The sequence below is a fragment of the Uliginosibacterium sp. 31-12 genome (assembly GCF_030548425.1).
Classification (GTDB): Bacteria; Pseudomonadota; Gammaproteobacteria; order Burkholderiales; family Rhodocyclaceae; genus Uliginosibacterium; species Uliginosibacterium aquaticum.
In genome coordinates, this window is sequence record NZ_JAUOOA010000003.1 from 227,813 (window position 1) to 283,189 (window position 55,377).

At 63.1% G+C, this 55,377-nt stretch carries 53 protein-coding genes, 1 tRNA gene and 1 riboswitch (2 of these 55 only partly in view); of the genes, 27 read left to right on the top strand and 27 right to left on the bottom strand.

All coding sequences use genetic code 11. The annotated features are described in order from the left end of the window. Positions 1-900 carry the 5' portion of a Holliday junction branch migration DNA helicase RuvB gene (gene ruvB / locus Q3Y64_RS08175; protein ID WP_101942242.1) on the bottom strand. The gene continues 165 nt to the left of window position 1, outside the view, so only the first 900 of its 1,065 coding nucleotides appear in the window; it begins with the start codon at positions 898-900; its stop codon lies off the left edge, out of view. 68 nt (positions 901-968) lie between these two features. Here ruvB and Q3Y64_RS08180 point away from each other — a divergent pair, with 68 nt between their 5' ends. Next, positions 969-1,994, top strand: a complete 1,026-nt coding sequence (locus tag Q3Y64_RS08180; protein ID WP_303560847.1) for a hypothetical protein — start codon at positions 969-971, stop codon at positions 1,992-1,994. A gap of 57 nt (positions 1,995-2,051) precedes the next feature. On the opposite strand, the gene Q3Y64_RS08185 is transcribed toward Q3Y64_RS08180, so the two are convergent. Further along, positions 2,052-4,067, bottom strand: coding sequence for a BCCT family transporter (locus Q3Y64_RS08185; protein WP_303560849.1), 2,016 nt, complete (start codon positions 4,065-4,067; stop codon positions 2,052-2,054). 14 nt (positions 4,068-4,081) lie between these two features. Between Q3Y64_RS08185 and Q3Y64_RS08190 the strand changes: the two genes are divergently transcribed. Beyond that, positions 4,082-4,255 carry a hypothetical protein gene (locus tag Q3Y64_RS08190; RefSeq protein WP_303560851.1) on the top strand — a complete coding sequence of 58 codons (174 nt, stop codon included), beginning with the start codon at positions 4,082-4,084 and terminating at the stop codon, positions 4,253-4,255. Between the two features lie 61 nt (positions 4,256-4,316). Here the strand turns inward: Q3Y64_RS08190 and Q3Y64_RS08195 are convergent, their stop codons facing one another. The 10 genes from Q3Y64_RS08195 to pilG form a co-directional block, all read right to left on the bottom strand. Beyond that, a complete protein-coding gene (locus tag Q3Y64_RS08195; RefSeq protein WP_303560853.1) occupies positions 4,317-6,107 on the bottom strand; it encodes an ABC transporter ATP-binding protein/permease in 1,791 nt (596 codons plus the stop codon). A 179-nt stretch (positions 6,108-6,286) separates the two neighbouring features. After that, the gene (locus Q3Y64_RS08200; protein WP_101942081.1) at positions 6,287-6,871 is read right to left on the bottom strand and encodes a membrane integrity-associated transporter subunit PqiC; all 585 of its coding nucleotides are present in this window, start codon (positions 6,869-6,871) and stop codon (positions 6,287-6,289) included. After that, entirely contained in the window at positions 6,871-7,872 is a 1,002-nt protein-coding gene (locus Q3Y64_RS08205) for an MlaD family protein (protein ID WP_303560856.1), read from the bottom strand. The genes Q3Y64_RS08200 and Q3Y64_RS08205 overlap by 1 nt, the downstream gene beginning before the upstream one ends. After that, a complete protein-coding gene (locus Q3Y64_RS08210; RefSeq protein ID WP_101942083.1) occupies positions 7,869-8,582 on the bottom strand; it encodes an ABC transporter ATP-binding protein in 714 nt (237 codons plus the stop codon). Before Q3Y64_RS08210 ends, Q3Y64_RS08205 begins: the two co-directional genes overlap by 4 nt. Before the next feature lie 38 nt (positions 8,583-8,620). Beyond that, positions 8,621-9,748 carry an ABC transporter permease gene (locus Q3Y64_RS08215; RefSeq protein WP_303560859.1) on the bottom strand — a complete coding sequence of 376 codons (1,128 nt, stop codon included), beginning with the start codon at positions 9,746-9,748 and terminating at the stop codon, positions 8,621-8,623. Between the two features lie 140 nt (positions 9,749-9,888). Then, entirely contained in the window at positions 9,889-16,212 is a 6,324-nt protein-coding gene (locus Q3Y64_RS08220) for an Hpt domain-containing protein (RefSeq protein ID WP_303560861.1), read from the bottom strand. A gap of 97 nt (positions 16,213-16,309) precedes the next feature. Continuing rightward, entirely contained in the window at positions 16,310-18,457 is a 2,148-nt protein-coding gene (locus Q3Y64_RS08225) for a methyl-accepting chemotaxis protein (RefSeq protein ID WP_101942086.1), read from the bottom strand. A gap of 93 nt (positions 18,458-18,550) precedes the next feature. Further along, positions 18,551-19,072 carry a chemotaxis protein CheW gene (locus tag Q3Y64_RS08230; RefSeq protein WP_101942087.1) on the bottom strand — a complete coding sequence of 174 codons (522 nt, stop codon included), beginning with the start codon at positions 19,070-19,072 and terminating at the stop codon, positions 18,551-18,553. Between the two features lie 23 nt (positions 19,073-19,095). Further along, entirely contained in the window at positions 19,096-19,461 is a 366-nt protein-coding gene (locus tag Q3Y64_RS08235; protein ID WP_101942088.1) for a response regulator transcription factor, read from the bottom strand. Positions 19,462-19,486: 25 nt separating this feature from the next. Next, on the bottom strand, positions 19,487-19,852 hold the full coding sequence (gene pilG, locus Q3Y64_RS08240) for a twitching motility response regulator PilG (RefSeq protein ID WP_101942243.1): 366 nt from the start codon (positions 19,850-19,852) through the stop codon (positions 19,487-19,489). A 333-nt stretch (positions 19,853-20,185) separates the two neighbouring features. Between pilG and Q3Y64_RS08245 the strand changes: the two genes are divergently transcribed. Genes Q3Y64_RS08245 through hemL form a run of 3 tightly spaced genes read left to right on the top strand, consistent with a single transcriptional unit; the run spans position 20,186 to position 22,930 of the window. Then, the gene (locus Q3Y64_RS08245) at positions 20,186-21,001 is read left to right on the top strand and encodes a hydroxymethylpyrimidine/phosphomethylpyrimidine kinase (RefSeq protein WP_303560865.1); all 816 of its coding nucleotides are present in this window, start codon (positions 20,186-20,188) and stop codon (positions 20,999-21,001) included. Continuing rightward, positions 20,998-21,606: a thiamine phosphate synthase gene (thiE, locus tag Q3Y64_RS08250; RefSeq protein WP_303560867.1), complete on the top strand. Its 609-nt coding sequence runs from the start codon at positions 20,998-21,000 to the stop codon at positions 21,604-21,606. The genes Q3Y64_RS08245 and thiE overlap by 4 nt, the downstream gene beginning before the upstream one ends. A gap of 46 nt (positions 21,607-21,652) precedes the next feature. Then, positions 21,653-22,930 carry a glutamate-1-semialdehyde 2,1-aminomutase gene (gene hemL / locus Q3Y64_RS08255; protein ID WP_303560869.1) on the top strand — a complete coding sequence of 426 codons (1,278 nt, stop codon included), beginning with the start codon at positions 21,653-21,655 and terminating at the stop codon, positions 22,928-22,930. 6 nt (positions 22,931-22,936) lie between these two features. Here hemL and Q3Y64_RS08260 read toward each other — a convergent pair whose 3' ends face one another. Then, entirely contained in the window at positions 22,937-23,836 is a 900-nt protein-coding gene (locus tag Q3Y64_RS08260; protein WP_303560871.1) for a DMT family transporter, read from the bottom strand. Positions 23,837-23,995: 159 nt separating this feature from the next. Here Q3Y64_RS08260 and hemA point away from each other — a divergent pair, with 159 nt between their 5' ends. From hemA to grxD, 5 genes are all read left to right on the top strand, one after another. After that, positions 23,996-25,273 carry a glutamyl-tRNA reductase gene (hemA, locus tag Q3Y64_RS08265; RefSeq protein ID WP_101942244.1) on the top strand — a complete coding sequence of 426 codons (1,278 nt, stop codon included), beginning with the start codon at positions 23,996-23,998 and terminating at the stop codon, positions 25,271-25,273. Beyond that, positions 25,270-26,352 (top strand): peptide chain release factor 1, encoded by a 1,083-nt coding sequence (gene prfA, locus Q3Y64_RS08270; protein WP_101942093.1) that lies wholly within the window; start codon positions 25,270-25,272, stop codon positions 26,350-26,352. The genes hemA and prfA overlap by 4 nt, the downstream gene beginning before the upstream one ends. 23 nt (positions 26,353-26,375) lie before the next feature. Beyond that, positions 26,376-27,209, top strand: a complete 834-nt coding sequence (locus Q3Y64_RS08275) for a peptidyl-prolyl cis-trans isomerase (protein WP_303560874.1) — start codon at positions 26,376-26,378, stop codon at positions 27,207-27,209. After that, positions 27,206-28,033, top strand: a complete 828-nt coding sequence (gene prmC, locus Q3Y64_RS08280) for a peptide chain release factor N(5)-glutamine methyltransferase (protein WP_101942095.1) — start codon at positions 27,206-27,208, stop codon at positions 28,031-28,033. The genes Q3Y64_RS08275 and prmC overlap by 4 nt, the downstream gene beginning before the upstream one ends. 89 nt (positions 28,034-28,122) lie before the next feature. After that, complete coding sequence (gene grxD, locus Q3Y64_RS08285; RefSeq protein ID WP_101942096.1) at positions 28,123-28,443, top strand: Grx4 family monothiol glutaredoxin; 321 nt, start codon at positions 28,123-28,125, stop codon at positions 28,441-28,443. A gap of 59 nt (positions 28,444-28,502) precedes the next feature. Here the strand turns inward: grxD and Q3Y64_RS08290 are convergent, their stop codons facing one another. The 5 genes from Q3Y64_RS08290 to Q3Y64_RS08310 form a co-directional block, all read right to left on the bottom strand. Beyond that, on the bottom strand, positions 28,503-28,919 hold the full coding sequence (locus Q3Y64_RS08290) for a cytochrome c5 family protein (RefSeq protein WP_101942097.1): 417 nt from the start codon (positions 28,917-28,919) through the stop codon (positions 28,503-28,505). Between the two features lie 38 nt (positions 28,920-28,957). Then, positions 28,958-29,034 (bottom strand) — tRNA-Arg (locus Q3Y64_RS08295). Between the two features lie 73 nt (positions 29,035-29,107). After that, positions 29,108-29,971 (bottom strand): S9 family peptidase, encoded by an 864-nt coding sequence (locus tag Q3Y64_RS08300; RefSeq protein ID WP_303560879.1) that lies wholly within the window; start codon positions 29,969-29,971, stop codon positions 29,108-29,110. Between the two features lie 38 nt (positions 29,972-30,009). Further along, positions 30,010-30,333 carry a multidrug efflux SMR transporter gene (locus Q3Y64_RS08305; protein ID WP_303560881.1) on the bottom strand — a complete coding sequence of 108 codons (324 nt, stop codon included), beginning with the start codon at positions 30,331-30,333 and terminating at the stop codon, positions 30,010-30,012. Positions 30,334-30,470: 137 nt separating this feature from the next. Continuing rightward, positions 30,471-31,346, bottom strand: coding sequence for an EamA family transporter (locus tag Q3Y64_RS08310; protein ID WP_303560883.1), 876 nt, complete (start codon positions 31,344-31,346; stop codon positions 30,471-30,473). A 176-nt stretch (positions 31,347-31,522) separates the two neighbouring features. Between Q3Y64_RS08310 and Q3Y64_RS08315 the strand changes: the two genes are divergently transcribed. Both Q3Y64_RS08315 and Q3Y64_RS08320 read left to right on the top strand, forming a co-directional pair. Continuing rightward, positions 31,523-32,236: a YebC/PmpR family DNA-binding transcriptional regulator gene (locus tag Q3Y64_RS08315; RefSeq protein WP_101942245.1), complete on the top strand. Its 714-nt coding sequence runs from the start codon at positions 31,523-31,525 to the stop codon at positions 32,234-32,236. 171 nt (positions 32,237-32,407) lie between these two features. Continuing rightward, a complete protein-coding gene (locus tag Q3Y64_RS08320) occupies positions 32,408-33,406 on the top strand; it encodes a 2-hydroxyacid dehydrogenase (protein ID WP_303560907.1) in 999 nt (332 codons plus the stop codon). On the opposite strand, the gene Q3Y64_RS08325 is transcribed toward Q3Y64_RS08320, so the two are convergent. Both Q3Y64_RS08325 and Q3Y64_RS08330 read right to left on the bottom strand, forming a co-directional pair. Next, on the bottom strand, positions 33,403-34,773 hold the full coding sequence (locus tag Q3Y64_RS08325) for a Fic family protein (protein ID WP_303560909.1): 1,371 nt from the start codon (positions 34,771-34,773) through the stop codon (positions 33,403-33,405). The two genes, Q3Y64_RS08320 and Q3Y64_RS08325, sit on opposite strands and share 4 nt — an antisense overlap. Positions 34,774-34,958: 185 nt before the next feature. Further along, entirely contained in the window at positions 34,959-35,249 is a 291-nt protein-coding gene (locus Q3Y64_RS08330; RefSeq protein WP_303560911.1) for a hypothetical protein, read from the bottom strand. 4 nt (positions 35,250-35,253) lie between these two features. Between Q3Y64_RS08330 and Q3Y64_RS08335 the strand changes: the two genes are divergently transcribed. The 4 genes from Q3Y64_RS08335 (at position 35,254) to Q3Y64_RS08350 (ending at position 37,919) form a co-directional block, all read left to right on the top strand. Beyond that, complete coding sequence (locus Q3Y64_RS08335; RefSeq protein ID WP_256376400.1) at positions 35,254-35,385, top strand: hypothetical protein; 132 nt, start codon at positions 35,254-35,256, stop codon at positions 35,383-35,385. 290 nt (positions 35,386-35,675) lie between these two features. Beyond that, entirely contained in the window at positions 35,676-36,278 is a 603-nt protein-coding gene (locus Q3Y64_RS08340) for a 5-fold beta-flower protein (protein ID WP_216821702.1), read from the top strand. Then, positions 36,265-37,158, top strand: a complete 894-nt coding sequence (locus Q3Y64_RS08345; RefSeq protein WP_101942104.1) for a hypothetical protein — start codon at positions 36,265-36,267, stop codon at positions 37,156-37,158. Before Q3Y64_RS08340 ends, Q3Y64_RS08345 begins: the two co-directional genes overlap by 14 nt. Then, positions 37,155-37,919, top strand: a complete 765-nt coding sequence (locus tag Q3Y64_RS08350) for a hypothetical protein (RefSeq protein ID WP_101942105.1) — start codon at positions 37,155-37,157, stop codon at positions 37,917-37,919. The genes Q3Y64_RS08345 and Q3Y64_RS08350 overlap by 4 nt, the downstream gene beginning before the upstream one ends. A gap of 62 nt (positions 37,920-37,981) precedes the next feature. Here Q3Y64_RS08350 and Q3Y64_RS08355 read toward each other — a convergent pair whose 3' ends face one another. Then, a complete protein-coding gene (locus Q3Y64_RS08355; RefSeq protein WP_101942106.1) occupies positions 37,982-38,887 on the bottom strand; it encodes a LysR family transcriptional regulator in 906 nt (301 codons plus the stop codon). Positions 38,888-39,029: 142 nt separating this feature from the next. On the opposite strand from Q3Y64_RS08355, the gene Q3Y64_RS08360 reads away from it, so the two are divergent. From Q3Y64_RS08360 to Q3Y64_RS08375, 4 genes are read left to right on the top strand one after another with little or no spacing between them, the layout of a single operon-like run. After that, positions 39,030-39,575, top strand: a complete 546-nt coding sequence (locus tag Q3Y64_RS08360) for a carboxymuconolactone decarboxylase family protein (RefSeq protein WP_101942107.1) — start codon at positions 39,030-39,032, stop codon at positions 39,573-39,575. Between the two features lie 54 nt (positions 39,576-39,629). Then, complete coding sequence (grxC, locus tag Q3Y64_RS08365; protein WP_303560919.1) at positions 39,630-39,863, top strand: glutaredoxin 3; 234 nt, start codon at positions 39,630-39,632, stop codon at positions 39,861-39,863. Positions 39,864-39,866: 3 nt separating this feature from the next. After that, positions 39,867-40,493, top strand: a complete 627-nt coding sequence (locus tag Q3Y64_RS08370) for a pyridoxamine 5'-phosphate oxidase family protein (protein ID WP_101942109.1) — start codon at positions 39,867-39,869, stop codon at positions 40,491-40,493. Then, entirely contained in the window at positions 40,490-40,963 is a 474-nt protein-coding gene (locus Q3Y64_RS08375; RefSeq protein WP_101942110.1) for a nuclear transport factor 2 family protein, read from the top strand. Before Q3Y64_RS08370 ends, Q3Y64_RS08375 begins: the two co-directional genes overlap by 4 nt. Before the next feature lie 3 nt (positions 40,964-40,966). On the opposite strand, the gene Q3Y64_RS08380 is transcribed toward Q3Y64_RS08375, so the two are convergent. The 3 genes from Q3Y64_RS08380 to ygiD form a co-directional block, all read right to left on the bottom strand. Next, positions 40,967-41,422 carry a MarR family winged helix-turn-helix transcriptional regulator gene (locus tag Q3Y64_RS08380; protein ID WP_101942111.1) on the bottom strand — a complete coding sequence of 152 codons (456 nt, stop codon included), beginning with the start codon at positions 41,420-41,422 and terminating at the stop codon, positions 40,967-40,969. Further along, positions 41,419-41,907 carry a glutathione peroxidase gene (locus tag Q3Y64_RS08385; protein WP_101942112.1) on the bottom strand — a complete coding sequence of 163 codons (489 nt, stop codon included), beginning with the start codon at positions 41,905-41,907 and terminating at the stop codon, positions 41,419-41,421. Before Q3Y64_RS08385 ends, Q3Y64_RS08380 begins: the two co-directional genes overlap by 4 nt. 523 nt (positions 41,908-42,430) lie before the next feature. Then, positions 42,431-43,357 (bottom strand): 4,5-DOPA dioxygenase extradiol, encoded by a 927-nt coding sequence (gene ygiD / locus Q3Y64_RS08390; RefSeq protein ID WP_303560923.1) that lies wholly within the window; start codon positions 43,355-43,357, stop codon positions 42,431-42,433. A gap of 706 nt (positions 43,358-44,063) precedes the next feature. Here ygiD and Q3Y64_RS08395 point away from each other — a divergent pair. Together Q3Y64_RS08395 and Q3Y64_RS08400 are read left to right on the top strand one after the other, a co-directional pair. Next, positions 44,064-44,753 (top strand): N-acetylmuramoyl-L-alanine amidase, encoded by a 690-nt coding sequence (locus Q3Y64_RS08395; RefSeq protein ID WP_303560924.1) that lies wholly within the window; start codon positions 44,064-44,066, stop codon positions 44,751-44,753. 19 nt (positions 44,754-44,772) lie between these two features. Continuing rightward, a complete protein-coding gene (locus Q3Y64_RS08400) occupies positions 44,773-45,150 on the top strand; it encodes a lysozyme inhibitor LprI family protein (RefSeq protein ID WP_303560926.1) in 378 nt (125 codons plus the stop codon). Positions 45,151-45,456: 306 nt separating this feature from the next. Here the strand turns inward: Q3Y64_RS08400 and metH are convergent, their stop codons facing one another. Both metH and bamE read right to left on the bottom strand, forming a co-directional pair. Further along, positions 45,457-49,158 carry a methionine synthase gene (gene metH, locus Q3Y64_RS08405; RefSeq protein WP_303560928.1) on the bottom strand — a complete coding sequence of 1,234 codons (3,702 nt, stop codon included), beginning with the start codon at positions 49,156-49,158 and terminating at the stop codon, positions 45,457-45,459. 91 nt (positions 49,159-49,249) lie between these two features. After that, a riboswitch (S-adenosyl-L-homocysteine riboswitch) is annotated at positions 49,250-49,355 on the bottom strand. Positions 49,356-49,362: 7 nt separating this feature from the next. Continuing rightward, complete coding sequence (bamE, locus tag Q3Y64_RS08410) at positions 49,363-49,875, bottom strand: outer membrane protein assembly factor BamE (protein WP_101942116.1); 513 nt, start codon at positions 49,873-49,875, stop codon at positions 49,363-49,365. Positions 49,876-50,104: 229 nt separating this feature from the next. Between bamE and Q3Y64_RS08415 the strand changes: the two genes are divergently transcribed. From Q3Y64_RS08415 to Q3Y64_RS08435, 5 genes are all read left to right on the top strand, one after another. Next, positions 50,105-51,217: a branched-chain amino acid ABC transporter substrate-binding protein gene (locus Q3Y64_RS08415; protein WP_101942246.1), complete on the top strand. Its 1,113-nt coding sequence runs from the start codon at positions 50,105-50,107 to the stop codon at positions 51,215-51,217. A gap of 156 nt (positions 51,218-51,373) precedes the next feature. Further along, the gene (locus Q3Y64_RS08420; protein ID WP_101942117.1) at positions 51,374-52,375 is read left to right on the top strand and encodes a branched-chain amino acid ABC transporter permease; all 1,002 of its coding nucleotides are present in this window, start codon (positions 51,374-51,376) and stop codon (positions 52,373-52,375) included. A 24-nt stretch (positions 52,376-52,399) separates the two neighbouring features. Further along, positions 52,400-53,500: an ABC transporter ATP-binding protein gene (locus Q3Y64_RS08425; protein ID WP_101942118.1), complete on the top strand. Its 1,101-nt coding sequence runs from the start codon at positions 52,400-52,402 to the stop codon at positions 53,498-53,500. Then, entirely contained in the window at positions 53,497-54,270 is a 774-nt protein-coding gene (locus Q3Y64_RS08430) for an ABC transporter ATP-binding protein (RefSeq protein WP_303560934.1), read from the top strand. The genes Q3Y64_RS08425 and Q3Y64_RS08430 overlap by 4 nt, the downstream gene beginning before the upstream one ends. Further along, positions 54,260-54,985 (top strand): ABC transporter ATP-binding protein, encoded by a 726-nt coding sequence (locus Q3Y64_RS08435; RefSeq protein ID WP_101942120.1) that lies wholly within the window; start codon positions 54,260-54,262, stop codon positions 54,983-54,985. The genes Q3Y64_RS08430 and Q3Y64_RS08435 overlap by 11 nt, the downstream gene beginning before the upstream one ends. Here Q3Y64_RS08435 and Q3Y64_RS08440 read toward each other — a convergent pair. Next, on the bottom strand, positions 54,967-55,377 hold the 3' portion of the coding sequence (locus Q3Y64_RS08440; protein ID WP_303560936.1) for a hypothetical protein. Its footprint extends 186 nt past the window's final position; the window shows 411 of its 597 coding nt (coding positions 187-597); the start codon falls outside the window, past its right edge — the gene reads right to left on this strand; the stop codon is at positions 54,967-54,969. The two genes, Q3Y64_RS08435 and Q3Y64_RS08440, sit on opposite strands and share 19 nt — an antisense overlap.

The following is a 55,377-nucleotide window of genomic DNA, read 5'->3' on the forward strand; positions in this document are numbered from 1 at the left end:
ACCGATGGCTGCGGCCAGATTGTCCAGCCCGACCGGGCCGCCACCGAATTTCTCCAGCATCGCGCCGAGCATCTTGCGGTCCATCAGATCGAGGCCAAGGTGATCAACGTCCAGCATCGACAGGGCAGCATCCGCCACCAGCTTGGTGATGCGGCCATCGGCCTTGACCTCTGCATAGTCACGACAACGCCGCAGCAGACGGTTGGCGATACGCGGGGTCCCGCGCGCACGGCGGGCGATTTCGAGCGCGCCTTCCTCCTCGATGGCGACGCCGAGCAGGCCTGCCGAACGGCTGACGATGTAGCCCAGTTCTTCGGGCGTATAGAACTCCAGCCGCGCATTGATGCCGAAACGGTCGCGCAGCGGGTTGGTGAGCATGCCGGCCCGCGTGGTGGCGCCAACCAGGGTGAAGGGCGGCAGATCGAGCTTGACCGAACGCGCGGCCGGGCCCTCGCCGATCATGATGTCGATCTGGTAATCCTCCAGCGCCGGGTAGAGGATTTCCTCGACCACCGGTGAGAGGCGGTGGATTTCGTCGATGAACAGCACGTCGTGCGGCTCAAGATTGGTCAGCAGCGCGGCCAGATCACCAGCGCGCTCCAGCACCGGGCCGGAGGTCTGGCGCAGATTCACGCCCATCTCGGCGGCAATGATGTGGGCCAGGGTGGTCTTGCCGAGGCCGGGCGGGCCGAAGAGCAGCACATGGTCGAGCGCCTCGCTGCGATTCTTGGCGGCATGGATGAAGATCTCCAACTGCTCGCGGATCTTCTGCTGGCCGACATACTCGGCCAGGCGCTTGGGGCGCAGGGCACGCTCGATGGCATCTTCCTGCGGTGTGGTGGTCACGGCGGAGACGATGCGCGGCGCACCTGTGCCCTGAATCTGATCTGTTTGAATCATGACGAGGAACATAGCACAGGGCACAGGGCTGGCGTACTCTTGAAAATCAGCACGCAAGGAAGACCATCATGGGATTACTCGACTGGTTCCGCCAGAGCACCCCCAGCCTTGGCGATGAACGCCTGTCCCCCGATCTGATCAACAACACCATCGCCTATCTGGTGAAGATGACGGATTCACGCCTGACGCTGGTGCCGCGCTACCACGAACGGCTCAGCGGGCCGGTGCGCATCTGCCTGGAGTTCCTGATGGCGCGCCGCGGCGACATGCCGGCCGTGCATGACGCTACGGCCCTCGCCTGGTCGCTGGACCCCTCATTGCACGCATTCTTCGGCGCCGCCGACAGCATGCAGGAAGTGTTCGGCAGCTGCGACTCACTGCGCAATTACGCGGCCCAGAGTTCGCCGCTCGATCCGATCTACGCCGTGCTCGCCATGGAGTACGAAGAGAACCGGCATTTCGGCGTCGGCATGCAGGGGCAGATGGTGGTGCGCGATGTGGCGCAGACCGCGCTCTCCTTCCGCCAGCCACGCCTGCGCCTGTTTGCCCGCACGGAACAGGATCTGTGGCGCAGTGTGGCCCGCCGCCTGCTCGATGAGCTGGCCGTCACCGCACTGGAGCACATGGAAGGCGAGCAGGCCCAACGCCGCGAACTCGCCGAGCAGCGCCAGCTGATCAGCGCCCGCCTCGCCACCTTCCGCCAACGCGGCGCCGGGGCGGACTCCTTCCTCGGTGGGGATGGCCTGCTGGTGAGCAACGATGACTCGCACGCCTTGCTGCAGAAGCTTGAGGAGAATGAAGCCGAACTCGCCGCCCTCGGGGGCTCGGAAGACTTGCTGGAGCGCCAGCTCGGTTATCTGGTGGAAGTACTGACCGAGCCGGCCAAACACCTGCAGATCGAACGGCGCACGGTACGTCTCGATAGCATGAACGTGGTCTGCGAGGGCCACAGCGGCGAGGAGGTTGAATTCGGCGTGGTCAGCTTCACACGTCAGTTGCCGCAACGCCGCGCCTTCCTCCCGCTGCGGGTGGATCGCAGCCTGATCGGTGAGGGGCGCAAGCTCAAGCTCGACAGCGCCGAACGCTGGCTCTGATCACACAGGAAAACACCGGCAGGCCCGCATGCGTGGGGCTCTGCCGGTGTTTCCGATTCAGACTGCGGGCCGATGTTCCGGCGTGGTATTGATGAGGTGCGCCTGCGGGCTCTGGCTCAGGGCCAGGTAGCGCTCGTACTGGCGCAGTACGTCGGCAATCACTTCTTCGCGCCGCAGATACTCGATGGTGTAGCCGCTGCGGCCGTCCGCAAAAAAGGTCAGCGGCGTCCAGGTGTGGCGACGCTCGCTCGCCGGCAAACCGGTTGCATTCAATGCGAAGGCCGCCAGCGGGCGCGATACAGGACGCACCCCGTACACAAAGTCGCGCAGGCTGGCTTGCGGCATCACCAGCGCGCAGGCGCCATCCGCTTCGTGACGAAGTTCCGCCGCACAGCCCTTACTGCGCATTTCAGCCGCCACCTCCTCCAGCGCCGGGAGCACCAGCTGGGTGATGAAGTGCTTCACGTCATATTCGGTTGGCTGGTGCAGGATCTGATCCAGCCGCTGCTTCCAGTGCAGGCCATTCCAGAAGGAGCTGGCAGGGGTGAACTTCTGCTGCGCATGGCGATGGTCCGCCGCCAGCCCGCGCCACAACGAATACACCAGCAGCAGCATGATCACCGCAAAGGGCAAAGCCGCGATCAGGGTCATGGTCATCAAGGCCTTCTGGCCACCGGTTCCCATCAGCACGGCGGCTGTCATGCCCAGCAAAATGGCCCAGAACAGACGCTGCCAGACCGGTGAGGGGCGATCACTCCGGGACGAGAGCATGTCCAGCATCAACGCTCCAGAATCCGCTGAAGTCACAAAGAACACACTGATCAGCAGCAGCGCCACCGTCGAAGTCAAAAGCGGTAGCGGCAGATAGTCGAAGAAGCTAAACAGCAGCGCATCGACATTGCCCGCTGTAGCAGAAAGCGCCCCTTGAGCCACATTCATGTCAAACCAGATCACCGAGTTCCCGAACACCGTCATCCACAGGAAGGTGAACACACTGGGGATCAGCAACACCCCGGCGATGAACTCACGGATCGTGCGGCCGCGCGAGATGCGGGCGATGAATAGGCCCACAAAGGGTGACCAGGACATCCACCAGGCCCAGTAGAGAACCGTCCAGCCTGTCAGCCAGCCTTCGCTGTTAGCCGGCGCATAGGTGAAGTTGCGCAGGCTGAGGCTGGCAAAGTTGCCGAGGTAATGCCCCAGATTATCGCCAAACGCTCCCAGCAGATACTGCGTAGGGCCGGCGAACAGCACGAAGAGCATCAGCAGCACAGCCAGCACCAGGTTCAGCTCCGAGAGGCGTCGCACGCCCTTGCCCACGCCGGTCGCGGCGGAAATGCCGGCCAGGACGATCACCCCGGCAATCAGGCCCAACTGCACAGCAAAACCACTGGTATCCCAGCCGGTCAGGCGATGAATCCCGGCAGCCAGTTGCACCACGCCCAGGCCAACCGAAGGCGCCAGGCCGAACAAGGTGCAGCACAGCGCGAAAATGTCGACCGCATGGCCCGCCGGCCCGTGGATACGCTCGCGCAGGATCGGGTAAAGACCGGAGCGCAACGACAATGGCAGGTTGTAGCGGAAGCCAAAATAAGCCAGCACCAGACCCACCGTGCCATAAATGGCCCAGGCACCGAAGCCCCAGTGCAGGAAAGTACTGCTCATGGCCTCGCGCGCGGCCAAAAGCGTTCTGCCCTCGCCCAGCGGTGGTGAAACGAAATGCTGTAGCGGCTCGCCAACACCGTAGTACATCAGACCGATGCCCATGCCAGCGGCAAACAGCATCGCCAGCCAGGAGGGGAAGCTGAATTCCGGCTCGGATTCATCGCTACCCAGCCGGATCTTGCCGTAAGCACTCAGCGCAATCCCGACCAGGAAGATCACGAAACCGGACACGGCCAGAATGTAAAACCACGAGAAACGCGTTGCGATCCAGCCCTGTACGCTGCTCAGGAAAGCTTCGGCTCCGGCTGGATCGCTGCCACAGAAGATCAGCAGGCCAATGATCAAAGCCAGGCTGGGTAATAACACGGGCAGGTTGAAAGTGTGGAAGGGCGCTCGCACTTCACTCATCTGATTCTCCTGTCATGGCACGCAAGCAAGCGCTGTCAGCTACGGACAGAAACAGCATGAAGCTTGCGGCAAGGGATGCGCGCTGCGCGACGCAAAGAAACTGCTCAACTAAAGATGTTGGCTGGCATGCAGTGGATAACAAAAATGCAAAAAGCATTCATCAACAAGTCATCCATGTCTTTCATTGAAGACACGAGGGCGGCGCGGAGAGTTCCCCTGGCATGCCTGCCCTGTGTGTCAGAGTGTGAATCAGACCGCAGCGAGCCGCTCCAGACACCAGCCCCCGCCACCTTCGAGGCGCAAAGCCTGCTGATGGAAGGCCAGCAGGCTGCTGCGATGCCCAACGCTGATCAGCGTGCTCTCCGGCAGGCGCTCACGCAGCAAGGCATACATGGCGTGCTCGAGGCCTTCGTCCATCGCCGAGCTGGATTCATCCATGAAAATCACGGCAGGCTTCGCCAGCAGAGCGCGGCCGATGGCCAGGCGTTGCTGCTCACCCAGCGAGAGAATGCGGCTCCAGTCAGCCTCTTCGTCGAGTCGTTCGATCAGATGGGGAAGCTGACACTGGCGCAACACCTCGGCGGCATGCTCATTGACGAGTGCTGGCGCCGGATAGAAGAGCGCGGCGCGCAGCGTACCGAGAGGCAGATAAGGCTTCTGCGACAGGAACAGCACGGCACGCCCCTGCGGCCGCACCACCTGCCCCACGGCAAAGGGCCACAACCCCGCCATGGCTCGCAGCAGGGTGGTCTTGCCTACTCCGGAAGGGCCGCGAATCAGCAGGGATTCGCCGGCAGCCAGCTCCAGGTCAAGATCCGCAAGCAGCACCTGCTGCGTCGTTGAACGCACCGTCAGCGCGCTGACGGCCACCCGCGCGCCATCGCTACGGATTTCCACTACCGGCAGTGCTGCGGTCTGATCGATGACATCCAGAAAACCGCCAAGGCGTGCCAGCACAGCCCGATAGCTGGCAAACTCATCGTAGGAACTGCGAAAGAAGGACAGCGCGTCCTGCACCTGGCCGAAGGCCTGCGAAGTCTGCATCAGATCTCCCAAAGTGATCTGCTGCGCAAACAGCCGAGGCGCCTGGATAATGATCGGAAAGACCACCGCCAGCTGGCTCACAGCCAGGTTGAAACCCTGCAGTTTGAGACCACGAAAGAGCAGATCCCACATATTGCGGATCACGCTGGCGAAGCGCTGCAGCAGGGTGCTGCGCTCAACCTGCTCACCCGCATAGAAGGCAATGCTTTCACCATATTCGCGCAGGCGGATCAGTGCATAGCGGAAGTCGGCGTTGAAGCGCTCGTTCTGGAAAGTCAGTGCGATCAGCGGACGGCCGATCCAGATTGCTAGCCCGGTTGCCACAGCCACATAGATGTAGACTAGAAAAACCATCGCTCGCGGGATCTCGAAACCCAGCAGAGCCAGCGCGCCGGACAAGCCCCACAGCATGAGGGTGAATTCGATCAGCGACACGATGGCCTCCAGCATGCCCAGTGAGAGCTTCAGCGTGCCTTCGACGAACTGGGTGACATCCTGCTGGATACGCTGATCCGGGTTGTCGATCTGCTCCGCCAGATACTGGCTGCGATGATAGGTCTGGCCGGCCAGCCAGCGCTCCATCAGGCTCTCGCTCAGCGCTGCGCGCCAGCGGATCTGGAAGGATTCGCGCAGATAGGTGGTGAACAAAGCACGCGCCACATGCAAAGCGGCCAGCACCCCGAATACGCCCATCAGGAACCAAAAAGGCTTGGCTTCCAGCTTCTGCATCGCGGTGTAGATACCGTTGTACCAGAAGGAAAACAGCACATTCATGCGCACCGACACCAGGGTCAGCAAGACCAGCAAGACCACCATCGCCAGTGGCCGCCAGCTGCGGCGCGGATCGAACCAGGGCCAGGCGATCCGTTTGACCTGCCGCCCCCAGGCGCTGCGCCGGGCCAGCCACAACACGATGCTACCGAACACCAGCACGCTGATGACGAAGGCCTTGGCCAGCCACAGCGCGCTATTGACGAGTTCCTGATTCCAGTCCATCTGCATCCCCGAATATGAAACGCCTTAGAAGCTGTTCACGATCTGTAGCGAGAGGCCGTCAGCAGGGCATCGATACGCACAGGAACCGGAGTGTATGTTGATCAATGAGAATTCCGTGCAGCGCATGAGCCCTCTCAGTGATCAATGAGCGGCCTCGCAGTCAGATCGCAAACAGCTTCTTAGGGCCGCACCGCCTGCAGCGCGCCTGCAATGTCTTCACTCAGCCGCGCCAAAGCTTCACTGTGTGCTGCCACGCTGGCTGTCGGGCCTCGCCCGGCGGCTTTTACACGGTATTCACTGCTGCGCTCAGCGGCAAGCGCCTGCTTCTCGCGCGACACGATGCGCCAACGCACCCGCAGCACTACTTCGCCCTGCGCGCTGGTGTCGAACTGCAGCACTTCGAGCGGCACCTGGATCGCCGGCGCTTCAGTCAGCGGCCACGGCCAGGCCTGCAGCCGGCTCGGACTGCTACGCCGCACCAGATTGTCGCGCAGCACCCGCTCAAAGGCGGCCTCCAGCGGCTCAGCCCATCGCTCGCTGTCGGCCACCTCGAGGCGGTTATCATCCAGGCGCGTGATCAGGCCACGCCGCGTCAGGTAGTCCGGCCACTTCAGCGGCCCGAGACCCACCGCCACCGGTAGGCTGGCTCCGGCCTGCACTGCGGCCTGCGGGCTGAGCTGATAGAGCTGCAGGGGCTGCGGCGGGCTAGCACTACAGGCAGCGAGCAACAAACTCACAAGAATGAGGATGGCGGGACGCTTCATCACTTGGGCTCCTTACGTGCGGCGGGGCTTCTGCCAAACAGCAGCGCGTTGGGCTGACGTTCGAGGGTATCGCTGAGCTCCTGCAGGGACTGGGCTGTGCCGCGTAACTCGCGCAGGGTCTGACCCGCCTCGTGCAGGGCTGGCCCTCCCATGCCAGCCAGCTCGGACAAGGTCGCCGCGGTACGGCGCAATTCATCGGCTGCCTGCGTCAGGCTTTCCATCGGCGCAGCACTCTGCGCGCTCATGCTTGCCAGGCCATCTGATGCAATGCCCATCTTGTCCATGTTGAGCACGATGCTGTCGAGGCTCTTGTCGAGCTTATCCGCCAAGGGCCCGATCCGCTGTTCGAGTTGCTGGCTCACGCCTTGCATGGCACCAAGGCTGGCATCCACCTTGGCCAGTGAGGTGCGCAATTCCGGGCTGCGCACAAAGTCACGAGCGCTTTCAACGATCGCCGCCATGTCCTTGAGCAGGCTTTCAAGATCCACCTGTTGCAGTTTCTGAGCGATTTCCTGCACTGGCGACACTACGGTGGGGATCTCCGGCAGGCGTTTGGTCGGTGCGCGGTAGACCAAAGGCTTGTCCGGCAACAGATCGAGATCGATGTAGAGCTGACCGGTCAGCATGCTCTGGCTGGCCAGGCGCGCACGCAAGCCACGATTGACCATTTCGTCGATATTCGGCAGCAACTCGTCGGCTGCGTCACCGTCCACATCCAGCACCTTGCGCGGAATCCCTTCCATTACAACCGGAACCACCAGCTGATCGTGACCGGCGTCATATCGCAGGTCGATGCGCTGCACCGAGCCGATCTGCACCCCACGGAAGACGACCGGCGCACCGATCTGCAATCCATAAACCGAGCCCTCGAAATACATCACATAGCGCGGTTTGCGGGTGAAGAAATCATGGCCTGTGAACAGGAAGATCCCGACCACGATCAAGACCATGGCGCCAAAAACAAAGGCGCCAATCAAGGCAGGACTGGAGCGCTGACTCATGGGAGGTCTCCACGCGAAAGAAAGGCACGCACGGCCGCCGGGCCATGGTGCAGGAGTTGTTTCGGATCGCCGCTGGCGATCATGCTGCGGCTCTCCGCATCCAGAAAGATGGCCTTGTTCGCCACCGCAAAAATACTCGCCAGTTCATGGGTGACCAGCACGATGGTGGCACCGAGGCTGTCACGCAACTGCAGAATCAGTTCATCCAGGCGCTTGGAGCTGAGCGGATCAAGCCCAGCCGACGGCTCGTCAAAGAACAGGATGTCCGGGTTCAGGGCCATCGCCCTGGCGAGCCCGGCACGCTTTTTCATGCCACCGGAAATTTCGCTCGGATAGTAATGCTCGAAGCCCGCCAGACCAACCAGCGCCAGCTTGACGCTGACAATTTCGCGAATTGCATCCGCCGGCAAGGTGGAAAACTCCTCCAGTGGCAAAGCCACGTTTTCGGCCAGGGTCAGCGAACTCCATAAGGCACCTGCCTGGAACAGCACGCCGAAGCGGCGTTTGAGGGCAGCCTGGGCGGCAGGATCAGCGGCCCAGAAATCCTCGCTGCCATACTTCACTGTACCCACCACCGGTGATTGCAAACCGATCAAGTGACGCAACAGAGTACTCTTGCCACAACCGCTGCCCCCCATGATGACGAAGATGTCGCCACGCTGGACGTCGAAGCTCAGATCATGCTGAATCACCCGACCGTCATAAGCCATGGTGAGATCCCGCACCGTGATGGCTGGCCCCGACGTACTCACAGCCCGAGCCTCTGGAACAGGATGGTCAGCAAGGAAGCCGACACGGTGATCAGCAGAATGCTGGTCACCACCGCGGAAGTGGTGGCCTCCCCCACCGCCTGGGCGCTGCGCCCGCAATCCATGCCGCGCCAGCATCCGGAAAAAGCCACCAGCGCGCCGTACACGGTGCCCTTGAACATGCCGATCAGGATATGGCTCCAGGACAAGGCAATGACCGTTTCGTTGAAATATTCGCGCAAACCGACCCCGAAGACAGTAGTCGCCACCAGCATGCCGGCCACAATGCCCACTACGCCGGCATACAGAGTCAGCAGCGGCACCATCAGCAGCAGGGCCAGCAGGCGCGGCAGCACCAGATAGTCGATCGGTGAGAGCCCCAGGGTGCGGTAGGCATCGATTTCCTCATTGACCTGCATCGTGCCCAGCTGCGCCGCGTAGGAGGCGCCGGTGCGGCCTGCCAAGATGACCCCGGTCATCAGGGCACCGATCTCGCGCACCATGCCGATTGCAACCAGGTCCGCAATGTAGATCTGGGCGCCGAACTGGGCGAGCTGCACTGCGCCCATGTACGCCAGGATGGTGCCCACGAGAAAACTGATCAGGGACGCAATCGGCAGGGCGCGCGGGCCGCTGGCTTCGATCAGCCACAGGAAGTCTCGCCGCCGCAAACGCGTCCGCCCGCGCAGCAGACGCCACAGACTCTGAGTGATCTCGCCGGTGAAATGCAGGGCACGCGGCAGGTCCGACCAGACATGCAAGGTAATCAAGCCCAGGCTGACGAAGAAACCAGGCCCCTGCGCTGGATGTGTCTGAGCTTGCGGTGGCACCGCCAGCGCCAGTTCTAGTAGCTTGCGCATGCTGTCCGGCAGCCCACTGCCATCCACCTGCACACCTGCCTGCACAGCCCTGCGACACAGGCGCAGCAGCCAGGCCAGCAAGGCGCCATCCTGATCACTGAACGTACCAGCCTGCAGGCGTAGTTGCTCCGCACCCGCCCACAGCGCCGCTTCCGGCAGCAATGGTGCGGGCACTTGCCAGTTCCAGGCCCCCTCGACGAACACATCGAGCTGCATCGCCTGGCGAGCAAAGCGGGCTTGAGCGGAAAGGGAAGCGTCCGTGCTCATTGAGTTTTCATCAAGGACTGATGGCCTGCAGGGTAGCGCAAGCCAGACAGGATTGGACAATCAGCGCGCACGCCCTGACCGGAAGTCCAAAAACAAAGCGCCCCGTCCAGCGGAGCGCTTTGCATTCTGCTGCGACGCGCTTAGCCGCGCTGTGCTGCAATGAAGCCGGTGATCAGCTCCAGCAATTGCTCTTCCTGGAAGGGCTTGCCGAGATAGTTGTTCACCCCGATCTCCATCGCGTAATTGCGGTGCTTGTCCGCCATGCGCGAGGTAATCATGATGATCGGCACATCTTTCAGGCGGGCATCCGCGCGCACGTTGCGGGCCAGATCGAAACCGTCCATACGCGGCATCTCGATGTCCAGCAGCATCACATCCGGCTTGTACTCGACGAGTTGTTCCAGCGCATCGACACCATCCTTGGCAGTGACGACCTGGAAACCTTCCCGCTCGAGCATGCGGCTGGTGATCTTGCGCACGGTAAGCGAGTCATCCACCACCATGATCGAGGGGATACGCGTCTCGGCCGGCTCCTGATAGCCCGCTTCGAAGGCTTCCGCAGACTCGGCCAGCACTTCCGCCGGCACGCTCTGGCGAGCCGCCAGCGCCACCGGATTGATGATCAGCGAGATCTCGCCGTCAGCCAGCACCGTGGCACCCGAGTAGCCAAGCAAACGCACGAATTGCGGGCCAGCATTCTTGACCACGATTTCCTGGTTGCCACGCAGCTCGTCAATATGTACCGCAAGGGTCTGGCTACCAGCACGCACCAACAGCACCCAGTGATAACGACCAGGCTGCGGATGGGCGTGAAGATTGCCCAGCAGACGCGGCAAGTAGGTGAATGAATACTGAGTATCCTTCCACTCGACGACGCCCTTGGTACGAACTTCGTTGAGCGCGGCTTCCTTCAGTTCGAGCGCCTGCTCGACCATGTTCGACGGGATGGCGTAGGTACGCTCGCCCGATCGCACCAGCAAGGCCTGCGTGACCGCCAGCGTCAGTGGTAGGTGAATCAGGAAGCGCGAGCCCTGACCTGCATCGGAGAAGATCTCGATACGGCCGCCCACCGACAGCGTTTCATTCTTCACCACGTCCATGCCCACACCGCGGCCAGCAACGCCGGACACGGTTTCAGCAGTGGAAAAGCCGGGTTCGAAAATCAGTTGGGTGAGGCGATTCTCGTTCGGCTGCTCGTCGGCACCCACCAGGCCAGCGGCTCGGCCACGCGCCAGGATGCGGGCGTAGTCGAGGCCATGGCCGTCATCGGCCAGTTCCAGCGCAATTTCGTTGGAGAGCTGGGTCAGTTTGAGGGTGATCTGGCCGAACTCAGGCTTACCCGCGGCAGCACGCTGTTCCGGCGTTTCAATGCCGTGGGCAATCGCGTTGCGCAGCAAGTGTTCGATCGGCGCAGTCATGCGGTCCAGCACGCCACGGTCGATTTCGATTGAGCCGCCCTGGATGTCCAGGTTGGCACGCTTGCCGAGTTCCTTGGAAGTCTGGCGCACGACGCGGTAGAGGCGATCGGCGAGCTCTTCGAAAGGCACCATCCGCACACTCATCAGCGCTTGCTGCAGGTCGCGTGAGAGGCGGCCCTGGGCATGCAGCGCGGCATCAGCCGCGTCGAGATTACGCAGAAGGTTCTGCTGGATGGTAGTGACGTCACCCACCGACTCGGCCATGAAGCGGGTCAGCTCTTGCAGACGGGTGAAGCGGTCGAACTCGAGCGGATCGAAGTTGGCGTGGGTCGATTCTGCCGCCGCAATACGCGACTGCATTTGTGACTCGGCCTGAATTTCCACCTCACGCAACTGGTTGCGCAAGCGAATCACGTTTTCGGTGAGATCCAGCAGGGAGCGACGCAAAGAACGCAGCTCACCCTCAATCCGGGTTCGTGCAATCGACACCTCACCCGCTTCGTTCACGAAGCGGTCAATCATGTCGGCACGCACCCGCAGCGGAGCGCGCTGCTGGGTCTGGCTGGCTTCCAGCTCATCGAAGACCTGAGTCGGCAGCGGCTGCTGGGCCGCACGCGGAGCTGCAGGCTGCGCAAGCCCCGCTTGCGGCTTAGCCGGCTCAGCCGGGACCTCCGTCACAGAAGCCGACGGCGGCGCGGAGATCAGCTCAAGCTCAGCCTCCGCATTACTGACGTCTTCGTCGGTTACAACCGGAGCCTGCGGATTCTTCAGTGCCTCGATCATCGCACTGATATGGTCCAGACCATTTTCCAGATCATCGACCAGCGCTGAACCGGTCTGCCCATTGTGCAAGGCAGATTCGAGATGGCTTTCAAGGTTGTGGATGTACTGCCCCAGACGCATGGCACCAGCCATCCGCGAACTGCCCTTGATGGTGTGCAGATGGCGTGCCAACGCTTGCTGAAGGGCGGTATCCGCCGGATTGGCGCGCATTTCGCGCAGCACGGCAGCCATAGCGTCGGAAAGCTCGTCGGCTTCCTCAAAGAAAATCGGCAGCAATTGATCATCAAGATCATCTTGCGGCCCCGCTGCCGCCTCTTCAGGCGTCGGGGCCACCGGCAGAGCCGCCGCAATCTGGATTTCAGCCGGCGCCTCGGGCACTTCTTCGGCAAGCGCTTCGACGATCGGCTCGGCCACGACTGGCGCCACGACAAGGTCGGGCTTCGGCGCATCCAGCAGTGCCGGATGCAGTGCCTTGAGCTGTTCGATCAGATCGGGCGCCTCGACCGGCATCACATGATGCACAACCTCTGCCAGCATCCCGTCGAGGGTCAAGATGGCCGTTCCGAAAACATCGGTCTGACCTGCCTCAGGCGGCACCTCGACATCGGTGAAACGATGCAGCGCGTGTTCCAGCGCCTTGCCAAGCGCATAAGCCGGCTCAATGCGGGCCGTACCGGAAATGCCGGCCAAGGTATGCGCCGCACGGATCGCATCGATGGTCGGCACGCGCAGCGGGTTGTTCGACAGGCGGGTGTGCTCATCGAGCAGGTTGTCCAGCAACTGGCGCGCTTCGGCAATGTAAAGATCGTAGAGACCGCGTGAGAGGGTCTGATCGCCAATGCTGACTTCATCCCCGGAGAGGCCTTCAAGCGGATCAATACTGCTTGCTGCCACCGGTTCCGGAACGCTCAGGGCGCCAAAATTCAGTTCAGGCAGATCAATCCCATCGTCACCATCGTCGATGGCAATCTCTTCGAGAGGCTCTTCGCCTGCCTCAGCAGTCGCAGCGGCCCCAGCCCCCTCAAGTACGGGAAGCTCCGCAACAACGTCGAGCTCTGGCGCAGCCAGCTCGGCCGTTTCGCTCGGCAATTTAACCTCGATTTCAGTCGTCGGGCCTTCGTCCGCAGAGGCAGCATCAAGTTCAGCACCCTGCTCGTCGATGACCGGCAGGTCGATGTCGATATCGAGCTCGATTTCCGGCGTATTGGGCGCGGCCACTTCGGCAGTTTCTTCGCCCATCTCCAGCGTAGCAAGAAGGCTTTCACCAGCAAAATCGGTGGCGCTCAGGTCAAGCACGGTCTGCGGCTCATTACCCGCTTCGATCAGGGACTCGAGATCCGGCGTGGTCATGGACGCCGTCAGATCCAGCTCCAAATGCTGAGCAGATTCTTCTGCCTCGGCTTCAGCCGCTTCCAGCACCGGCAGCTCGAGTGCGCTGTCATCACTGTCGAGATCATCAAACTCCAGATCCAGCTCGGCCGTGGCCGCAGCGATCGGCTGCGCCTCGAAACGACCAAGCTGCTCCTGTGCCGCAGCGTCACCCGCTTCCGAACCGAATTCTTCAGTGAAGGCACGCAAGGCGTCGCCCTCGAAATCGGTAACGGCCAAGTCGACCACGGTATCGTGCCGTTCGCCGGAAGAAATCGAGGCCAAGTCCAGTTCCAGCAAAGTGCTGGTGAGATCGAGCTCGGAAGCGCCCGCAGCCGGGGCTTCTTCAGGCGCATCTTCGAGGATCGCCGGCTCTTCCGTCAGCGCACCAAGTGCAGGTACTTCCAGGTCAAGATCAATGCTTTCCGGCTCGGCATTCGCTTCAGCGAGCACTGGCGCAGCAGCAGCCACACTCACCACCGGCGCTTGCTCGTCGGCCGGCACATCCAGCGAGGCCAGCAGGGCTTGCGCTTCGGCAATCAGGGCGGTGGCATCACGATGCAGGCTGCCGCCTGCCTCAAGCTGCTCAACCCAGGCTCCGAAGGTCAGACAACCGTGGTCGAGCAAGGAAACCAGACGCGCATCCGCGTCTTTCTCCAGTTGCAGCCAGCGATTCATCGCCATTTCGATGTAGCGCGCCGCATCGGAGAAATCATTCAGGCCCACCATGCGGCTGGAGCCCTTGAGGGTATGGAAGCCGCGCCTGACCGTCGTCAGGGCATCGAAATCATGGGCTTCCGAGACCACCTTATTGCGATGTTCGGCAATCGTGGCGAGCACTTCGACCGCCTCTTCAAGGAAGATCGCGAGCAGCTCGGCATCTACCTCCTGGTCGCTGGCCTCCAGCAGACGGGCTGTTTCTTCGGAGTGCTGCGGGCTTGCTGCCGGACTTACACCGGCCAGCGCCTCGGCGAGCTGTTCCTGGGTGGCATCGCCAGACTTGAGGCTGGCCAGTGCATCCTTGGCCTTCTGCTCCAGGCCCGAATCCGCCACCAGCTGTGCATCTTCGCGAATGGCTTCAAGACTGCTGACCAGCTGCTCACGCAGGAAGGCATCTTCCGGCGCTTCCTTGAGGGCTTCCACCAGGTTTTGCGTCTCGCGCGTTTCACGCTGCAACTGCGCTTCCACCGTGGCGTCCGCCGCAGCGACCAACTCCTCGTCGACGCGTGCGCTTCCCGGATTGAGGAAAGATTCAAGTTTTGCCGGGCCGTTTTTCAGGGATTCAACGTAGAAGCCCAGTGCCGAAAGTTGATGCGCAATCGTGTCACATTCGTCCTGCGCCGGCGGCTCGTCCTGTGCGCCCAGCGCGCTGATGGCAGCGGCGTTGTTGCGCACCAGTTCGACTGCCTGCATCTCGCCAAGCACGGCAAAAGCACCTTCGATCTGCTTCAGCGGGGCAGCCAGCGAGGCGAGGCTGTCACGTTGCTCGGGGCTGCGGAAGAAACTATCCAGGGTCTGCTCGATCTGCCCCAGATTGGTCAGAATCTCGCGCGCCAGCTGGTTGAAGAAGAGACGTTCCTGAGCCCGACGCGAGGCTTCGCCAAAGGGGGCGAGATCCAGCTCCATCACCAGATCACCGCGCACACGAGCAGTGAACTGGGTGCACAGCAGATCAACCTGCTTGCGCAGCAAGGCCGGGTCGGCATTCGGCGATTCGCAGGCCTGTTCCACCACCAGCAGGCTGGTAGCCACTTCCATCGAAAGGTCGTCGGAGAGGCGCAGCGGATCGGCACGCAGCCATTCGATGGCCTCGCGCAAAGCGGTCAGCAGACGGTCGACCTGGGCCAGGCGCATCGGTTCGACGCGTGACACCAGCTCGCCCAATTGCTCCTGAAATTGCGGTAGGGCCACGGCAGCCCCGGCGCAGAAGCGATTCCAGGATTCCTTGGCCTGTTCCAGCACTTCGCGCACGCGCAGCACATAGGGCTGGCGCAAAGTGTCGGATAGTTCTACATCGGACGCCGGCAGGGCACGGTCCAGGCCGTAGGTACGGCGCACAGCCTGCGCGTGCTCGGAATCGAAACCCGCGGTCGCGACGAAATACAGCACATCGCGCACCAGACGCTCCGCTACGATCTGCGAACCTTCAAGCAGGCGACGCATTTGAGTGTCGATGCGACGGCACAGACGCTGCGCCGGACGATCAGCGGGAATGGCCTGCAATGCCAGGCCTTCGAAGAAGGCGATGGACGCCCACCAGAACGCACGCGTGGCCGGCAGGGACTGGATTTGCTCGATGCGGTGTACCGCCGTGAGCATCTCCATCGGACCCGCCTTGTCCTGCGGCTTGCGTAGCCAGGTCAGCAAGCCCTTTTCAAAACGCCCACGCAGCACGCGCAGTTCGTGCGCAGCCCGCTCAGGCGCAAGAGACTCGGTACTGGCCAGCTGCGGACGTACCGACAAATCAGGGAAAAACAGTTCTGAGGGCTGCGGGGCTTCGCCACCGCGGGCGCTGACCAGTTCCTGATAGGCTGGGAACAGGCGCAGCGGCTGGTGCGGCGCACCAGCGGAAATCTCGTTGATGTAATTCCCCAGCATACCCACGCTGCGCATGGCGAGCGCCAACAGGTCGCTGCTGACAACCAGCTCGCCTGCTGCCAAGGCAGAAAGCAGCTTATCGATGGCTTCAGCAAACTGGGATACACCATCCAGCCCAACGATGGACAGCGCACCGCTGGCCTGGTGGACATGGCTCTGTGCAAAGCGCAGCGGCTCGCGCTGGGCAGGGTCGGCCTGGACTTCGGCAAGACGCTCACGTGCAGCACTCAGGGCTGCATCGATTTCGCCCTTCACCCAGGTCAGCGGGCCGACATCAAACTCGTTCTTTTGGCTCATCTATTGCCTCGTAAGGAGACTCAGCAAGGCCACCGCAGCCCCGGCCGGCGGCCGGGGGCAGTGATCGGCGCGACCCCGGGGCCGCACCCGCCACTCATCAGACCTTGAAGCCCGACACCGAACCCTTGAGTTCAACGGCGAGGTCAGCCAGCTGGCCGATCGACACAGCGGACTGTTGGGTACCGCGCGTGGTCGATTCATTGATCGAGAGAATGCCGCGCATAGCTTCGGACACTTCGGTTGCCACGTTGGCCTGACGCTGCGTGTCGGACGAAATCTTTTCAACCAGGGTTGCCATTTCCACCGACACGTCGCCGATCTCGGACAGGGCCTGACCGGCCGCATCGGACAGTTTGGCCCCTTCAACCACGTTGCGGGTCGAGTTTTCCATAGCGGCCACGGCATCGCCCGTATCCGTCTGAATGGTCTTCACGATGGCCGCGATCTGCTTGGTAGCTTCAGCGGAACGTTCTGCGAGGCGCTGCACTTCTTCCGCAACCACCGTAAAGCCGCGACCGGCTTCACCGGCGGAGGCTGCCTGAATGGCAGCATTCAGAGCCAGCACGTTGGTTTGCTCGGTAATGTCGGAAATCAGTTCCACGATTTCACCGATCTCCTGTGAAGATTCGCCGAGGCGCTTGATCCGCTTGGAGGTTTCCTGGATCTGCTCGCGAATTTCGTTCATACCCTTGATCGAGTTCTGCACCGCATCAGCACCCTTGCGCGCGGCCTCCAGCGAGCGGCGGGCCACCTGCGCGGTCTGCAGCGCGGAGCCGGATACGGCGGTCATCGAGCGGGCCATTTCCTGCACCTGCGAACCGGCCTGAGTAATTTCACGCGACTGGCGCTCGGAAGCGTCGAGCAGCTCGCCCGACAGGCGCTGGGCGGATTCGGTTGCGATGGTCACGCGGCCGGCCGCATCGTTGATTCGGCGCACCAGCACGGAGAGTTCTTCAATCGTGTAGTTCACCGAGTCGGCGATGGCGCCCGTCACGTCTTCCGTAACGGTTGCGCGGATCGTCAAGTCACCGTCAGCCAAGTCACCCATTTCGTTCATCAGACGCAGAATGGCCTGCTGGGTGTTGTTCTTGTCAGTCTCTGCCTCCAGGCGCTGACGGTCTGCCTCATCACGACGCACGGCCAAGTCGTTGTTATAGACCCACACCAGCGCAGCCAGGGCCAGCAAGGACAGCGGGCCGAATATCATCAAGCCGATGATGTAAATGTTCAGGCCGGTATAGGCCTTGTTGTACGCAGCCGACAGTTCATTTACTGCCTCCAGCAACTGGGTGGATTCCTGGAAAATGGTGATACCGGCGCGCTTGGCGGTCAGCAGCGGCTGCACGTTGGCCAGAATGCCGCCGACAGCGAGCTGGTGCTTGGTTCCGTAGAGCTTGAGACTTTCGTATTTCTCTGCGGCTTCACCGCTGGCCATAGTGCCGCCCAGCTTCTCGAGGAGCTCTTCGAAGCTGTTGGAGTCACGCCCGAGCAAGAAGATCACTTCCGGATCCACCGTTTCGGCGGCGAGCAGGGCGTTGGCATTCTTGGCCATGCGCTGCGAGAGCATCACCACCTGGTTGGCCGTTTCGATATCGGTGGCGGAGGAGTGGCCTTCCAGCTTCAAGCGTGCCACCTGCTCAGCGAAGTCGAGCAGTTGGGCATTATTGCTGTTGATGCTGGCTACGGCCATACCCAAACGTGTGATCTGCACCTGCTGACCAGCAACGTCCTTGGCTTCCTTGTTGAGCTTGTTCCACAGTTCGGTCGTGGTATCAAGCTGCGGCTTCACAGCACGCGGCGAACTCGGCACGGCCAGACCATCAATTTCGCCACCTTCTGTAATCGCCTTGAGAATGCCTTCGAATTTCTCGCGGCTATCCTTGAGCTCCGAGAAACCGGTACGACCACCGGTCACGGCCAACTGAGCAGCCTTGGCAAGAATCTGCGACAGCGTGCCCATCTGCCCGGACGCCGACACGAAGGAGGTACCTTCTCGACCGGAACGGATCTGCAGGAAGGTCAGTGCCACCACGACAGCCACCAGCACACCGAAGATCGTGCCAAGAATGCGCAACTGCTCATTCAGCGGCTTGGCTCCGATCACAGGCAGCGCCCAGCGGCGGGCACTGCCGGGCGTGGCGACCGTACGATCGATCACGGTGGCGCGGCTGTCCATGAGAGTGGAGTCAGCTGATGCGGCCTTGCTGGTGAAGCGGCTCAGGAAGCCAGGAAGTTTCAGTGCCATGCGTGTGCTCCGATTGGTGCGGGCGTTGATGTCTTGGTTGTTCGGCAGTGGTGCAGATGCGCGCCAGAGAAAGAAGAGTCTGAGAACTTCATGTCAGCGCAGGTCGGCACCCGCATCAAGAAAGCGCGGATCCGACAACAGCGGACGCACCACGAGTTGCTTCCACAGCCGATTCTGGTGGTCACGCAAGGCGCCGCCGATCCATGGCCGGGAATCAGTGAAGCTCTCATCCACCTCGAAATCGTCCGGGTTGCGCAAGCCCAGCGCACGCGACACCAGCAAAGCGGTGTGCAGGCCATGCTTGGCGCCAATCAGCATCATGCGCGAGTCATTGGTAAGTGGCGGCAGCGGATCGCCGCAGAACGCGGCAAGATCAACCACGCTGAAAAGATTGCCGCGCACGTTGGCCAGACCGCGAAACCAGTTCCGGGTCAGCGGCACTTCGGTGAGGCTCGGAGCAGCGATGATTTCGCCAGCGTCAGAAAGATCCACCAGCCAGTTTTCACCACCGGCGGTTACCGCGAGCAAAGCCGAACGGCGCCCGGAGGCGCTCATTTCGGCGAGCCGCTTGGTCAGATCCTGTTGAAACTCCCGCAGGCTGATGCGCTTGGCCATTCAACAGACTCCCGTATGAGTGATCAGCCGATGGCCTGAATCTTGCGGAGCAACTCTTCAAGATCGAGCGGCTTGGTCATGTAGTCGAAGGCCCCCTGACGCATGCCCCAGATTTTGTCAGTTTCCTGATCCTTGCTGGTGGTCATGATGATCGGGATCTGGCGCGTGGTTTCCTCACGCGAGATGGTACGCGTGGCCTGATAGCCATTAATGCCGGGCATCACCACATCCATCAGGATCAGGTCCGGAATCTCGGCCTTGGCCTTGGCCACACCCTCTTCACCGTTATCGGCGGTCACCACCGAAAATCCTTGCTTGGAGAGGAATTCGATCAGAGCGAAACGCTCGGTGGGGGAGTCATCAACGACCAGGATTTTCTTGATTGCCATGCTTGAACCTCAAACAATGAATATGTCAGCGTTGTTCGCGCGCGGCCATGTGTGTCGACACAGCCTTGAGCAAACTATCTTTCGTAAAGGGTTTGGTCAGGTACTCGTCAGACCCCACCATACGCCCCCGGGCGCGATCGAACAGACCGTCCTTTGAGGAGAGCATGATGACCGGGGTGGACGCGAAACGGGGATTCTTCTTGATTAGTGCACAAGTCTGATAACCATCGAGGCGCGGCATCATGATGTCGACAAAAATCAGGTCCGGGTGATGGTCTGCAATCTTTGAGAGGGCATCAAAGCCATCTTCAGCCAACAGCACCTGGTATCCCGCCTGGGCCAGGAAGATCTCTGCGCTGCGGCGGATGGTGTTGCTGTCATCAATCACCATCACCTTGGTGCCAGAGGCTTCAGCTCGTTCTGCCAACGTCAAACTCCTCTCAACCCTTCTGCATGCCGGAGATGCAGAGAAGTATTTGTTCGTACCGCGTGCTGCATACCCTGCAGCCCCTACTCCACGCGCTTTGTATGGCAAATATACCAAACTTGCAAGCCTACGCGGCCTGACAAGCATATTTGCATTCAAGGAGCGGGAAGACCTGTATCAATTTTGGGAGCTTGACTTCGCTGCCCTATCTCGCTGCATCGCGGGCGCGGGCCCCTTATCAGGTAAACTCGGTACCTTACCGCGTCCTTGTTACGGGCCCGTCGCCCGCACGCCTACATGCCGACTCACCCAGCCCCTCATGCCGTTCTCAGCTTTGCCGTTTCCGACCCCAGTGGCGGAGGAGGCTTGCAAGGCGGCCTGCTCACCATTGCAGCCCTCGGCGCCCATCCATTGTCGGTGCTGACCGGCATCTCGGTGCGCGATAGCGTGCGCAGCGAGGGCCTGCAGGCGACGGATGGCGACTGGGTCGCCGATCAGGCACGCGCCCTGCTGGAGGATATGCCGGTACACGCCTTCGTGATCGGCCAGCTGGCCAGCCCCGAGAATGTCACCGAAGTTGCCGACGTGCTGACTGATTATCCGGATCTGCCGGTAGTTTTCGCTCCGGATCCGGGCTCCGCCGGTGATCCGCTCGCCGAAGAGGAGATGCTCGAAGCCCTGTGCGAGCTGCTGGTGCCGCAATCCACCGTTCTCATCGCGGATGGCGAGCTGGCCCGGCGCCTGACCAGCGACGAAGAAGAGCAGCAAGAAAGTGACATCACCAGCGCAGAGTACGCCCGCCGGCTGCTTGAATTCGGCGCCGCCCAGGTCTTGCTGACCGGAGCGCGCGAACCCGGCCCCCAACTTGTCAACACCCTCTATGGCAGCACCGGCGTGCTGCGCACCGATGCCTGGGAACGCCTGCCGGGCAGTTTCCACGGTGCAGGCGACACGCTTGCCGCCGCGCTCGCCACCTTCCTCGCCCAGGGCATGGAGCTTTCCGCCGCCGTGCACGCAGCCCAGTCCTACACCTGGCAGGCCCTAGCCCAAGGCTGGCGTCCCGGCATGGGCCCGAGTTTTCCGAATCGTTTCTGCACTTGGTCGCGCCCATGAAACGCGGCCTCTACCTTGTCACGCCGGATCTGGACGACAGCGCCCGCCTTCTGGACATCAGCCGGACCGCGATCCGCGGCGGCGCCACGGTGCTGCAATACCGTCACAAAACGGCTGCTGCAGCCCTGCGACTGAAGCAAGCGCGGGCACTACGCGCCCTGACCCACGAGCTGGGGATCAGCCTGATCATCAACGATGACCTGCCGCTGGCCCTGCAGGTAGCTGCAGATGGCCTTCACATCGGTCGGGAGGATGGCGAACTGGCCGCTGTACTGGCGGCGGCGCCCGGTCTGCCGGTCGGTGTTTCCTGCTACAACGATTTTGAACGCGCGCGCACTGCGCACGCTGGCGGCGCGGCCTATGTCGCCTTCGGTGCGATGTATGCCTCGCTCACCAAGCCCCAGGCCCCTTCCGCACCAATCGACCTGATCCGACGCGCCAAACAGGAGCTCGGCGCAAACGTGGCCTGCATTGGCGGCATCACGGCGGCCAATGCTGCGCCGCTGGTCGCCGCGGGTGCCGATTGGATTGCGGTGATTACCGACATTTATCAAGCCGCTGACCCGCAGGCGCAGGCCGCGAAGATCGCTGCACTTTTCCGATAACGCGTGGGCTCGCCAAGCTCACTCCACACTTCCGGATCTCCCCGCCATGTCAAAGAACGCCGAACTCTTCGAACGCGCCCAGCGCAGCATCCCCGGTGGAGTGAACTCCCCCGTCCGCGCTTTCCGCTCGGTCGGCGGCACGCCGCGCTTCCTGACCCGCGCGCAGGGCGCTTACACCTGGGATGCCGATGGCAAACAGTACGTCGACTACGTCGGCTCCTGGGGCCCGGCGATCCTGGGGCACGCCCATCCGGAAGTGATCGAAGCCGTGCAGCGCGCGGCGATAAATGGTCTCTCCTTTGGTGCGCCGACCGAGGGCGAAATCGAAATGGCCGAGCTGCTGATCGAGCTGCTGCCTTCTATCGAAATGGTACGGCTGGTGTCCTCCGGCACCGAAGCCACGATGAGCGCGATCCGCTTGGCCCGTGGCTTCACCGGGCGCGACGCCATCGTCAAGTTCGAAGGCTGCTACCACGGCCACGCCGACAGCCTGCTGGTGAAAGCGGGTTCCGGCCTGCTGACCTTCGGCAACCCATCCTCGGGCGGCGTACCGGCCGATTTCGCCAAGCACACGCTGGTGCTGGATTACAACAGCATCACGGCGCTGGAAGAGTGTTTCGCCACGCGCGGCAAGGACATTGCCTGCGTAATTATCGAACCGGTGGCCGGCAACATGAACCTCGTGCGCCCTTCGCAGGAATACATGGATCGTCTGCGCGCGCTGTGCACCGAGCATGGCGCAGTGCTGATCTTCGATGAGGTGATGACCGGCTTCCGTGTCGGCCTGCAAGGCGTGCAGGGCTTGTACAAGATCACACCGGACCTCACCACGCTAGGCAAGATCATCGGCGGCGGCATGCCGGTTGGGGCCTTCGGCGGCAAGCGCGAGATCATGGAATGCATCGCCCCGCTGGGCACGGTGTATCAGGCCGGAACCTTGTCCGGCAGCCCGGTCGCCGTCGCGGCGGGCCTCGCCACGCTGCGCCTGATCCGCCAGCCCGGTTTCTACGAAACACTCACCGCACGTACCAACGCGTTTGTCGATGGCATGACTGCCGCGGCCGCCAAGCACGGCCTCGCCTTCTCGGCCCAGGCCGTCGGCGCGATGTTCGGGCTGTATTTCAGCAAGAACGTGCCGCAGAGCTTTGCGGACGTAATGGCTTCGGATCGCGAGCGCTTCAACCGCTTCTTCCACCTGATGCTGGACGCTGGTCACTACCTCGCGCCCTCAGCCTTCGAAGCCGGCTTCGTGTCGGCCGCGCACAGCGAGGCGGATATCACTGCAACGCTTACGGCAGCTGACGCCGCCTTTCACGCGCTGTAAGGGCGCTCAGTTCGGGGCGTGTGGATGCTCCGCGCCCTGATGGGGGCGCTGCGGCCACTGCGACACGATCATCGCCCCGATCACCAGCGCCCCGCCGAGCATGGCCCGCAGGCCAAACGCCTCCGCCAGCCACCAGGCCGAAAACACCGCCGCGAAGAAGGGCTCCAGCGCATACACCACCGCCGCCTGCACGGCACTGGCGCGAGCCTGTGCCCAGGTCTGCAGGATCAGGATCAGGCCGCTGCAGATCACACCCAGATACAGCAATTCCGGCCACACCTGCAAAGCACCTGCGGCCTGCGCCGGATAGGCCGCCCCCTGCAGCCACCACTCCACGCCGATCCACAAGGGCGTCAGCAGCGCCATCACCACGGCCTGGGCGCCAGCCAGCGCCAGCGCCGGATGGCGCGGGGCGAAGCGCTCCATGCCCAGCACGTAAAAGGCAAACGCCAACGCACAGGCAAAAGTCAGCGCGTCACCAAGCAGGCTGGAGCCCTGCTCGTAGCTCATCACCACGATGCCCGCCCCCGCCAGCACCACGGCCACCCACACCGCCGGTCCGATCCGTCGCCCAAGCAGCGGCAGGAGCAGCGGCACCATGATTACGTTGAGGCCGGTGATGAAAGCATTCCGCCCGGCGCTCATCAGCGTGAGGCCCAGCACCTGGAGCACGAAACTGGCAAACAGCGCTGCCACCAGCAGGGCCGCATCGCGCCACAAGCGACGATTGCGCCAGTCGATGAAGGGCGCCAGCGCCAGCGCCGCCAGCGCCCAGCGCGTGCCCACCATCAGCCCCGGCGGCATCTGCTGCGACACAGCCTTCATGGCCGGGAAAGTGGTCCCCCAACAGAGGGTGACAAGCAACAGGACCAGGCTGGCAACAACAGGCGTGCGGGAAGCGGACATGCGACAGGAAGGACAAGAAGCAAAGGCGGATTGTGCCATGCGTCTGCGTATCGACTGCCGTCGCGGCAGGGCCGTGGCGCCCGGATGCTACAATCCGGCCTGTTTCTGCGGGCCGTCCATGCGGCCCGCCGCCATTTTCCGGCCCCAGCCCTCGCCCACATGCCTCTCTTCGCTTTAGGCCTGAATCACCACACGGCGCCCGTCGCGATCCGGGAGCGTGTGGCCTTTCCGCCCGAAAGCCTGATCGAGGCCTTGCAGGGCTTATTGGCCGAGGGGGTGGCGCAGGAGGCTGCGCTGCTATCCACCTGCAACCGCACCGAGCTTTACTGCAGCACCGACAATCCGGAGGCCGCCGCTGACTGGCTGGCCCGGCGACGCGACGTGGCGTTGCGCGACATTGCGCCCTTCCTCTACACGCTGCCCGAGCAGGAAGCCGTGCAGCACGTGTTCCGCGTCGCCAGCGGGCTGGATTCGATGGTCCTTGGCGAGCCGCAGATTCTTGGCCAGCTCAAGGAAGCCGCCCGCCTCGCCGATTCCGCCGGCACGCTGGGCGCCAATCTGCACAAGCTCTTCCAGAACAGCTTTGCGGTCGCCAAGGAGGTCCGCTCCTCCACTGCCATCGGCGCCAATACCGTCTCGATGGCAGCCGCAGCCGTGCATCTGGCGGCCCGCATTTTCGAGCGCATGAGCGACACGCGCATCCTCTTCGTCGGTGCCGGCGAGATGATCGAGCTGTGCGCGGCCCACTTCGCCGGCAGCCAGCCGCGCAGCATGAGTATCGCCAACCGCACGCTCAGCCGTGCCGAAACGCTGGCGAGCCGCTTCGGTGCCGAAGTTCTGCCGCTCGAAGCCCTTGCCGATGCCTTGCCGCGCCATGATGTGATCATCAGCTGCACCGGCAGCCCACTGCCCCTGATTGGCCGCGGCATGGCCGAGCGTGCGCTCAAGATCCGCCGTCGCCGCCCCCTGGTAATGGTCGATCTGGCTGTGCCACGCGATATCGAACCTGAAGTAGCCACGCTCTCGGACATATTCCTGTACACCGTGGACGATCTCGCCCAGATCGTCAGCAAGGGCATGGAATCGCGCCAGTCTGCCGTCGCCGAGGCCGAAACGATCATCCGCAGCCGGGTCGATGGCTTCCAGCACTGGCTGGGTAGCCGCGATGCGGTACCCACCATCCGCCAGCTGCGCGAGCATGCCGACAACCTGCGCCAGGCCGAGCTGCAACGCGCTCAGCGTCAGCTCGCCCGGGGCGAAGATCCGCAAGCCGTACTCGAAGCCTTCAGCCACGCCCTCAGCAACAAGCTGCTCCACGCCCCCACGCACTTCCTGAATCATGCTGAAGGCGAGCGCATTGCCCCGGCCGTGAGCAGCGTGCGCGAAGTGTTCCAGCTCGATCAGTCCGGGGCTCATCCACCTCGTCAGGATTCATGAAACCAGGTATCCGCGCCCGTCTCGAACAGCTCGCCTTCCGCCTCGAAGAACTCGAAGGCCTGCTGGCGTCCGAGACCATCACGCAGAACATCGACGCTTTCCGCAAGCTCAGCCGTGAGCACGCCGAGCTGGGTCCGATCATCGGGCTCTGGCAGCGCTTCGTACAGGCCGAAGCCGATGAGCAGAGTGCCCGCGAAATGCTCGCCGACCCGGAAATGAAGGAGTTCGCCCAGGCCGAACTGGAGACCGCCCAGTCCGCTCAGGCCGGCATCGAGCACGCATTGCAGCTGGCCTTGCTGCCCAAGGATCCGAACGACGAACGCAACCTCTTCCTCGAAATCCGTGCAGGCACCGGTGGCGATGAAGCGGCCCTGTTCGCCGGTGACCTGCTGCGCATGTACACCCGCTACGCTGAACGTCAGGGCTGGAAGGTAGAGCTAGTCTCGGTCAGCGAATCAGATCTCGGCGGCTACAAGGAAGTGATCGCCCGCGTGGCCGGCTTCGGCGCCTTCTCGCGCCTCAAGTTCGAATCCGGCGGCCATCGCGTGCAGCGCGTGCCGGCCACCGAAACGCAGGGCCGCATTCATACTTCGGCCTGTACCGTGGCCGTGATGCCGGAAGCAGATGAACTCGCCGAGGTGAGCATCAATCCGGCCGATCTGCGCATCGACACCTTCCGTGCCAGCGGTGCCGGTGGCCAGCACATCAACAAGACCGATTCGGCCGTGCGCATCACCCACCTGCCGACCGGCATCGTCGTCGAATGCCAGGACGACCGCTCCCAGCATCGCAACAAGGCCCAGGCCATGAGCGTGCTGGCGGCCCGTATCCAGGACGTGCAGCTGCGCGAGCAACAAGCCAAGGAAGCCGCCACGCGCAAGAGCCTGGTCGGCAGTGGCGATCGCTCCGAGCGCATCCGCACGTACAATTTCCCGCAGGGGCGAATCACCGATCACCGCATCAACCTCACGCTCTACAAGCTTGATGCGGCGATGGAAGGCGAGATCAATGAGCTGATCGACGCCCTCATCACCGAGCACCAGACCGAGCTTCTCGCTCAGCTCACCCAGGACGATTGATCGTCTAACCAAGGAGACAAGCAGTGACGCATACCCTGAAAGCAGCCGTTCTCGCCGTAGCCGCCACCCTCACCCTTGCCGCCTGCGGCGACAAGACCCCGGCCGACAAGGTCCTGACCAAGGTGAACGGCAACGTGATCAGCACCGATACGCTGGATTGGCTGATCAAGGAACAGGTTCCGGCCGGCACCCCGGTGGACGATTCCCTGCGTCTGCGCGCCCGCGACCACCTGGTCCAGCGCGCCGTGCTGCTCGAAGCCGCCCGCACCGCCAAGCTCGATCAGCAAGCCGACATCAAGATGCGCATGGAATACGTGCGCGACGAACAGCTGGTCAACGCCTACATCAAGGACTGGCTCGCCAAGAACCCGGTGACCGACGAAAAGGTGAAGGCCGAGTTCGACAAGCGCATCGCTGAGGCCGGCGACACCGAATTCAAGGCCCGTCACATCCTCGTCGAGAAGGAAGAGGACGCCAAGGCCCTCATCGAGAAGCTCAAGAAGGGCGGCAAGTTCGCCGATCTGGCCAAGGCGTCCAAGGATCCGGGCAGCGCCGCCACCGGTGGCGACCTGGGCTGGGCCCGCCCCGCCACCTTCGTGCCCGAGTTCGCCGAAGCCCTCAAGGGCCTGGAAAAGGGCAAGTTCACCGAAACCCCGGTCAAGAGCCAGTTCGGCTATCACGTGATCCTGCTCGAAGACGTGCGCAAGATTGCGCCGCCGCCGATCGAATCGATCAAGCCGCAACTCCAGCAATCCCTGCAACAGGAAGCGCTGGCGGCCTACATCAAGGATCTGGTTGCCAAGGCCAAGATTGAAGACAGCAAGCCGGCCGAACCCAAGGCCGCAGCCTCGCAATGAACGATCTGCCCGTCACCCTGGGCGACGCCCTCGCCCGGGCGCGCGGGCGCATCGACCCGGTTGATGCGCGCATCCTGCTACGCGAAGCCAGCGGCGCCACCACGGCGCAGCTGATCGCCTTTCAGGAGCGCGCGCTGGCCCCAGGCGCGGCTCGTTGCTATGCCGACTGGCTGGAGCGGCGGGCCGTTGGAGAGCCGGTCGCGCACATTCTGGGCTGTCGCGAGTTCTACGGCCGCCCCTTCCGCGTCAGCCCCGCCACCCTGATTCCGCGCCCAGATACCGAACTACTGGTCGAACTCGGCCTGCATCAACTCGCCGGCCGGCAAACCCCGCGCATCCTCGACCTGGGCACCGGCAGTGGGGCCATTGCAATCAGCATCGCCCTCGAATGTCCGCAGGCCGAAGTGTGGGCGGTGGACTTTTCCCCCGCCGCGCTCGAAATCGCCCAGAGCAATGCCCTGGCGCTCGGCGCACGGGTGCAGTTTCAATCCGGCAGCTGGTTCAGTTCGCTGAACGCGGCGCGCTTTGACTGCATCCTGAGCAACCCGCCCTACATTGCCGAAGCAGATCCGCACCTGAGCCAGGGCGACCTGCGCTTCGAGCCGCTCACCGCACTGGCCTCCGGCGCAGATGGCCTCAACGATCTGTGCCACATCATCCACAACGCTCCCGAGCATCTGGAAGATGGCGGCTGGTTGCTGCTCGAACATGGCTACGACCAGGCCGAGGCAGTACGCGCCCTGCTCGAAGATGCAGGATTCCGGGGCGTGCATTCCTGGCACGATCTGGCCGGCATTGAGCGCGTCAGCGGCGGGCATCTCTGAGTCTGACGGCGGCGGGTTTACGGCGGCCGGAAAAGTCCGATAAAATTACTCGGGTATAAAGCGCATTCCCCCAGCGCAGGAGAACCTCGATGAGCACCGCCCAGGAAAAGATCCACGCCACCGTTACCGGCAACCCCGTCGTCCTTTACATGAAGGGCACCCCCACTTTCCCGCAGTGCGGCTTCTCGTCAGCCGCAGCACACATCCTCAAGCTGTGCGGCGTGACCAACTACGTCGCCGTGAATGTGCTGGCAGACGATGATGTGCGCCAGGGCATCAAGGAATACGCCAGCTGGCCGACCATTCCCCAGCTCTACATCAAGGGTGAATTCGTGGGTGGCAGCGACATCATGAAAGAGATGTACCAGTCCGGCGAGCTGCAGAAGCTGCTCGAAGGCATTGCCGGCTGAAGAGTTGGCAAACATGAAAAAGGCGACCCGCGGGTCGCCTTTTTTTCGGCCGGAACAGCTTACTTGGCCTGCTTGACCAGGTAATCCACCGCCGCCTTGAGCTCTTCGTCGCTCAGTGCTGGATTGCCGCCACGCGCTGGCATCGCATTCTTGCCATTGGTCACGCTCGCCACCAGGGTGCTCAGCCCCTGCGCGATACGCGGAGCCCAGGCGGCCTTGTCGCCGATCTTCGGCGCGCCGGCAGCGCCCGTGCTGTGGCAAGCGCCACAGACCTGAGCGACCACCTGTTCGCCGGATTTCGGTGCCCCACCCGTCGCGGCAGCTTCAGCCGGCGCAGCCGCCGCCAGCTCCACGCGCGCCACCGGCTGGATCAGCTCAGCCGTCTTCTCTTCATCCACTTTGGCCTTGCCGCAAGCCACCAGCGTTGCGGCAGCAATCAGGGCCAGCAGCAGCGTGGCCGGACGGAAGCTGTTCATGGGAAAGTCCTTTGCTCTCAGGGCAAAACTTGAATTATTGGCGCATCCGACACGATTCGAACGTGCGACCCCTGCCTTCGGAGGGCAGTACTCTATCCAGCTGAGCTACGGATGCGCGATTGAGGCCCGCATTCTACACCGAGCTGCCGCCGGAAGGCTTGCAAAGCGTGTGGCAGTCCGGCAAGCCGCTACAAAGCGGCCAGAAACGCATCCACCTCACGGCTCCAGATCTGCGTGGCGCCCTTGCTGGCAAAGAGACCATGGCCATCCTTGCCATAGGCCGGCTGCAGCACAAAGCGCCCGCGCCCTCCCGCCTGCTCGAACGCCTCGAACCAGCTGCGGGTGTAGTCCGGCCCGAAGAACTGGTCGTTTTCAACATAGTGGAACAACACCGGCACCCGGGTGCTTGCGCCGAAGCGGGCGAAAGTGGCGGCCATGGCGCCCTCACCACAGGGCACCGCAGGATGCTTCACCGGATCTCCACCACGTCCGCCCGAGAAATTCAGCACGGCCACAACGCCGGCCGGTTGCAGGCTGGCCGCCGCGATGGAAGCAAAGCCCCCCGCCGACTGCCCCGCCAGCACCGTGCCCTCAGTCCGTACCCAGGGCAGCGTACGGGCATACGCCAGCGCAGCCAGCACATCCCGTGCAGCCTCCATGCCGGCTCGGAAAAACTCATTCGAACTGCAACGCGCATAGGATTCGGCATAGTCGCCACCACTCGCACCATAGCCGCGCCGGATCGGCACAATCACCGCATAGCCACGCTGCACGAATTCGCGGATCTGCACGATCTGGCGATAGCGCCCGATCCTGGGTCGGTCAGCCGCCGAGGGCGGATTGCCATGGCTCAGCACCAGCAAGGGGAAAGGCCCTGCACCATCGGGCCGGAACAGGGTCGCCACGATCTGGCGCGGCTCTTCGCCAGGCGCCAGCGCAGCGACCGGCAGCTGCACGATCTCTTCATGCAGGCTGACGTCCAGCACCTCCTGAGCACTGGCCGCCCGGATCAGGCCCAGCAGCAAGCACAGCATTCCCAGCAGGACCCGCATGTTCATTCCTTCGGCATGAAAATGCGGATTCTACCCACTCAACCAGTACTCAGCTTCATCCCCACCACGCCAAGGATGACCAGCGCCATCGAAGCGATCTGGCCGTTGTTGAGATGATCGCCGAACACCATCGCGCTGAAGATCGCCACGCCCACGGCCCCCAACCCGGTCCACACCGCGTAGGCCACACCAGCCGGAATGCCGCGCATGGCGAAGGACAGCAGGGTCATATTGGTTGCCGTCAGCAGCACGGAAGCCGCGATCGGCCAGATGCCAGGCTGGTGATGGATCCATTTGAGGCTCAAGGCCCACAGGATCTCCGTGATCACCGCGATGAACAGGACGAACCAGTAATTGAACATTGCACGCTCCCATGACGCAACGGGGCTCGTACTCAACACACCGCGCTCCCCGGAAACCCTGAAGAAAGGAGCGCTGCGCGTGGCCTTGCGCCACGTGAAAGGGGGCGGATTATGCCACGGAACCCGCCACGCCCCGCTCAGGCCCTGGCCAGGGCAATCAGGCCGATGGCCAGGATCGCCAGCCCGATCGCCACACGATTGAGCCGCGAGAGCCGCTCGCCGAAGGCCAGCACGCCCACCAGCGTGCCCAGCACCACCACGCCGATGTTCATGCTCGCAAACACCACCGCTGGCTGGCTGGCCAGGGCGCGGTGAGCCTGCACATAGAACAAGATGTTGCCGAAGTTGAGTGTCCCCAGCAGCAGGCCAGCTGCGCCATTGCGCAGGGTGAGCCGCCCCTGCCCCGTTTTTTGCCCGCGCACAGCGCGGATCAGCAGCCAGCTCGCCATGCCGACAAAGGCCAGAGCAAAGCTGACCTGCAAGGACGCAGCGAAAGGCGTTCCGGCGGCGGCAATATGCTTGAGCATCACGTCGACCAGCGCGAACCCAGCCCACACCGTAAGCAGCAGCGGCCAGGCCGCGCCGCCTTCGCTCGCCGCGCTGCGCTGCGGCCGCCACACAATCCCCAGCACAGCTAACAGGCCCAGCCCCAGCCCGGCCAGCTTGAGCAGGCTGGCGGTTTCTCCAAAGAGCAGGAAGGCCGCCAGCAGGGACAAGAGCAAGGACAGGCGCTGAGCGATATCGGTCAGCACGATGCCGGCACGGCGCACGCTCGCCGCCAGCACCAGGAACAGGGTCGGCAACACCACGGCCAGACCCAGCAAGGAAGGCCAGGGGGCACCCGGCTGCTGCAGGCTGCTCAGCGAAGGCTGGAGCAGAAACCAACACAGCACGGATGCCGCCAGATAATTCCAGCCAACCGCCTGGGCCACATCAATTTCATGGCGCCGGGCGAGCTTCAGCAGCACGGCGACAAGCACGCTGCAGGTGGCGGCGAGAAGAACGTAAAGCATGGCGGCGCTTCCGGAACACGGGGGTCGCCATTGTGCCGCAGAGTGCGGCCAATGGATCTGGCTCAAGGCGCGGATGAGGACAGAACCCGTCTTCCGCCAGCGCGCTTAAAATGCCGGCCTGCACAGCCTGGAACCTTTCAGGCGCCGTCACGCCAACCAATACAGGTAATCGCACCATGGGCGCTCAGTGGAAAGCCAAACATAAAGACATCGCCGCCAACGTCAAAGGCAAGATTTTCGGCAAGCTGGTCAAGGAAATCCTCGTCGCCGCGCGCGGCGGTGCCGACCCAGCGATGAACTCGCGCCTGCGTCTGGCGGTGGAGCAGGCCAAGAAGGCTTCCATGCCCAAGGACACGCTGGAACGCGCGATCAAACGCGGCGCGGGTCTCACCGACGAGCCGGTCAGCTTCGAACACGTCATCTACGAAGGTTTCGCCCCGCATCAGGTTGCGGTGATGGTCGAGTGCCTCACCGACAACGTGCGCCGCACCGCGCCCGAAATGCGCGTGCTGTTCCGCAAGGGCCAGCTCGGCACCTCCGGCTCGGTGGCCTGGGACTTCGATCACCTGGGCATGATCGAAGCCGAAGCGGTCAAGGCCGGCGTCGATCCGGAAGAAGCCGCCATCGAAGCCGGCGCGCAGGATCTGGAGGCTGGTGATGAGGCGGGCACAACCCTCTTCTATACCGATCCGACCGAGCTCGATCTGGTCAGCAAAGCGCTCGCCGGTCAGGGCTTCAACGTGCTCTCGGCCAAGCTCGGCTACCGCCCCAAGAACCCGGTCAGCGCTGCCAGCCTGAGTGCCGAAGCACTGGAGGAGGTCGAAGCCTTCCTCGCCGCCATCGATGAAAACGACGACGTACAGAACGTTTACGTCGCGCTGACGGACTGAACCTCGCCGGCTCTGTCACCACCTCAGGGGCCGCATTTGCGGCCCCTGTGCATTGCAGCGCCGCGTCTTGCCGAGGGATCAAAGTCTTTGCTTGCTGCATCCGGACAAACGATGCGCGGCCCCGCGCTGACGCGGCATACTGACCTCATCGCAGCAGACAGGAGAAGCACGATGCGCATCGCAGTTTTCGACACCCATCCTTACGATGAACGCGCCCTGAGCGAAGCCAACGCCAATGGCGCCCATCAGCTCGAATTCTTCGAAGAGCGGTTGCACGACAAGACCGTGGAACTCGCCGCTGGCTTCGACGCCGTCTGCCCCTTCGTGAATTGCCGCCTCACCGAGCATGTGCTGCAGCGTTTAGCGGAGCTGGGCGTCCGCCTGGTAGCCCTGCGCGCGGCCGGTTTCAATGGCATTGACATCGCCGCAGCCGAGCGCGCCGGGATCGTCGTGGCACGCGTGCCGGCCTACTCGCCGGAAGCCGTCGCCGAGCACGCCTTCGCGCTCCTCCTGACCCTGGTCCGCAAGACTCATCGCGCCTACAACCGCGTGCGCGAGCAGAATTTCTCGCTCGACAATCTCGAAGGCTTCACCCTGCATGGCAAGACCTACGGCTCGCTCGGCGCCGGCCGCATCGGCCAGTGCGCAATGCGCATCGCCAGGGGTTTCGGCTGCAAGCTGATCGCCTACGACCCCTACGAAAATCCCGCCACCGCGGCCGAGATCGGCTTCGAATATGCGAGCCTGGAACGCGTGCTGGCCGAGGCCGACGTGATCTCGCTGCACCTGCCGCTCACCGAACAGAGCCACCACATCATCAATGCCGCCGCATTGGCGCAGACCCGGTGCGGCGTGATTCTCATCAACACCTCACGCGGCGGCCTGATCGACACGCCAGCGCTGATCGAAGCGCTCAAGAGCGGCCAGGTCGGTGGCGTGGGGCTGGATGTGTATGAAATGGAAGAAGGCGTGTTTTTCCACGACCTCTCCGATCGCCCACTGCAGGATGACCAGCTGGCCCGCCTGATGACCTTCCCCAACGTGCTGATCACCTCTCACCAGGGCTTCCTCACGCGTGAGGCCCTCAACGCCATCGCCCAGACCACGCTGGCCAGCGCCAGCGCCTTCGAGCGCGGCGCAGAAGTGATCAACCGGGTGCGACTGGGTTAGGTCTTTGCCGCCGGCCCGGTGTCAGCCAGGCTCTGGATCCGCGTCAGCAACTCAGGCTGGGGGTAGAACTCGTAGGCATTGCCGCGCTTGCCCTTGATGAATAGCCCGAGAGACTCCAGGTCCAGCAAGTCGGCACGTGCCGTCTGATAGACCACGCCGTGCGTGTTCTGGTGCGCATCGATGCGCAGCGGCGTAGACGGGTGTTTCAGGGCGCTGCGCAGCAAGGAAATCTGCCGGTGGTTCAGGCGGAAGCGCAGAAACGGAGACTTGTCCGTCAGCAACTGCTCGGTATCCTGCTGCTCGCGGGTCTTGCGCGCAATGTAGGCGTGCAGGGCCGTGATCGCCCGGCGGATGGTGCCCAGCTGATGAATCAGGAAGTAGCTGGTGTCGCCATGATCCGTTTCGGTATGCAGATAGGCTCGCACATACCGGGCGGGCGCCTGCTTGATGATGTGCGAGATCGACACGAACTCCATCAGCCAGTAGCCACTGCGCGCCATCGCCCAGTAGAACAAGGCGCGCGCCGTACGCCCGTTGCCATCCACAAAGGGATGGTCATAGCCCAGCATGAAGTGCAGCAGGATCGCGCGCAGAACCGGATGCACGAAGGGCTGGCTGTTCTCGTCAGCATTGGCAAACGCGCACAGCGCCTCCAGCCGGCCCGGCAGCTCGGTGAAATCCGGTGGGGTGTGGAGCGTGCTGCCATCGCGCTGGTCGATGACCTGCACATCATTGCCACTGCGCAAACGCCCGGCATCCTCCGGGCTCTCCAGGGTATCAACCGTCAGCAGGCGATGCAGGTCCAGGATGCGCTGTGGCGTGATCGGCTCATCGCGCAGCTCCCGCAGGTATTCCATCGCCCGGTAATTGTTGAAAATCATCTGCTCGCCATGGTCCCGCGGCTGACGCCCTTCGCGCAGCATGTCTGCAGCCACCTTGCGGGTGGTGGCCGCACCTTCCAGCTGGCTGGACGTAATGGCCTCCTCGATCAGCGAAGCAAGCAGATAAGGCTGCCGGTTCTCATGGATCGGCGCCCCCTCCGGCGCCCGGATCTGGCCGGCCGCATCACGGTCAATATGATGCAGATCGATCAGGACAGGCTGGGGGGTCGCAAACCGGAACGGCTGCCCCTGCACATCCAGCAAGGGCAGTTCATACAGCAGGGGAGCCCGCCCGAGACAGGTCGCCGCCCACCACTGCTCATGATTCAGGCCCTCAGGCGGCGTGCGATAGCGCAGATCCTCCTGATGCAGATAGCGCCCGGCCGGCAGCGGATTGGCGTGCTGAGCAATCAGCGCCAAATCCTCAGGCTGGGCCAGCGAAGCAAATACATCCTTGAGTGCGGGAGGCGTGCGAGGGATGCGCATTTTCTACTAATTCAAATTTAATTTAGTAGAAAGTAGCAACTCACTCCGGCAATGTCTACTAATCATCAATTAAATTAGTATTAACTGACCTCTACGCACGGCGCCCCCCTGGTTTGGAGTTGTTCCAGACAATTAAAGTCGAAAAAAAGAGGCGGAAAGCCTTGTCCCGTGGGTGTTTCGTGCGTTCAATCCAGACGGAAATGGGCGAACGCAGCCAACTCGTAAGCGGCGCGCATGTCGTGCTCAGCGTCAGCCGCGACGCCAACGGCAAACTGACGAGCGAACGCCTCACCGTCGGCAAGGATGGCAGCACGCCTATGTGAGCCCCAGCTCAGCGTCCCCCACGCCATACCGGCCCAAGCCATTTCGGACGCCGCCATCAGCGCACCGATATAGCCGTGCGGATGCTGCACACCCTCGGCGCTCAGCGCGCTGATCGGCGCGATACCGATATGGGCCGTGGAATCGAGCTGCACGCCCATGGCCGGCTGCACCGCTCACCTGATGCACGGCACGCCGGAAGCGAAGCGCCAGCGCGAAGAGATGGGCTTTCACGAAGGCTGGGGAATCTGCATCCAGCAGCTCGAAGACTACGCCTGCAATCTCGTCTGAGTCGGCCCTCAGAAGCTGATCACGATCTGTAGCGAGAAGCCGTTCAGCAAGGGAAGAGCTGCACAGGAGCCGGAGTTTATGTTGATCAATGAGGATTCCGAGCTGCGCATGAGCCCTGATCACGGCCTCGCAGTAAGATCGGGAACAGCTTCTCAGAAAAGAACGGGCTTGTCGTCGGGCGCACGCTGCATCCTTTTTTTACACCCATGCCATCAAGCGTACGCCTTCAGCGGTCGTAGTTTCCAGCAGTGCGGAGGGGTCCCCAACCGCCTGTGAGGAACGCTGCCTGCATGAATCCGCCCGCCATCCGATCGACTGCGTCACGCTGCCTTGCTGTCCTGCTTGCCCTGCTCTGCCCGCTACTGGCGCTGCATGCCGTGCCCGCCGTCGCCAAGGGCACGCGCGCGGGCAGCGCACAGGCCCGCCCCGCCCCCGCCCGGCAGTACGACAGCCAAGGGCGCCATACCGGCCGCATCGATGCCGACGGCCGCCGTTACGACAGCCAAGGGCGCTATCAGGGGCGCACTGATCCGCAGAGCGGGCGCATGTACGACAGCCAGGGTCGCTACATCGGCAAGACGGATGTCTCCGGGCGCTTCTACGACGCGCAGGGCGTGCACACCGGCCGCATCGATGCCAGCGGACGCATCTACAGCGCACAAGGCGCCTATCAGGGCCGCGTCGATGCCGATGGCCGGCAATACGACGCGCAGGGGCGCTACACCGGCCGCCTGACGTCCGACACGGCAACACCTGCTGCGCCCTCGCCCAACCCGCCAGCGCCTGGCGACAGCAACGCCGCCCGCACGCGCGCCACCCAGGTCGAGCAGAGCCGGCAACTCAGCCCCTCGACCTTCTGCACTTACGGAGACGCCGACTGTGCGCGCCCCTGATGCCGCTCGCCTGCTGGCCTGCTGCATCGCGGTGGCCGCATCACCCGCCGCGCTGGCGCAAACCCTGCCGCATCGTGAGCTGAGCGAAAAGGAAGTGCAGTACCTCGAAGCCTTCGAAGCGCCCGGCGTAATTTTCAATGAACGCCTGTGCGACCCGCCGCTCAGCAGCATGAGCAAGCTGTGCACACAGTTGCCGCTGGACTACGACCAGCCCTTCACGCAATTCCCCGTCGCCCTGCGCTTCTTCGACCCCTCGCGGCCGGAAACGCTCGCCGCCGAGCGTCTCGCCAATCGGCGCGGCGATTCGAACGACGATCTCACCCAGCCCAACTTCTTCCTGCTCGGCGCCAGCCATGCATTGGTGAGCGACAACGCGCGCGGCGAAACCGAATACCGCGTGCAGCCGCTCGACAGCATCCCGGCGCTGAAGGCGGGCGAGCAGTACAACAGCACGCTGGCCATTGCCCGCCAGCGCGGCGGTGGTTTCCTCAACCTGCAACAGCGCGTGGTGGTGCCGTCCGACACCGTGATCTACCGCCCGCGCCCGAGCATGCGCGGCGTCGAATGGCGCCAGTGCATGGGCGAAACCGCAGCGCTGGTGCCGGCACACACCACCGGCAAGATTCCCAACAGCCATCACTACAAGGGCGGCGGCGACTGCGGCGCACGCTACGTGGTCAAGCTCTGGGGGCAGCGCAGCCAGCGCGAGGTGACCTCCTACATCTTCCGCCACAGCGTCAATTTCAACGTCGGCGAGTACTACCGCACTCTCAGCCAGAGCTGGCGCATCGGCCCCAAGGATCCACCCGGCTTCTACACCTTCGAATGGTGGTACGCCGGCAAACTCCTCAGCCGCACCCGATTCGAGGTGAAACCATGATCCGCGCCCTGCTTGCGGCCCTCTTGCTGCTCGCCAGCCACAGCCACGCACTCACCCTGGTGCCGGAAGAGGAATACGATAGCGGCCGCGTCTTCGACACCAACAGCCCGCGCTCGCAAAAGATGCAGCGCATCCTGTGCTTCGGGCGCGACCCCAACTACTGCGCCAGTCTCGACAGCCCGCCGCGCTACTACGGCTTCAATTTTCGCTGCGACTGGCCGCCGGTGTTTCCCGAGCGTGTCACCCCTGACGACCGCCCCGACCGGCGCGGGCTCTTCCTGCCCGGCAAGGGGCTGATCGTCGGCGAGGCCTCACGCGGCCAGACCTGTCTCTTCGAGCTGCAACTCGCCCTGCCGCCCTCTTTCCTTGGCACCAAGGATCAGGACGACCTCATGGCCTGGGTGGAATGGGAATTTGAGAAGGCGCCGATCCCCGGCCTTAAGGGCCAGCGCGATGGCAAGAAAGTCATGCTGCCGATGTTCATCGTCAGCAAGCGCGATGGCTCGCACATGAAGTCGCCGTGGGACGGCTCGCGCAGCATCACCTACGACGGCGTTACGCGCGCCAAGCAGTCTCAGGAGATGAGCCTCCTGCCCAGCCGCTTCGACACCCCGCCACAGAAGAGCTGGATCACCGTGATCATCAACGGGCAGGTGCTGGAAAAAGCCGAAGTGCCGCTCACAACGGAGCCGCTGCGCTGGCAGATTTACGACTGGCGCAGAAAGAACGGCGAGGTCATCGAACGGCGGCACGGCGGCTGAGCCGTTCGCCACACCAGGCAAACGCGAGGGCCTGGCTGCGCGCCATCGCGGCCCGCACCCTCTCAACCCGGCTGCAGGCTGCGTTCTGCGCGCAAGTGTTCGACCAGCAGATCCACCAGCGCGCGCACCTTCGCTGAGGCTTGCCGCCCTTCGCGGTGGATCACGTGGATCGGCATCGGCGGCGGCTCGTGCGCGGCCATCACGATCCGCAGCGTGCCTTCCGCCACTGCGCTGGCGACCTGGTAGGAGAGCAGGCGCGCGATGCCAGCGCCACGCACTGCGGCTGCGATGGCCGCGTCATTGTTCGTCACGGTGAGGCGGGGGCGGATGCGCACCGATTGTTCCGCGCCTTCCAGCCCGAAGCGCCATTCCACCATGGGGCTCACGCTCGTTGCCGCGATGATCTGATGCGCCGCGAGCTGTTGCGGCTCGGTGGGTTCGTCGTGTTGTGCGAGATAGTCCGGCGCGGCACACAGCACGCGCCGGATCTGCCCCACGCGCAGCGCCTTGAAGCTCGCATCCGGCAGATTGCCGATGCGTACGCCAACATCCACGCCTTCTTCCACCAGGTTCACCACGCGGTCCAGCAGCAGCGCGTTTACCTCGGTTTCCGGATAGCGCGCGAGGTACTCCACCACGCAGGGCATCACATGCAGGCGGCCGAATGAAACGGGTGCCGTGATCGTCACATGGCCACGCGGCGCAGCATTCACGCCGGCGGCGGCTTCGTCCGCTTCATCCGCCGCCGCGATCACGCGCCGCGAATCGTCCAGATAACGCTGCCCGGCTTCGGTCACGCGCACATAGCGTGTCGTGCGGTTGAGCAGCTTCACGCCCAGGTGCCCCTCCAGCGCGGCAATCGTGCGTGTCACCGCAGGGGGCGACATCGCCAGCCGCCGCGCAGCCCCCGCGAAGCTCTCTTCCTCCGCCACCGCCACGAAGACGCCCATGCTCAACAGTCGGTCCATGCCGCGCTCTCTGCATTCCAATAAGTGGAATTATAAATTGCAAATCATGGATATTCTTCAATCTGGTGGAACTTGGAAGAATGCATTCCATCCGCTGCACACGGTGTGCAACGGCAGCCATGCAAACCCAAGGAGAACCACCATGTCACGCATCAGCATCCCCGCCGTCGAACAATCCCAAGCCGCTTCCCGCCCCCTGCTGGACGCTGTCCACAAGCAACTGGGCGTCGTGCCCAACCTGATGAAGCTCGTCGGCCACAGCCCGGCCGCGCTCGAAGGCTATCTGTTGCTCAACGGCGCTCTCGCCAAGGGCGCGCTGTCCGCCCCGCTGCGCGAGCGCATTGCGCTGGCCATCGCCGAATACAACGGCTGCGATTACTGCCTCTCGGCCCACAGCTACCTCGCAGCCAATCTCGCCAAGGTCAGCGCGGCAGAAATCGACGCTGCGCGCGACGCGCACTCCAGCGATGCCAAGACCGCCGCTGCGCTGAAATTCGCCCGCCGTGTCGCAGCCGAGCGCGGTCGCGTCAGCGATGGTGATCTCGCCAGCCTGCGCGCCGCCGGCTTCGGCGAAGCGGAAGTCGTCGAAATCGTGCTCAACGTCGCGCTCAATGTGCTCACCAACTACATCAACAACGTTGCGCAGACCGATGTGGATTTCCCGCTCGTCGCGCACAAGGCCGCCTGATCAAGCACAGCCCCGGCACCAGCCCGGGGCATTTTCCTCAAGAAAGGAATCAACATGTCCGACATCACGCTCTACACCTCAAGCACCTGCCCCTACTGCCACGCAGCAAAATCCCTGCTCACGCAGCGCGGACTCGGCTTCACCGAGATCGACGTCAGCACCAACCCCGCCGCACGCGCCGAAGCGCAAGCCCGCAGCCAGCGCCGCACCGTGCCGCAGATCTTCGCGGGCGAGCAGCACATCGGCGGCTTCGACGATCTGCAGGCCTGGTTTGCAAGGCAGGGCTGAGCTATGCCACGCGCATTCGCCGACATCAGCTTCACCGACAGCGTGCGTGCGGCGCAGACGCGCTACGGCAGCCGCGCCCACATGGAAGGCTTCGAGCGTGCCTCCGATCCGCGCAACACCCTGCGCGAAGCCGACATTGCCTTCATCAGCACGCGCGACAGCTTCTATCAGGCCACAGTCAGCGAAACCGGCTGGCCCTACGTCCAGCATCGCGGCGGGCCGGCCGGCTTTCTGCGCGTGCTCGATGCGCGCACGATTGGCTATGCCGACTTCCGGGGCAATGCGCAGTACCTCAGCGTAGGCAACCTGAACGCCGACGAGCGCGTCTCGCTGATCCTCATGGATTACGCAGGCCAGCGCCGCCTCAAGCTGTGGGGGCTGGCCCGCATCGTGCATGCCGAGGACGCGCCCGAAGTCATGGCGCAGCTCGCCCTGCCCAACTACCCTGCAGCAGTCGAGCGCGGTGTGCTGATCCACATCGAAGCCATCGAGTGGAACTGCCCGCAGCACATCACCCCGCGTTTTACCGAAGCCGAACTCAAACCCATGCTGGCGCCCTTGCTCGACGAACTGCAGCAACTGCGCGCGCAAGTCGCCAGCCTTCAAGCCTCACAGGAATCGAAACCATGAACACCGTCGACCGCCCGCCCCTGCCGCCCTTCAACGAAGACAGCGCGCGCCAGAAAGTGCGCCTCGCCGAAGATGCCTGGAACAGCCGTGAGCCCGCACGCGTGGCGCTGGCCTATACGCCGGACAGTCAGTGGCGCAATCGCGCCGAATTCCCGCGCGGCCGCGCCGAGATCGAAGCCTTTCTGGTGCGCAAGTGGGCGCGCGAACACGACTACCGGCTCATCAAGGAGCTTTGGGCCTTCACAGCCAATCGCATCGCCGTGCGCTTCGCCTATGAATGGCACGACGAGGGCGGCAACTGGTTCCGCTCCTACGGCAACGAAAACTGGGAATTCGACGAGCACGGCCTGATGGCCAAGCGCTACGCCAGCATCAACGATTTGCCGATCAGCGCAGCCGAGCGCAAGTTCCACTGGCCACAAGGCCGCCGGCCGGACGATCACCCCGGCCTGAGCGAGCTGGGGCTCTGAGCCTCACTCCGGCGGCAGGCTCGCCAGCCGCGCCAGCAAGGTGTCCAGCTGCGCCTTGAGCTGGCGCGCCTCATCGAGCGGATAGCCCACCTGCTGGTAGAGCTTCTCCGGCACACAGGCGCAGTCCTGCCGCAGCGCCTGCCCGGCTTCGGTGAGGGCGATGGTGACCACGCGCTCGTCATGCGCCGCGCGGCTGCGCTGCACCAGGCCTTGCTGCTCCAGGCGCTTGAGCAGCGGCGTAAGCGTGTTCGAGGCCAGCAGCGCGCGCTCGCCGATGTGCGACACCGAGCAGGGCGACTCTTCCCACAGGATCATCAGCACGATGTACTGCGGATAGGTCAGGCCCAGCGGCTCCAGCAACGGCTGATACAGGCGCGTGACCAGCCGCGAAGCGGCGTAGAGCGGAAAGCACAGCTGAAGCTCCAGGCGCAGCGGATCGTCGGGCTGGGCCTCGCTCATGCCGCCAGCCCCAGCGCGCGACGCACTTGTGCTTCAAGCGCCGCCGGCTTGGTGATCGGCGCGAAACGCTTGATCGGCTGGCCATCGCGACCGATCAGGAACTTGGTGAAATTCCAGCGGATCTTCTGCCCGAAGAACCCCGGCAGCGCGCCGCGCAGCCAGGCAAACAGCGGATGGCTCTGCCCACCATTCACATCCACCTTCTCGAACATCGGAAAGCTCACCCCGTAGTTGAGCAGGCAGGTCTGCTCGATTTCCTTCACCCCGCCCGGCTCCTGCTGGCCAAACTGGTTGCAGGGAAAGCCGAGGATCTCCAGCCCATGCTCGCGGTACTTCTGGTACAGCGCCTCCAGCCCGGTGTATTGCGGCGTGAGACCACACTGGCTGGCGGTATTCACCACCAGCACCACCTTGCCGGCGTAGCGGCTGAAATCGACGGGCTCGCCGCGCAGGCTGCGGGCGCTGAATTGATGAAAGCTGCTCATGCTGAACTCCGGAATGATCTGGGGGGAACTTAAATCTTTTACGATTAAATCGCGTGCGACTTATATTCGCGCTTTCCGACCCGCTCTGTCAATCGCCGCCAGCAGATCAAGCGGGCGGATCACGTTTCTGCCGCGAGCCCCGCTTTGACGGGACTGCGCCAACGCGCAGAGCCGCCTGATCTCTCGATCTGCCAGAACGACAAAAAGGGGCCGCGAGGCTAATACCGTTCATTTAGGCGCATGGCATGTCGGAAGCGGCAGGATTCTTCTTGCGATCATGGCGTTCCAAGGTGGTGCGACACTTGATTCAACGACCATTACCGAAAGCGACTTCGGCCCCTCCTCCGTCTGGGTTACATGACATCCAGCCCAGCGTAGGGCGGAGTGCAAACTCCGCCGCTTTGATCAACACATGCGGTGGAGTTTCACTTCACCCTAAGACTGCGCCGTACGCGGTGGTTTGGAGTGCCCGCCCCCAAGGCCGGGCCGCACACGGCGTTTCATTTCCTGCCCGGTTCGCCGCTTACACCCCGAAACCGAAGCAGCGCATGCTCAGGGTGCCGCTGTGAAAGCCGGTGAAGAGCGTCTCTGCCGCTTCATCACGACCGGCCGCGCCCAGCGCGTAGAGCATCGGAAAGTAATGGTCAGGCGTGGGCACGGCCATGCTCACGCTGGCGTCCAGCCGGGTGTAGTCGAGAATGCGTTTGTCTTCCCGCTGAGCGAGCGCAGCAGCAAAGGCCTCATCGAAGCGCTGAGCCCAGTCCTGCGAGGCGCGCATCGCCTCGGGCAGGCCGCGCTGGGTGGCGCGCAGGTTGTGCACGATGTTGCCGCTGCCGATGATCATCACCCCCTGCTGGCGCAGGGCGGCCAGCTCGCGACCGAGCTGATAGTGGAAGTCCGGCCCCTTGGCGTAGTCGATGGAGAGCTGAAAGACCGGAATCTTCGCGTCCGGATAAAGATGGTGCAGCACCGTCCAGGTGCCGTGATCCAGCCCCCATTCTTCGGTCGCCACCACCTTCACGCCCTTCACCGCGCGGATCGCTTCGCGCGCGAACTGCGGCGAGCCCGGCGCCGGGTATTCCATGGCGTGGAGTTCGGCCGGAAAGCCGCCGAAATCGTGGATGGTTGGCGGGCGCTCGGCCACGTTCACCGCCGTCACACCGGGCGACAGCCAATGCGCGGACACCACCAGCAGCGCCTTCGGCGGCGGCAATTTCTGGCCCAGCGCATTGAGGCTGCGGGTAAAAGCGTTCTCGCTGATCGCATTCATCGGGCTGCCGTGGCCGATGAAGAGCACCGGCGCGGGCTTGATCTTTTGGCCTTTGCCCGCCGGCTTGCCTTGCGTGGCGGCCCAGGCACCGAGGCTATGGAGAGCGGTGACCGCGCCGAGCGCCGAACCCTGAATCAGGAAGCGGCGACGTTGGGAATCGGGGTGGCGGGAGTTGCTCATGATGATCCTGCAGATTCAAAGCCCCATTGATACCCGCCCCAGCCCGGAGGTTCCAGCCGCGCCCCGCAAAAGCCCCTCCCGGCTTCCGCAACAATCCGAGTGCCCGGCGTAGGGCGGAGTGCAAACTCCGCCACTTTGATCAACGCATGCGGTGGAGTTTCACTCCACCCTACGACTGCGCCGTACGCGGTGACGCTGCGCGCCCGCCTCCTGTTTGTCGGCATGGGAGAAGTTGATCCGCGGCGAGGCATCCAGCCCGACTGTGTGCGGTTGAGACAAAAGGCAAGACCTGACCCCAAGCACCCCGCAGGACCTTTTCACATTGCCCCGCCAGATCACCTTGCCCTGCCAAACAGCTTACGAAGTCGCCAAGGGAGCGCAACCACAGCGCCCGGGACGATCCGGACTGCGCTTTTACGCAAAGGGCTGCCTTCAACGGCGGTCTATTGCATCATCGCCCGCAAAATCCTGCGCATCGCATTTGCTGTCTGGAACTCAGGCTGTCCGTACGACCCCATCCTCGTCGGAAAGACTTGTGCTCCAACCTAGAATCTACTTGCTCCGCGCCCTTGCCGATGAATCATGCAGCTCGATGACGACGGCAAGGCCCGACCCTGGACTTTCAAGGCCGCCACACGTCGCTTGCGATCACAGACCCGGAAACTTTCCGCGATAGAATTCAGCCCCCTGCCTCTGCCACCCTGCCATGCAAAGGTTTCTGCGTTCAATCAGCCACATCAGCGCCGCAATAATGTGTTGCGCCAGCGCCCATGCGGCCCTGATCACGGTGGACACAGGTCATACGCCGCAACGCCCTGGAGCCATCGCGCCGGACGGCCGCGTGGAGTATGCCTTCAATCTGGCGCTGACGACGGCCGTCACACGCAAGCTCGAAGCGCAAGGCCACACGGTTTTCAGGGTTTCAGCCAACGGTGAGGAAGTGGCCCTGTCAAAGCGCACTTCGCTGGCGCCCAATGCAGATCTCTTCGTCTCCATTCACCATGACTCGATTCAGCAAGCGTGGATCGACGCAGGGAGGCGAGGAGAGTTCGCGGGCTTCTCGCTCTTCGTGTCGGAGAAAAATCCGCGTTATGCCGAAAGTCTGCTGTGCACGCAGCGCATCGGAGAGCGCTTGCTGGCAGCGGGTGAGCGACCATCCGGTTATCATGCGACGCCCATCCCCGGTGAGAACCGCCCGCTGATCGATGCACGACTGGGCATCCATCGCTTCGATGATCTGGTGGTTCTGAAAACCGCAACCATGCCCGCCCTGCTGATCGAGGCGGGTGTGATTGCCAACCCCGACGAAGCCCGACGCCTGTCGCGTGCCGAGACGGTTGAACTGCTGGCCGAGGCCATCGCAGACGGACTTCATGCCTGCCAGCTGAAACCCTGAGTCCTTAAGGAGTAACGCAATGAAGAGAATCGCAGCAGCCCTCTCACTGATCGTCATCGCCACGGGTAGCCAAGCAGCGGGTTGTGGCAAGCCTCGCAATGCCTTCGATCAGGTGTACTGCGCCGGCAACCTTTTCTCGCAGAAAGACAGTGACCTGAACAAGACCTACAGCAGCCTGCGCGGGCAGCTGGATGCAGGACAGAAAGAGACGTTAAAGCAAGGTCAGCTGGCCTGGATCAAGGTGCGCGACGCCCAGTGCAGCAAGGAAGACAGCACCGGCTACTTCGTCAATCTCGATTGCGCCATCGCCCAGACAGACGCCCGGCTCGACTTCCTGAAAGAGCGCGAGCGCGAGTGCAAGAGCACTGGCTGCAGCAACGACAAGCTGGGCAAGTAAACCCGGTTTCTGCCGCATCCAGCAGGCTCGGCTTGAGGCTTCTCCGCCGGGCCTTTTCCATCGACGCCGCGCGAACGGCAAAGACAAGTCTGGCTGATCCCTCACGCACAGAATCCACACCAGTCAAACCAGGCACGCCGCCACAACGCCCTTGTGCCCGGCCTAGGCGCAGTGAAACTGCGCCGCATGCCGTCGTTGCAGGCATGAACATCCGGCAGAGTTGGTACTCAGCCCAACGCCAGAACGTATCCGCTGCACGCAAAACGGGCCGCATCTGCGGCCCGTTTCATTCACACCATCAGCCCATCAAAGCAGGGGCGCCAGCCACCTCTTCGCCTCAGCCTCGCTGAACCCAGCCCGCCCCGCCCAATCCTTCATCTGATCTTCCCCAATCTTGCTCACCGCGAAGTACTGCGCCTCCGGATGCGCGAGGTAGAAGCCTGATACGGCCGCCGCCGGGTACATGGCGAAGGTTTCGGTGATCTCCAGGCCGATGGCTTCCTGCGGGTTCAGCACCCGGAAGATCTCGCCTTTGGCGGTGTGATCTGGGCAGGCCGGATAGCCGGGAGCAGGACGGATGCCGCTGTATTGCTCGGCGATCAGGGCGGCTCCATCGAGCGTCTCGGCAGGGGCGTAAGCCCAGTATTCCTTGCGCACGCGCTGGTGCAGCCATTCGGCTGCAGCTTCCGCAAAGCGGTCAGCAATGGCCTTGAGCATGATGGCATGATAGTCGTCGTGCTCAGCTTCATAGGCAGCGATGCGCGGCTCCAGCCCCCGCCCGGCGCTCACGGCGAACATGCCGACCCAGTCCGCCACACCAGAATCACGATCCGCGATGAAGTCGCTCAGGCAGTAGTTGGGCTTGCCGGCCGGACGTTCGTGCTGCTGGCGCAATCCGTGCCACTTGGCGATCACTTCGCCACGTGATTCGTCGCCATAAACCAGCACATCATCCTGATGCGCAGCGGCGGGAAAGAGGCCGAACACGGCGTGCACTTCGATCCAGCGCTGCTCGATGGCGCTCTTGAGCATGGCCTTGGCATCACGGAAGACGTTGCGTGCGGTTTCGCCCACGATCTCGTCATCCAGAATCGCCGGGTAGGCGCCGGCCAGATCCCAGGTCTGGAAGAAGGGGCCCCAGTCGATGTACTGCTCGAGCGTGGCGAGATCGATGTTGCGCAGGCGCTGGATGCCGGGGCGTGAAGGCTTGGCCGGCACATAGCTGGCGTCGCTGTTCCACTTGAAGCGGTTGGCGCGTGCGGCTTCGAGCGAGACCAGCTTCACGCCACTCTTGGCGGCATGCTGAACGCGCAGCTTTTCATAGTCCGCCGCGATTTCGGCGACATAGCTTTCGCGCTGATCGATGGAGAGCAGGCTGGTGACCACGCCCACGGCGCGCGAAGCATCCGGCGTGTAGACCACCGGGCCGTCGTAGTGCGGCGCGATCTTGATCGCGGTATGGGCGCGCGAAGTGGTGGCGCCACCAATCAGCAGGGGCACCGCGTTTTCACCGCCGAAGCCGAGGCGCTTCATCTCGCTGGCGACATGGGCCATTTCTTCAAGCGAGGGCGTGATCAGGCCGGAGAGGCCGATAGCCTGCGCGCCATGCTCCTTCGCAGCGGCGAGGATCTTGTCGCAAGGCACCATCACACCGAGATCGACGACTTCGTAGCCGTTGCAGGAGAGCACGACGCCGACGATATTCTTGCCGATGTCATGCACATCGCCCTTCACGGTGGCCATGATGATCTTGCCCTTGGCGGCCGCGCCGGTGCGCTTCTTCTCTTCCTCGATATAGGGAATCAGATGCGCCACGGCGGACTTCATCACGCGGGCGGATTTCACCACCTGCGGCAGGAACATCTTGCCGGCTCCGAACAGATCACCCACGACCGACATGCCGGCCATCAGCGGGCCTTCGATCACCGCCAGCGGCGGCTTGCCCTCGGCAAACAGCTTGGCCCTGACTTCTTCGGTGTCTTCCACCACGAACTGGGTGATGCCCTTCACCAGCGCATGCGACAGGCGCTCTTCGACCGGCCATTCGCGCCAGGCCAGATCCTGCACGTTTTCCTTGGCCTGGCCCTTCACGGTCTGTGCGAATTCGACCAGGCGCTCGCCGGCTTCGGGATGACGATTCAATACAACGTCTTCCACCTTGTCGCGCAGCTCGGGGGCAAGATCGTCATACACGCCGAGCTGGCCGGCATTAACGATGCCCATGGTGAGGCCGGCCTTGATGGCGTGATACAGGAACACGGTATGGATCGCTTCGCGCACCGGATCGTTGCCACGGAAGCTGAAGCTCACGTTGGAAACGCCGCCGCTGGTCTTGGCGTGCGGCAGATGGGTGTGAATCCAGCGCACGGCTTCGATGAAGTCGACCGCGTAGTTGTTGTGCTCTTCGATGCCGGTGGCAATGGCGAAGATGTTGGCGTCGAAGATGATGTCTTCAGGCGGGAAGCCGATCGTCATCAAGAGATCGTAGGCACGCTTGCAAATCTCGGTCTTGCGCGCATAGGTGTCGGCCTGGCCCTGCTCGTCAAAGGCCATCACCACGGCGGCCGCACCGTATTTCATGCACAGGCGGGCGTGATGCAGGAAGGCTTCCTCGCCCTCCTTCATGGAGATCGAGTTAACGATGCCCTTGCCCTGGATGCACTTGAGGCCGGCTTCGATGATCTCCCACTTGGATGAGTCGATCATGATCGGCACGCGCGAGATGTCCGGCTCGGAGGCGATGAGCTTGAGGAAGCGCTCCATCGCGGCCTTCGAGTCCAGCATGGCTTCGTCCATGTTGATGTCGATGACCTGGGCGCCGTTCTCGACCTGCTGGCGGGCAACGGCCAGCGCGTCGTCGAAGCGGCCTTCGATGATCATCTTGGCAAAGGCGCGCGAGCCGGTGACGTTGTTGCGCTCGCCGACGTTCACGAACAGGCTGTCCTTGCCGATGAAGAAAGGCTCCAGACCCGACAGGGCCTGCCTCACTTCGAGCTCGGGAATGGCGCGCGGGCGGATCTGCGCCACCGCCTCACTCACGGCCTTGATATGTGAAGGCCGGGTGCCGCAGCAACCGCCGACGATATTGAGGAAGCCGGACTCTGCCCAATCCTTGATATCGGCCGCCAGCTGCTCAGGCGTTTCGTCATAGCCAGTGGGCGCCAGCGGGTTCGGCAGGCCGGCATTCGGGTGGGCCGACACAAAGGTATCGCACACGCCGGAAAGCTCGGCCACGTACTGGCGCAACTCCTTGGCGCCGAGCGCACAGTTGAGACCGAAGGAGATCGGCTTGACGTGCTTGAGCGAGTTCCAGAAGGCGGTGGCGGTCTGGCCCGAGAGCGTGCGGCCCGAGGCATCGGTGATGGTGCCCGAGATCATGACCGGCAACTTGCGGCCCAGATCATCGAAGAGCTTGAGCACGGCGAAGATGGCGGCCTTGGCATTGGCGGTGTCGAACACCGTTTCGATCAGCAGCAGATCGGCGCCGCCTTCCATCAGGGCCTTGGCCGAGTCGTAATAGTCATCGACCAGTTCGTCGAAACTGACGTTGCGATAGCCGGGATCGTTCACATCCGGCGAGATCGAAAGGGTGCGCGAGGTCGGGCCGATCACGCCGGCGCAGTAGCGCGGCTTGTTAGGTGTCCTTGCGGTGAATTCGTCACACAGCTCACGCACCAGACGCGCGCCAGCCACGTTGATCTCATACGCGAAGTCCTGCAGGCCGTATTCGGCTTGCGACACGCGCGTGCCGTTGAAGGTGCAGGTTTCGATGATGTCCGCACCCGCCTCCAGATACTCGCGGTGGATCGCGCCAACCACGTCCGGACGGGTAAGCACCAGCAGATCGTTATTGCCCTTCAGATCCTTGTTGTGCGCAGCAAAGCGGCTTCCCCGGTAATCGGCTTCGGAGAGCTTGTATTGCTGGATCTCGGTGCCCATGCCGCCATCCAGAATCAGGATGCGTTCACGGAGCAGGGCGTTGAGTTCTTGGCTGCGGTCGGCTTGCATGAGTCACTCTCCAAAGCGTTCAACGCTTCGGGCAAGCCGGGGATGGACGGGGGAGTTCTGGCTCACCGGCAATCCGCACGAGTTCTGCACGAAGCGGTGAGCGCCGTTGAATCTGGCCTGCGCCAAAGAGAGGCGGCAGGTTCCGAGCCTGGGATTGCGGGGGAAAACCCGGCAGTCTCGCAGCGCTCCTCGGAAGGGACTGAATTATAAGGGCGAACGCTCGGGCTGACCAGCCAGCCGGGCTTCGGGAGCAGGCCGCTCGAGGCGAATCCGGCTGCGCCTTACCTCCTGAAGAATACCCTCTGCACCAAAGTGGGCATCAACCTGCCAGTTTGCGGGGCGCCGCACATCCAGCGGCCAGTGCCAGACCTCCCCTCCGGCAACATGTTCGGTGCGCGCCGGCCGCCCCATCTGGCGTCGCACCTCGTCGCGGCTCATGCCCTGTCGCAGGGCATCCACGCTGGCTTCGGTCAGCACCTGCTGCAGGCTCAAGAGCACCCCGCTGGGAGCCAAACGGGCCATGAAATTGCCCCCGCCCTGCGTCACCCGGGCGAACTCCATCTGCAGGCTGCCATCCCGCTCAGACCACACCATGCTGGGCTGTCCGAGCTGCTCAAGCAGTTGCGGCAAGGTCGTCTTGCCCGGCTCCACACTGGAGCTGCCAATACAGGCAGCCAGCAGGCTGGCAAGCAACAGCAGAAGGGTGGATTTGAACATCGACGGCTTATCCCGCAGGGCTACCCAAGCAGCCTAGTTGGCACGCCAGTCAGCGCCAATTCTCGTATTCCCCTGCGGCGTGGGTGCGCTTCTTGCATACGCAGCAGTCTGGCCCCGCGTGGGCTTGCCCGCTCGCTTATTTGTGTAACATGCCTCCGGGACATACCGCCCCGGTCGGAGACAAGCCAGCGGCCCCTGAACTCATCATCCACTCTGGAGAATGTTCGAAATGAAGAAGACCTTGATTGCACTTGCAGTACTTGGCACCACCAGTGGCCTTGCACAGGCTCAGGAAGTCGTCGTGAAGATCGGCCACGTCGGCCCGCTCACCGGCAACATCGCCCACCTTGGCAAGGACAACGAAAATGGCGCCCGCCTCGCGGTCGAGGAGTACAACACCAAGGGCATCACGATCGGCGGCAAGAAGGTGAAGTTCGAATTGGTCGGTGAAGATGACGCCGCCGATCCGAAGACCGGCAACATCGTGGCCCAGCGCCTGGTGGATGCTGGCGTTAAGGGTGTGGTCGGCCACCTGAATTCGGGCACCACGATTCCCGCTTCGCGCATTTACAACCAGTCCGGAATCCCGATGATTTCGCCCTCGGCGACCAATGTGACGCTGACCCAACAAGGCTTCGCGAACATCTTCCGCACCATGGCCAACGATGCCCAGCAAGGCAGCGTGATCGGCAAGTACGCGGCCAGCAAGCTCGGCAAGACCGTGGCCATCATCGACGACCGCACCGCCTACGGCCAGGGCCTCGCCGACGAAGTGGAAAAGGGCGTGAAAGCGGCTGGCGGCAAAGTGACTTCGCGTGAATTCACCAACAACCAGGCCACTGACTTCATGGCCATTCTCACCAAGATCAAGGCCCAGAAGCCGGACGTGATCGTCTACACCGGCATGGATGCCCAAGGCGGCCCGATGCTCAAGCAAGTCAAGGCACTGGGCATCCCGGCCAAATTCGTCACAGGCGACGGCGGCTGCACGCCCGAGTTCATCAAGCTGGCGGGTGACGCCATGTCTGAAGCAGCCTTCTGCACCCAGGCCGGTCTGCCGCTGGATCAGATCGCCGACAAGACCTTCAAGGATCGCTTCAAGAAGCGCTTCGGTGCCGACGTGCAGATCTACGCACCGTATTCCTACGATGCTGCCGCAGCACTCATCGAAGGCATGAAGGCCGCCAACTCGGCCGAGCCTTCCAAGTACCTGGCGGCCCTCAAGAAGGTGCAGTTCAAGGGTGTGACCGGCGAAGTGGCCTTCGATGAAAAGGGTGACACCAAGTTCGGCGCCATCACCATGTACCAGTACAAGGCTGGCAACTGGGTCGCGCTGAAGTAAGCCTGACCACACACGAACGGGGCGCCGGCGGCGCCCCGTTTTCTTAGGCGCAAACTCTTGTCGCAGCGCATTGACACATTGTTCGAACTCCGGACAATGCGCAGCCGTACGGCAAATCCCATGCCTTGTCTATAACTTTCGACTTACGCCCGGATCATGGAAACCCTGCTCCAGCAAATCGTCAATGGCCTCGTGGTAGGCAGCGTGTATGCGCTCGTCGCCCTCGGCTACACCATGGTCTACGGCATCCTCGGCCTGATCAATTTCGCGCACGGTGACGTGCTCATGGTCGGTGCCCTGGTTGCCCTGCAGGTTGTACTCTTCCTGCAAAAAGCCTTTCCCCTGCTTGGGGCTGTTCCCACCCTGCTGATCGCCCTCACGGTGGCGATGGCGGTGTGCATGGCACTCGGCTACATCATCGAACGCACCGCCTACCGGCGTCTGCGCAACGCACCACGCCTGGCGCCGCTGATCACCGCGATCGGCGTGTCCTTCCTGCTGCAGACGCTGGCAATGATCATCTGGGGGCGCAACTACCACAGCTTCCCGCAGCTGATCACGACCACTCCGCTACAGCCGGTGGAAGGCGTGTTCATTACGCCCGTGCAGATCATCATCCTGGTCAGCTCTGCTCTGCTGATGACCGGCCTGATCCTGCTGGTGAACAAGACCCGGCTCGGCCGCGCCATGCGTGCCACCGCAGAGAATCACCGCGTGGCCAGCCTGATGGGCGTGGATACCAACAAGATCATCGCCACCACCTTCATCATCGGTTCAGCCCTGGCGGCCGTAGCCGGCGTGATGTTCTCGTCCAACTACGGTGTGGCGCATTACGCGATGGGCTTCACGCCGGGTCTGAAGGCCTTCACCGCTGCGGTGCTGGGTGGCATCGGCAACCTCGGCGGCGCGATGGTCGGCGGTGTGGTGCTGGGCCTGGTGGAATCCATCGGTGCCGGCTACCTCGGCTCAGCTACCGATCTGTGCAACTTGCCAAGCTGGGCGCAAAGCGCCTCGCTGATCGAGACCTGCGCCAATGGTGGCAGCTTCGAGCTGCTGTCCTCGAACTACCAGGACATCTTCGCCTTCGTGATTCTCGGCATCGTGCTGATCTTCCGCCCCACCGGCCTGCTCGGTGAGCGCGTATCCGATCGCGCCTGACCCCATTCTTTACGGAACCTTCTTATGTACGAACTTGCTGAAGCAGTTCCCTGGCTCGGCAGCCGCAACCCGCGTGCTGCACGCGGCGTGGTGCTGGCGCTGATGCTGATTGCCCCCATGATCGCCTTGTCGGCGGGCAATACCTGGGTGCGCATCCTCGACTTCGCCCTGCTCTACGTGATGCTGGCGCTGGGCCTGAACCTGGTGGTGGGCTTTGCTGGTCTGCTCGATCTGGGCTACATCGCCTTCTACGCCGTGGGCGCCTACACCTGGGCCTTCCTGGCCTCGCCACACTTTGGCCTGCACCTGCCGTTCTGGATCGTGCTACCGGCCGGAGCCGGTTTCGCGGCCCTCGCTGGCCTGATCCTCGGTGCGCCGGTACTGCGGCTACGGGGCGACTATCTCGCCATCGTCACGCTGGGCTTCGGCGAGATCGTGCGCATCTTCATGAACAACCTGAACCACCCGATCAACATCACCAACGGGCCACAGGGCGTGAACATGCTCGATTCCCTGAGCCTGTTCGGCTGGGACATCTCGCGCCACATCCAGATCACGGATGACTTCAAGATCAACTCGCTGGTGCTGTTCTATTACGTGTTCCTGCTCTGCGTGGTGGGCTCGGTGATCGTGATCCGGCGCCTGCAACTGTCGCGCGTGGGGCGTGCCTGGGCTGCGATTCGTGACGACGAGCTGGCTGCCAAGGCCATCGGCATCAATGTACGCAACATGAAGCTGCTAGCCTTCTCGATGGGCGCCACCTTCGGCGGCGTGGCCGGCGGCCTGTTCGGCAGCTTCCAGGGCTTCGTGTCACCGGAATCCTTCTCGCTGATGGAGTCCATCGCCATCCTGACCATGGTGGTCTTCGGCGGCATGGGCAACCTCGGCGGCGTGATCCTCGGCGCCATCGCCCTCTCGCTGCTGCCCGAGCTCCTGCGCAGCGTGGCCCTGCCGGTACAACAAGCCCTGTTCGGCCATGTGATCCTGGATCCGGAAGTGCTGCGCATGCTGCTGCTCTCGCTGGCCATGATTTTCATGATGTTGCTGCGCCCGGCCGGCCTGCTGCCAGCCCATGCCCGCTACTCACGACCAGAACTCGCCGGCGCCGGGAGGATCACTGAATGAGCATCACCCTTCTTGAAGCCCAGAACATCGGCAAGCGTTTCGGTGGCCTCACCGCGCTGTCGGATGTCTCGCTGACCATCCGCAAGGGTGAGGTGTACGGCCTGATTGGCCCCAATGGCGCCGGCAAGACCACCTTCTTCAACGTGCTCACCGGTGCCTACACGCCTAATGGCGGCGAGTTCATCTTCGCCGGCAGCGAGCTGCCCACCGGCAAGCCGCATGAAGTGGTGGCGCGCGGCATCGCCCGCACCTTCCAGAACATCCGTTTGTTCCGCGAAATGACCGCCCTGGAAAACGTGATGGCCGGCCACCACCTGCGCTCGGATTCGAGCCTGTGGGGCATCCTCACCCAGAACCGTCACATGCGCGAAGAAGAGCGCCTGATCACCGAGCGTGCCTTCGAGATGCTGCGTTACGTGGGCATCGAGCGCCACGCCACCACACTCTCGCGCAACCTCTCCTACGGCGATCAACGCCGCCTGGAGATCGCCCGTGCACTCGCCACCGAACCGCAATTGCTGGCGCTGGACGAACCGGCCGCCGGCATGAACGCTACCGAAACCGCGCAACTCCGCGACCTCATCTCCACGATCCGCCAGGACGGCGTCACCGTGCTGCTGATCGAACACGATGTGAAGCTGGTGATGGGCCTGTGCGACCGCGTGGCGGTGCTGAACTTTGGCAAGAAGATCGCCGAAGACGTACCGGCCGAAGTGCAGAAGAATCCGGAAGTGATCGAAGCCTATCTGGGAAGCAGCCATGCCCACTGACAACACCATCCTCGAACTCAAGGACGTGCAGATCGCCTACGGCCAGATCCAGGCCGTGAAGGGCATCGACTTTCACGTCAGCACCGGCGAGCTGGTGTGCCTGATCGGAGCCAACGGCGCCGGCAAGACCACCACCCTGAATGCCATCTCCGGCACCCTGCCGATCAAGAGCGGCGAGATCCGCTTCGCCGGGCAGGACATCAGCAAGCTGCCGGCCCACCTGCGCCTGCGCCAGGGCCTCGCCCTGGTGCCGGAAGGCCGCGGTATCTTCACCCGCCTGACGGTGGAAGAGAACCTGCGCATGGGCGCCTACACACGCGACGACAAGGAAGCCATCGAGCAGGATCTCGAGCGCGTCTACAGCATGCTGCCGCGCGTGAAGGAACGCCTCGCCCAGGTCGCCGGCACGCTCTCGGGCGGCGAGCAGCAGATGGTGGCCATCGGCCGCGCCTTGCTTTCGCGCCCCAAGCTGCTGCTGCTGGATGAACCTTCAATGGGCCTCGCCCCGCTGGTGGTCGAAAAGATCTTCGAAGTGATCCAGACCGTGGTGAAGGAAGGCATGAGCATCCTGCTGGTGGAGCAGAACGCCAACCTCGCGCTGGAATTTGCCAGCCGCGGCTATGTGATGGATGGCGGCCGCATCACCCTGGCCGGCTCGGGCAGCGAGCTGCTGAACGATCCCGCTGTGCGCAGCGCCTACCTCGGCGAAGCCTGATAGCCACCCAGCCCGCGTGCCTCGGCGCGCGCGGGCTGCGACGCAGCGGCCGGGCGCAAGGTACGCGTCTCATAGCCACGTGCCCGTGCGCTGCACACCGTAGGTTCGGGCGGGAAAGCCGGATTGGCACTGAGGATGTAAAGCTCGGAAACCTGCAGGGCGACCAGCAGGGCTTCGAAAGCCGCATTGTCGAAAGCATCTTCACTGCTCACCGTGAACATCAGCAGATGCCCCTCGGCATTGGCCTCTCCGTGCGGATGCCGGCCGAGCAGGCTACTCACCACACTCATGATCAGGCTCTCGGTCTGCTGTACGGTAATCACCGGCAAACCCAGCGCCATCGCCGCCTCGATATGCGCCTCGACCTGCGCGATGCTCTGCGCCAGATGGCC

Excerpts from the sequence above, each read along its gene's own strand:
- Q3Y64_RS08185 (WP_303560849.1), bottom strand. The coding sequence starts at position 4,067 with ATGAGTGAAGTGCGAGCGCCCTTCCACACTTTCAACCTGCCCGTGTTA.
- hemA (WP_101942244.1), top strand. The coding sequence starts at position 23,996 with ATGCCTCTCTTCGCTTTAGGCCTGAATCACCACACGGCGCCCGTCGCG.
- ygiD (WP_303560923.1), bottom strand. The coding sequence starts at position 43,357 with ATGAGCAACTCCCGCCACCCCGATTCCCAACGTCGCCGCTTCCTGATT.
- Q3Y64_RS08230 (WP_101942087.1), bottom strand. The coding sequence starts at position 19,072 with ATGGCCAAGCGCATCAGCCTGCGGGAGTTTCAACAGGATCTGACCAAG.
- Q3Y64_RS08370 (WP_101942109.1), top strand. The coding sequence starts at position 39,867 with ATGCCACGCGCATTCGCCGACATCAGCTTCACCGACAGCGTGCGTGCG.
- Q3Y64_RS08310 (WP_303560883.1), bottom strand. The coding sequence starts at position 31,346 with ATGCTTTACGTTCTTCTCGCCGCCACCTGCAGCGTGCTTGTCGCCGTG.
- Q3Y64_RS08205 (WP_303560856.1), bottom strand. The coding sequence starts at position 7,872 with ATGAGTCAGCGCTCCAGTCCTGCCTTGATTGGCGCCTTTGTTTTTGGC.
- Q3Y64_RS08300 (WP_303560879.1), bottom strand. The coding sequence starts at position 29,971 with ATGCGGGTCCTGCTGGGAATGCTGTGCTTGCTGCTGGGCCTGATCCGG.
- Q3Y64_RS08290 (WP_101942097.1), bottom strand. The coding sequence starts at position 28,919 with ATGAACAGCTTCCGTCCGGCCACGCTGCTGCTGGCCCTGATTGCTGCC.
- Q3Y64_RS08210 (WP_101942083.1), bottom strand. The coding sequence starts at position 8,582 with ATGGCTTATGACGGTCGGGTGATTCAGCATGATCTGAGCTTCGACGTC.
- thiE (WP_303560867.1), top strand. The coding sequence starts at position 20,998 with ATGAAACGCGGCCTCTACCTTGTCACGCCGGATCTGGACGACAGCGCC.
- Q3Y64_RS08435 (WP_101942120.1), top strand. The coding sequence starts at position 54,260 with ATGCCCACTGACAACACCATCCTCGAACTCAAGGACGTGCAGATCGCC.
- Q3Y64_RS08180 (WP_303560847.1), top strand. The coding sequence starts at position 969 with ATGGGATTACTCGACTGGTTCCGCCAGAGCACCCCCAGCCTTGGCGAT.
- Q3Y64_RS08430 (WP_303560934.1), top strand. The coding sequence starts at position 53,497 with ATGAGCATCACCCTTCTTGAAGCCCAGAACATCGGCAAGCGTTTCGGT.
- Q3Y64_RS08420 (WP_101942117.1), top strand. The coding sequence starts at position 51,374 with ATGGAAACCCTGCTCCAGCAAATCGTCAATGGCCTCGTGGTAGGCAGC.
- grxC (WP_303560919.1), top strand. The coding sequence starts at position 39,630 with ATGTCCGACATCACGCTCTACACCTCAAGCACCTGCCCCTACTGCCAC.
- grxD (WP_101942096.1), top strand. The coding sequence starts at position 28,123 with ATGAGCACCGCCCAGGAAAAGATCCACGCCACCGTTACCGGCAACCCC.
- Q3Y64_RS08335 (WP_256376400.1), top strand. The coding sequence starts at position 35,254 with ATGGCCGGCTGCACCGCTCACCTGATGCACGGCACGCCGGAAGCGAAG.
- Q3Y64_RS08425 (WP_101942118.1), top strand. The coding sequence starts at position 52,400 with ATGTACGAACTTGCTGAAGCAGTTCCCTGGCTCGGCAGCCGCAACCCG.
- Q3Y64_RS08235 (WP_101942088.1), bottom strand. The coding sequence starts at position 19,461 with ATGGCAATCAAGAAAATCCTGGTCGTTGATGACTCCCCCACCGAGCGT.
- Q3Y64_RS08385 (WP_101942112.1), bottom strand. The coding sequence starts at position 41,907 with ATGAGCAGCTTTCATCAATTCAGCGCCCGCAGCCTGCGCGGCGAGCCC.
- Q3Y64_RS08320 (WP_303560907.1), top strand. The coding sequence starts at position 32,408 with ATGCGCATCGCAGTTTTCGACACCCATCCTTACGATGAACGCGCCCTG.
- bamE (WP_101942116.1), bottom strand. The coding sequence starts at position 49,875 with ATGTTCAAATCCACCCTTCTGCTGTTGCTTGCCAGCCTGCTGGCTGCC.
- Q3Y64_RS08325 (WP_303560909.1), bottom strand. The coding sequence starts at position 34,773 with ATGCGCATCCCTCGCACGCCTCCCGCACTCAAGGATGTATTTGCTTCG.
- Q3Y64_RS08190 (WP_303560851.1), top strand. The coding sequence starts at position 4,082 with ATGGCACGCAAGCAAGCGCTGTCAGCTACGGACAGAAACAGCATGAAG.
- Q3Y64_RS08355 (WP_101942106.1), bottom strand. The coding sequence starts at position 38,887 with ATGGACCGACTGTTGAGCATGGGCGTCTTCGTGGCGGTGGCGGAGGAA.
- Q3Y64_RS08245 (WP_303560865.1), top strand. The coding sequence starts at position 20,186 with ATGCCGACTCACCCAGCCCCTCATGCCGTTCTCAGCTTTGCCGTTTCC.
- pilG (WP_101942243.1), bottom strand. The coding sequence starts at position 19,852 with ATGGTGATTGATGACAGCAACACCATCCGCCGCAGCGCAGAGATCTTC.
- Q3Y64_RS08415 (WP_101942246.1), top strand. The coding sequence starts at position 50,105 with ATGAAGAAGACCTTGATTGCACTTGCAGTACTTGGCACCACCAGTGGC.
- Q3Y64_RS08340 (WP_216821702.1), top strand. The coding sequence starts at position 35,676 with ATGAATCCGCCCGCCATCCGATCGACTGCGTCACGCTGCCTTGCTGTC.
- Q3Y64_RS08220 (WP_303560861.1), bottom strand. The coding sequence starts at position 16,212 with ATGAGCCAAAAGAACGAGTTTGATGTCGGCCCGCTGACCTGGGTGAAG.
- Q3Y64_RS08400 (WP_303560926.1), top strand. The coding sequence starts at position 44,773 with ATGAAGAGAATCGCAGCAGCCCTCTCACTGATCGTCATCGCCACGGGT.
- prmC (WP_101942095.1), top strand. The coding sequence starts at position 27,206 with ATGAACGATCTGCCCGTCACCCTGGGCGACGCCCTCGCCCGGGCGCGC.
- prfA (WP_101942093.1), top strand. The coding sequence starts at position 25,270 with ATGAAACCAGGTATCCGCGCCCGTCTCGAACAGCTCGCCTTCCGCCTC.
- Q3Y64_RS08395 (WP_303560924.1), top strand. The coding sequence starts at position 44,064 with ATGCAAAGGTTTCTGCGTTCAATCAGCCACATCAGCGCCGCAATAATG.
- metH (WP_303560928.1), bottom strand. The coding sequence starts at position 49,158 with ATGCAAGCCGACCGCAGCCAAGAACTCAACGCCCTGCTCCGTGAACGC.
- Q3Y64_RS08225 (WP_101942086.1), bottom strand. The coding sequence starts at position 18,457 with ATGGCACTGAAACTTCCTGGCTTCCTGAGCCGCTTCACCAGCAAGGCC.
- Q3Y64_RS08215 (WP_303560859.1), bottom strand. The coding sequence starts at position 9,748 with ATGAGCACGGACGCTTCCCTTTCCGCTCAAGCCCGCTTTGCTCGCCAG.
- Q3Y64_RS08195 (WP_303560853.1), bottom strand. The coding sequence starts at position 6,107 with ATGGACTGGAATCAGGAACTCGTCAATAGCGCGCTGTGGCTGGCCAAG.
- Q3Y64_RS08260 (WP_303560871.1), bottom strand. The coding sequence starts at position 23,836 with ATGTCCGCTTCCCGCACGCCTGTTGTTGCCAGCCTGGTCCTGTTGCTT.
- Q3Y64_RS08315 (WP_101942245.1), top strand. The coding sequence starts at position 31,523 with ATGGGCGCTCAGTGGAAAGCCAAACATAAAGACATCGCCGCCAACGTC.
- Q3Y64_RS08305 (WP_303560881.1), bottom strand. The coding sequence starts at position 30,333 with ATGTTCAATTACTGGTTCGTCCTGTTCATCGCGGTGATCACGGAGATC.
- Q3Y64_RS08375 (WP_101942110.1), top strand. The coding sequence starts at position 40,490 with ATGAACACCGTCGACCGCCCGCCCCTGCCGCCCTTCAACGAAGACAGC.
- Q3Y64_RS08350 (WP_101942105.1), top strand. The coding sequence starts at position 37,155 with ATGATCCGCGCCCTGCTTGCGGCCCTCTTGCTGCTCGCCAGCCACAGC.
- Q3Y64_RS08360 (WP_101942107.1), top strand. The coding sequence starts at position 39,030 with ATGTCACGCATCAGCATCCCCGCCGTCGAACAATCCCAAGCCGCTTCC.
- hemL (WP_303560869.1), top strand. The coding sequence starts at position 21,653 with ATGTCAAAGAACGCCGAACTCTTCGAACGCGCCCAGCGCAGCATCCCC.
- Q3Y64_RS08200 (WP_101942081.1), bottom strand. The coding sequence starts at position 6,871 with ATGAAGCGTCCCGCCATCCTCATTCTTGTGAGTTTGTTGCTCGCTGCC.
- Q3Y64_RS08380 (WP_101942111.1), bottom strand. The coding sequence starts at position 41,422 with ATGAGCGAGGCCCAGCCCGACGATCCGCTGCGCCTGGAGCTTCAGCTG.